General features: G+C 39.6%; 41 protein-coding genes. 16 read left to right on the forward strand and 25 right to left on the reverse strand.

Annotation, left to right across the window (positions count from 1 at the left end; all coding sequences use genetic code 11):
- Positions 1-422: 422 nt before the first annotated feature.
- A complete protein-coding gene (locus tag I6F44_RS17095; RefSeq protein WP_197174248.1) occupies positions 423-2,216 on the reverse strand; it encodes a choice-of-anchor I family protein in 1,794 nt (597 codons plus the stop codon).
- A gap of 83 nt (positions 2,217-2,299) precedes the next feature.
- On the reverse strand, positions 2,300-3,529 hold the full coding sequence (locus I6F44_RS17100) for an acyltransferase family protein (RefSeq protein ID WP_121953904.1): 1,230 nt from the start codon (positions 3,527-3,529) through the stop codon (positions 2,300-2,302).
- A 144-nt stretch (positions 3,530-3,673) separates the two neighbouring features.
- On the opposite strand from I6F44_RS17100, the gene I6F44_RS17105 reads away from it, so the two are divergent.
- Complete coding sequence (locus I6F44_RS17105; RefSeq protein WP_121953905.1) at positions 3,674-4,516, forward strand: LytR/AlgR family response regulator transcription factor; 843 nt, start codon at positions 3,674-3,676, stop codon at positions 4,514-4,516.
- Between the two features lie 27 nt (positions 4,517-4,543).
- On the opposite strand, the gene glmU is transcribed toward I6F44_RS17105, so the two are convergent.
- The 20 genes from glmU to rpmH form a co-directional block, all read right to left on the reverse strand.
- Positions 4,544-5,902, reverse strand: a complete 1,359-nt coding sequence (glmU, locus tag I6F44_RS17110; RefSeq protein ID WP_101163105.1) for a bifunctional UDP-N-acetylglucosamine diphosphorylase/glucosamine-1-phosphate N-acetyltransferase GlmU — start codon at positions 5,900-5,902, stop codon at positions 4,544-4,546.
- Between the two features lie 285 nt (positions 5,903-6,187).
- Complete coding sequence (locus I6F44_RS17115; RefSeq protein ID WP_007377666.1) at positions 6,188-6,610, reverse strand: F0F1 ATP synthase subunit epsilon; 423 nt, start codon at positions 6,608-6,610, stop codon at positions 6,188-6,190.
- Between the two features lie 13 nt (positions 6,611-6,623).
- Positions 6,624-8,009, reverse strand: coding sequence for a F0F1 ATP synthase subunit beta (gene atpD / locus I6F44_RS17120; protein WP_007585971.1), 1,386 nt, complete (start codon positions 8,007-8,009; stop codon positions 6,624-6,626).
- 33 nt (positions 8,010-8,042) lie between these two features.
- Entirely contained in the window at positions 8,043-8,903 is an 861-nt protein-coding gene (gene atpG / locus I6F44_RS17125; RefSeq protein WP_007585974.1) for a F0F1 ATP synthase subunit gamma, read from the reverse strand.
- 60 nt (positions 8,904-8,963) lie between these two features.
- Entirely contained in the window at positions 8,964-10,505 is a 1,542-nt protein-coding gene (atpA, locus tag I6F44_RS17130) for a F0F1 ATP synthase subunit alpha (protein WP_007585976.1), read from the reverse strand.
- A 14-nt stretch (positions 10,506-10,519) separates the two neighbouring features.
- Positions 10,520-11,053 carry a F0F1 ATP synthase subunit delta gene (atpH, locus tag I6F44_RS17135; protein WP_007585978.1) on the reverse strand — a complete coding sequence of 178 codons (534 nt, stop codon included), beginning with the start codon at positions 11,051-11,053 and terminating at the stop codon, positions 10,520-10,522.
- A gap of 16 nt (positions 11,054-11,069) precedes the next feature.
- The gene (atpF, locus tag I6F44_RS17140) at positions 11,070-11,540 is read right to left on the reverse strand and encodes a F0F1 ATP synthase subunit B (RefSeq protein WP_004335264.1); all 471 of its coding nucleotides are present in this window, start codon (positions 11,538-11,540) and stop codon (positions 11,070-11,072) included.
- A gap of 41 nt (positions 11,541-11,581) precedes the next feature.
- On the reverse strand, positions 11,582-11,824 hold the full coding sequence (gene atpE / locus I6F44_RS17145) for a F0F1 ATP synthase subunit C (protein WP_007585980.1): 243 nt from the start codon (positions 11,822-11,824) through the stop codon (positions 11,582-11,584).
- Between the two features lie 61 nt (positions 11,825-11,885).
- Complete coding sequence (atpB, locus tag I6F44_RS17150) at positions 11,886-12,743, reverse strand: F0F1 ATP synthase subunit A (RefSeq protein ID WP_121953907.1); 858 nt, start codon at positions 12,741-12,743, stop codon at positions 11,886-11,888.
- A gap of 15 nt (positions 12,744-12,758) precedes the next feature.
- Entirely contained in the window at positions 12,759-13,139 is a 381-nt protein-coding gene (locus I6F44_RS17155) for an ATP synthase subunit I (RefSeq protein ID WP_007585983.1), read from the reverse strand.
- Between the two features lie 142 nt (positions 13,140-13,281).
- On the reverse strand, positions 13,282-14,205 hold the full coding sequence (locus tag I6F44_RS17160; protein WP_121953908.1) for a ParB/RepB/Spo0J family partition protein: 924 nt from the start codon (positions 14,203-14,205) through the stop codon (positions 13,282-13,284).
- Positions 14,206-14,225: 20 nt separating this feature from the next.
- Positions 14,226-15,011: a ParA family protein gene (locus I6F44_RS17165; RefSeq protein WP_004335235.1), complete on the reverse strand. Its 786-nt coding sequence runs from the start codon at positions 15,009-15,011 to the stop codon at positions 14,226-14,228.
- A gap of 14 nt (positions 15,012-15,025) precedes the next feature.
- Positions 15,026-15,646 (reverse strand): 16S rRNA (guanine(527)-N(7))-methyltransferase RsmG, encoded by a 621-nt coding sequence (rsmG, locus tag I6F44_RS17170; protein ID WP_121953909.1) that lies wholly within the window; start codon positions 15,644-15,646, stop codon positions 15,026-15,028.
- Between the two features lie 15 nt (positions 15,647-15,661).
- A complete protein-coding gene (mnmG, locus tag I6F44_RS17175; RefSeq protein ID WP_007585991.1) occupies positions 15,662-17,551 on the reverse strand; it encodes a tRNA uridine-5-carboxymethylaminomethyl(34) synthesis enzyme MnmG in 1,890 nt (629 codons plus the stop codon).
- 428 nt (positions 17,552-17,979) lie between these two features.
- Entirely contained in the window at positions 17,980-18,429 is a 450-nt protein-coding gene (mioC, locus tag I6F44_RS17180; protein ID WP_024591277.1) for an FMN-binding protein MioC, read from the reverse strand.
- A 1,106-nt stretch (positions 18,430-19,535) separates the two neighbouring features.
- Complete coding sequence (gene mnmE, locus I6F44_RS17185; protein WP_007584209.1) at positions 19,536-20,900, reverse strand: tRNA uridine-5-carboxymethylaminomethyl(34) synthesis GTPase MnmE; 1,365 nt, start codon at positions 20,898-20,900, stop codon at positions 19,536-19,538.
- 135 nt (positions 20,901-21,035) lie between these two features.
- Complete coding sequence (gene yidC, locus I6F44_RS17190) at positions 21,036-22,673, reverse strand: membrane protein insertase YidC (RefSeq protein ID WP_024607967.1); 1,638 nt, start codon at positions 22,671-22,673, stop codon at positions 21,036-21,038.
- An 8-nt stretch (positions 22,674-22,681) separates the two neighbouring features.
- Positions 22,682-22,957 carry a membrane protein insertion efficiency factor YidD gene (gene yidD / locus I6F44_RS17195; RefSeq protein WP_008138026.1) on the reverse strand — a complete coding sequence of 92 codons (276 nt, stop codon included), beginning with the start codon at positions 22,955-22,957 and terminating at the stop codon, positions 22,682-22,684.
- A gap of 129 nt (positions 22,958-23,086) precedes the next feature.
- Positions 23,087-23,509 (reverse strand): ribonuclease P protein component, encoded by a 423-nt coding sequence (gene rnpA / locus I6F44_RS17200; protein ID WP_007584204.1) that lies wholly within the window; start codon positions 23,507-23,509, stop codon positions 23,087-23,089.
- 7 nt (positions 23,510-23,516) lie between these two features.
- On the reverse strand, positions 23,517-23,651 hold the full coding sequence (gene rpmH / locus I6F44_RS17205; protein WP_004335215.1) for a 50S ribosomal protein L34: 135 nt from the start codon (positions 23,649-23,651) through the stop codon (positions 23,517-23,519).
- Between the two features lie 518 nt (positions 23,652-24,169).
- On the opposite strand from rpmH, the gene dnaA reads away from it, so the two are divergent.
- The 7 genes from dnaA to I6F44_RS17240 all read left to right on the forward strand — a co-directional run bounded on the left by dnaA (position 24,170) and on the right by I6F44_RS17240 (position 33,866).
- Positions 24,170-25,558: a chromosomal replication initiator protein DnaA gene (gene dnaA / locus I6F44_RS17210; protein ID WP_010555148.1), complete on the forward strand. Its 1,389-nt coding sequence runs from the start codon at positions 24,170-24,172 to the stop codon at positions 25,556-25,558.
- A gap of 13 nt (positions 25,559-25,571) precedes the next feature.
- The gene (gene dnaN / locus I6F44_RS17215) at positions 25,572-26,675 is read left to right on the forward strand and encodes a DNA polymerase III subunit beta (protein WP_010555149.1); all 1,104 of its coding nucleotides are present in this window, start codon (positions 25,572-25,574) and stop codon (positions 26,673-26,675) included.
- 15 nt (positions 26,676-26,690) lie between these two features.
- Positions 26,691-27,785: a DNA replication/repair protein RecF gene (gene recF, locus I6F44_RS17220; protein ID WP_008138030.1), complete on the forward strand. Its 1,095-nt coding sequence runs from the start codon at positions 26,691-26,693 to the stop codon at positions 27,783-27,785.
- A 12-nt stretch (positions 27,786-27,797) separates the two neighbouring features.
- On the forward strand, positions 27,798-30,224 hold the full coding sequence (gyrB, locus tag I6F44_RS17225) for a DNA topoisomerase (ATP-hydrolyzing) subunit B (protein WP_008172005.1): 2,427 nt from the start codon (positions 27,798-27,800) through the stop codon (positions 30,222-30,224).
- A 142-nt stretch (positions 30,225-30,366) separates the two neighbouring features.
- Positions 30,367-31,269: a glycine--tRNA ligase subunit alpha gene (gene glyQ, locus I6F44_RS17230; protein ID WP_007584197.1), complete on the forward strand. Its 903-nt coding sequence runs from the start codon at positions 30,367-30,369 to the stop codon at positions 31,267-31,269.
- 2 nt (positions 31,270-31,271) lie between these two features.
- Positions 31,272-33,341, forward strand: coding sequence for a glycine--tRNA ligase subunit beta (glyS, locus tag I6F44_RS17235; RefSeq protein ID WP_165722846.1), 2,070 nt, complete (start codon positions 31,272-31,274; stop codon positions 33,339-33,341).
- 75 nt (positions 33,342-33,416) lie between these two features.
- A complete protein-coding gene (locus tag I6F44_RS17240; protein ID WP_010555151.1) occupies positions 33,417-33,866 on the forward strand; it encodes a hypothetical protein in 450 nt (149 codons plus the stop codon).
- 199 nt (positions 33,867-34,065) lie between these two features.
- Here the strand turns inward: I6F44_RS17240 and tusA are convergent, their stop codons facing one another.
- The 3 genes from tusA to fadB all read right to left on the reverse strand — a co-directional run bounded on the left by tusA (position 34,066) and on the right by fadB (position 37,955).
- On the reverse strand, positions 34,066-34,305 hold the full coding sequence (gene tusA / locus I6F44_RS17245; RefSeq protein WP_007377644.1) for a sulfurtransferase TusA: 240 nt from the start codon (positions 34,303-34,305) through the stop codon (positions 34,066-34,068).
- A gap of 316 nt (positions 34,306-34,621) precedes the next feature.
- Positions 34,622-35,791 carry an acetyl-CoA C-acyltransferase FadA gene (gene fadA, locus I6F44_RS17250; RefSeq protein WP_007584192.1) on the reverse strand — a complete coding sequence of 390 codons (1,170 nt, stop codon included), beginning with the start codon at positions 35,789-35,791 and terminating at the stop codon, positions 34,622-34,624.
- A gap of 4 nt (positions 35,792-35,795) precedes the next feature.
- Positions 35,796-37,955, reverse strand: coding sequence for a fatty acid oxidation complex subunit alpha FadB (gene fadB, locus I6F44_RS17255; protein ID WP_197174249.1), 2,160 nt, complete (start codon positions 37,953-37,955; stop codon positions 35,796-35,798).
- Positions 37,956-38,147: 192 nt separating this feature from the next.
- Between fadB and I6F44_RS17260 the strand changes: the two genes are divergently transcribed.
- The 8 genes from I6F44_RS17260 (at position 38,148) to I6F44_RS17295 (ending at position 45,789) form a co-directional block, all read left to right on the forward strand.
- Positions 38,148-40,034 carry a transglycosylase SLT domain-containing protein gene (locus tag I6F44_RS17260; RefSeq protein WP_197174250.1) on the forward strand — a complete coding sequence of 629 codons (1,887 nt, stop codon included), beginning with the start codon at positions 38,148-38,150 and terminating at the stop codon, positions 40,032-40,034.
- A 155-nt stretch (positions 40,035-40,189) separates the two neighbouring features.
- The gene (gene pepQ, locus I6F44_RS17265; RefSeq protein WP_197174251.1) at positions 40,190-41,512 is read left to right on the forward strand and encodes a Xaa-Pro dipeptidase; all 1,323 of its coding nucleotides are present in this window, start codon (positions 40,190-40,192) and stop codon (positions 41,510-41,512) included.
- Between the two features lie 88 nt (positions 41,513-41,600).
- Positions 41,601-42,215 (forward strand): YigZ family protein, encoded by a 615-nt coding sequence (locus I6F44_RS17270; protein WP_007377640.1) that lies wholly within the window; start codon positions 41,601-41,603, stop codon positions 42,213-42,215.
- Between the two features lie 96 nt (positions 42,216-42,311).
- Positions 42,312-43,763: a TrkH family potassium uptake protein gene (locus tag I6F44_RS17275; RefSeq protein ID WP_007584186.1), complete on the forward strand. Its 1,452-nt coding sequence runs from the start codon at positions 42,312-42,314 to the stop codon at positions 43,761-43,763.
- A 44-nt stretch (positions 43,764-43,807) separates the two neighbouring features.
- Positions 43,808-44,467 (forward strand): flagellar brake domain-containing protein, encoded by a 660-nt coding sequence (locus I6F44_RS17280; RefSeq protein ID WP_197174252.1) that lies wholly within the window; start codon positions 43,808-43,810, stop codon positions 44,465-44,467.
- 464 nt (positions 44,468-44,931) lie between these two features.
- Positions 44,932-45,144 carry an EF-hand domain-containing protein gene (locus tag I6F44_RS17285; protein WP_004335175.1) on the forward strand — a complete coding sequence of 71 codons (213 nt, stop codon included), beginning with the start codon at positions 44,932-44,934 and terminating at the stop codon, positions 45,142-45,144.
- A gap of 139 nt (positions 45,145-45,283) precedes the next feature.
- Positions 45,284-45,496: a calmodulin gene (locus tag I6F44_RS17290; protein ID WP_004335174.1), complete on the forward strand. Its 213-nt coding sequence runs from the start codon at positions 45,284-45,286 to the stop codon at positions 45,494-45,496.
- Between the two features lie 77 nt (positions 45,497-45,573).
- Entirely contained in the window at positions 45,574-45,789 is a 216-nt protein-coding gene (locus I6F44_RS17295) for an EF-hand domain-containing protein (protein ID WP_007584177.1), read from the forward strand.
- Positions 45,790-45,948: the final 159 nt, after the last annotated feature.

The following is a 45,948-nucleotide window of genomic DNA, read 5'->3' on the forward strand; positions in this document are numbered from 1 at the left end:
CCCACACAGATGATTGCTTTATATTGTTAAAGAACGTTTTGAGTCGCTTTAGCGTCTCAAGGGATGCGAATAATACACCCTTTATTTTTCGAGTCAACACTTAGTTTTAAACTTTCTTTTTGGAAGATTTAAAACCGAAGTTTTACTTAACTCTCTGAGTAGTTCGTGCCTCGCTATGCGTTGGCGTTTCCTGTCTCAGTGGGGTCGCATTATAGGGAGATTCGAGCGGGGGTCAATGTTTTATTTCAGCTTTTTGACAATTAAATGAATTTAGTATGAAAGCTATACAAATAAAGGGCTGCAGGATACTTTTAGTTTAAAAAACACTCATAATTTATGTATCAATTGATGATGTATTAGTAAGGTTTAAACTAAGCTGTATGTTAAACAAACAACACACAGCTTTATTTAAAATTAAAGATTTATTTAGATGCTATTTCCCATACGGCAATAGAGCCTGATATTTCATTTCCAACAATTAAGAGTGGATTTCCTGTTGCACTTTGCTCTGCTGAAACGAATACCATTCCTTCAGGTGCCAAATCGCCTGTAATATTCGCTCCTTTAATTAAGCCTCTATTATAGAAGTAGTCTTCAAATTGCACATTGTATGGATTAGTAATGTCGTAAACCATAATACCGCCCATACGTTCTAATCCAACAAAAGCAAATGTACGATCGTCAATTTTACCAATAGTCAGCGCTTCAGGCTCTGCGCCTTTATCATCTGAACGTGAGTCACCTTTGTTTTCATCTTCATTATTGTTAAATGATTCACCATGCACAGATGCTGTTATACGTGCTATATCGTCACCTGAATCAAAAACCACCAGCCCATTGCTATCCCAAATAGTAAAAGAACGTGCGCCATAGCCGTAAAGCGATTCGTATTGCCCGTCGTTATTGGTATCGCCTTTTATTGTTGTTACTTTTAAGCGACCAATATCATCATCGTCATTATTTAAGTAATCAAAATTAGTAGCAAGCGTTAAGTCTTCAACGCGGCTCTCATCTATATAAGCTAAGCAGCCATCGTCTTTATCGAAATCAAGCCCGCCCTTTGCTATACAGTCTGCTTCATCCGTTGTATCAAAAAAGTATTCTCTTGCGTCACCTTCGTTGGCAGTAACTATAAAGTTAGCGCCTTTCCAACTAAAGCTTGAGATAGTATCGGGCTGGTAAATACCATAGAGCCCTGGGTATGATTTAAAATTAACGCCGCCGTCTTTATCTGAGGCATCAAGTTGTAAGCTTGACCAATCTTTAAAGCCTAAGCCCTTTAGCTCAAGACTGTTGTCTTGTAGGTTAACTATTGCAAGTGCATTGTTTTCTTGAATAGATACATAAGCATATTTGTTATCTTTAGAAATGCTAACGTACTCGGGCTCTAAATCCATAGCTACTGTGGTATTTATTAGATTACCGTTAATAGTACGACCATTTGGGTTTGCAAAAACGACCCCTTGCGCTTCTAGTTCGGTTTGTTTGTTGTTATAGGCTTTAAAATCAATATTTATTGCTGTATCGGCTATTACATTATTTGTTATATCGATAATACTAATAGAACCTTCAGGATCTACGCTGTAGTCGCCACTTGGTTCACCTTCGTTAGCAACCACTGCCTTTGCGCCATCATGGGTGAACGTCACCATGTCTGGTAAAAATCCGACTGTAACATTTTTAATAAATACAGGTGAGTCGCCGCTTATATCGTAAAAAGCAATTTGACCTGTATCACCCGTGCTTTCAGCAGCCATTGCCACTGCAAGTAGATTGTTATTTTCATCAATAGCAATGCTGTTTGCATCGCCTTGGGTATGCTCGTTTAAAGGCAACGTAATAACGGATGTTAAATTTGTGGCGCTGATAACCCCTTCGTTATCTTTAACGAGTGCGGCAGTATCAAAGGTGTCGGCGGGTAAAATATTAACAACAGCGTCATCACCTGAACTGTTAATAGCGTAAATCCATTTTTTAGATGCTTGATATGCAACTATTTCAGCTGCACCTTCTGGGCTTTGTGCATTTAATACACCTCTACCCACAAGGTTAATATTTAATGCTGAATTGGCATTTATACCATTTAACCCATTAGTCCCACCTGTGCCTTGTTCTCCCTGTAATCCTTGAGAGCCGTTTTGACCATCGTCACCATCAAGTGAGCAACCAGTAAGAACAGATATAAGTGACAGCGCAATAATTGATTTTTTAAACATGTAATTTTCCTTAGTATTGTATTTGCTAAATATCAACACACAGGCATGACAAGATTATGGCAGTTTTAATACACCCCCTCAGTCTAAGTAATTAGCTTATACGCTAGCGGAGTTATTAAAATTAAAGCGGCCGTATAACCAAGAATTTTTACAGTAGGGGAATAATCTCGTTTAATTGCAACCCCTAGCAAAGGTCTAAGTACATCAATACGTGTAATACCCCATGTAATAACACCGCAAAAAGACCAAGTCCCTGTAATAATAATTAATGGTTCAGCAACAGGCCCTAAACTTAAAGGCTGTAGTAAAAAACACAAAATAATCAAAATGCTTTGATGCAATAAATAAAAGGGAAACACCCATACATTGAGCTGTTTTAAATAGTAAGTATTAAAATTTAAAAATCGGTGAGCGAACGCAAGTACAAAAAATACACCTACAACACGTTGAATATTGTAGCTACCGATTAAAATAAAATGAGGAAGAGTAAACACCTTCTGATAACTTAATATTATAAGTACAAACAAAACCGCAAAACTCAAAGCCAGTAATACCAAGTTTTTATTTAAGCAGTTCCAAAAGTAAGTGTTTTTAGCAAGTATGTATCCTGAGAGTAGCAGTATTAAGCCGTTAGTCTCTCTGATTGAATCGCCAGTTAAGTAATGGCTTGTAAATAGTTTGGCAATAATGAGCAAGGTAATTAAAAACCCAAATGACATACCCCCTTTAACAAATGTTTTTAAAGGCGCAATAAAGGGCAAGCGTGCAAAAAGAGTTAAAACAATAATGATCAGCATAAATTGCCACAACGAGCGCAAATACCATAAGTGATTTACATCCACATTCGGCCACACTCCAGACTGATAATTAATAAAAAGCGTATTGTTCGTCTCTATAAAAGCTAAATAAAATTGCCAATAGCTAATATCAATAACACCTTGCTGCGACATTTCTGCAAACAGCTGAAAAGGCACTATTAGCCATAATCCCACCAGCAAGGGTAATAGTAAAAAAATGGAACGATTTAAAGTGAACAATAACCAAGGCTTAAAGCCGCTTACTTTATCAATCATAAAACGCAGTGCTACGCCCGATATAAACCAAATGAGCAACATGCGCCAAGGTGAAAACACCAACATTAAATATTCAACATACTGTGATGTATAATTACTTTTAAAATGAAATCCCCAGTTTTCGCTATACAACATGCCAATGTGATAAAAAATTAGCGACGCAAATGCGATTATCCTAAGCCAATCAAGATAATATTTACGCGAATTAACTAATGAAGGTTGTTGTACTTGAGTGCTCATGCTTTTACTACTTTATGTATGTTATGCGTTATTCATACCTAAAGCTCTCGCTAAAACTATCTATAAGTGCTTATATTACAAGCAATAGTGATAAAAGGTGGTATACAGGGATAAGCGTGCCACATCAGCAATAAGCATATATTTATGAACCTACAGCACTTTCAACGTTTTCAAAGCATTTACGCATCAGTATTACTGTGTGCTTACGTATTAATTAATAATACAGTAAACGCTACAACCCAAATAATGGAAGCCCAAAGAGAGGGTGTTTTAACATTTTTAATGTGGGAACCTTTTGTTTGGGAGTATTCAAGTGCCTTGAGTACTTTGCTTATATTCCCTATTTTAATTTGGTTTTTAAGATACTTACCTTTTAATTGGCAAAACATTACAGCCTCATTAGGTATGTACTTTGGTGCCTCTATTATATTCAGCGTGTTACACGTTGGTATTATGGTAGGGGTTCGTAAATTCATATATTTGTTGAATGATGGGTCTTACAACTTTGGACTTAGTTGGTTTGAGCTTATTTATGAATACCAGAAAGATGCTATAAGCTTTGTATTTTTCATCGTACTTATCAAAGTATATCAATATGTGGTGCAGCAATTATTAGGTGAAGCTTCTTCAATTGAAGAAAGTGAGCAGCAAACAACATCGACCATAAATCGCTTATTGGTTAAAAAGCTCGGAAAAGAATTCATTATAAAAATAGAGGATGTTGATTGGCTTGAATCGTCGGGTAATTATGTAAACCTACATATAGGCTCACGTATATATCCTTTAAGGGCAACGCTTACAGCATTGAGCAAACAACTTGAAGTGCAGGGGTTTTGTAGAATTCACCGCAGCCATGGCGTAAAACTCGATAAAGTGGAGTCCATTACAGCACTCCCCAGTGGCGACAGTGAAATAAAACTAACAACAGGTAAAGTACTTAACTTGTCTAGACGCTATAAAGAGCAATTTAAACTTCAGCTAAAATAAAAAAGGCTACCTAAGTAGCCTCTATTGTTATTTTTTAACTGGGCGTTTCCAACCCGTTAAATTACGCTGTTTAGAGCGTGCTATTGCTAATTGGTCATCTTCAACGGTACTGGTGATCACAGAGCCTGCACCAATTGTTGCAGTTGCGCCTATATTTACTGGGGCAACGAGTGATGAATTAGAACCAATAAAGGCATTATCGCCAATAATAGTTTTTGCTTTGTTAACACCATCGTAGTTACAGGTAATAGTGCCAGCGCCAATATTCACTTTTTCGCCAATTTCAGCATCACCTAAATAACTTAAGTGGTTGGCTTTAGAGCCTTTACCTAGACGGGTTTTTTTCATCTCAACAAAGTTACCAATGTGTGAGTCTTCTTCCATTACAGCGCCTGGGCGAAGGCGAGCATAAGGACCAAGCGTACACTTATCTGCAACTGTGGCATCTTCAATCAGTGTATTAGCTTTAATAATAACGTTATCACCAATACTACAATTTTTAAGGACACAGTTAGGACCTATTTGTACATTATTACCAAGCGTGACCGTGCCTTCAAAAATAACGTTTACGTCGATAAGTACATCTTCACCGGTGGTAACTGTTCCTCGCACATCAATACGCGCAGGGTCAGCAAGTGTTGCGCCATTTAACATTAACTCTTCTGCTTGCCATGCTTGGTAAGCGCGCTCTAAGCCTGCAAGTTGTACGCGGTTATTTGCGCCCTCAACTTCCATTGCATGGTCTGGCTGAGCTGAAGTGATTTCTACGCCTTCACTGTGAGCCATTGCAACGATATCTGTTAAGTAGTACTCGCCTTGTGCATTATTGTTAGATAAGTTACCTAACCATGTTTTTAATAGCTTACCGTTAACAGCCATAATGCCTGTATTTACTTCGTTAATAAGTAACTGCTCTGGACTTGAATCTTTTTGCTCAACAATACCAACTAACTTACCACCGGCACGAAGCATTCGACCATAGCCATTTGGGTTTACCAAATTTACCGTTAATACAGCTAAACCATTTTTAGGTGTTGCGGCTAATAAACGCTCTAGTGTTGATTGTTTTGTTAGTGGTACATCACCGTATAAAATTAATACCGTGTCTTCATCATTAACATGAGAGTTGGCTTGCGCTACTGCGTGGCCAGTACCAAGTTGTTCAGCTTGAAGTACCCAATTTACATTGTTATCGGCAAGTTGTTGTTGTAATAGTTCGCCGCCGTGTCCGTAAACTAGGTTTGTAGTCGTTGCACCTAATGCCATCGCATTATCAATAACGTGCTGCACCATTGGTTTACCTGCAACTTTGTGCAAAACTTTAGGTAGAGCAGAGCGCATACGAGTACCTTTACCCGCAGCAAGAATAATAGTTGTTAGAGCCATTAAAACAATTTCCTTTTTTCGTTGTTTTAGCTAAATAAGTCTTATGTTTGATCAGAAGATTACGTAAATCACTTCTTGTGCAAATACTCAGTAGGTTAGTTTATTAGTACTGAATCTTGACTGAAAAAACACACTTAATTGGATGACGTTATTGTAGCGAGGATTCCGGCAGGATATAAGTGTAAAAGTGTAGATAATAATCGGACTAAGGTATTTAGTGTAAATACAAAAGTAACAGGCACAAAAAAGCCCACTTAAAGTGGGCTTTTTACAAACCGGATAGGCTTACTTGTGACGTAATTGCTGAATTACGCGTAACTGAGCAACTGCTTCTGCCAGTCGCGTAGCCGCTTGCTGATAATCAAACTCAACAGCTGACGAATTCGCCATATGTTCTTCAGCTTCACGTTTAGCTTTTTGTACAGAATCTTCATCTAAATCTTCACCACGAACCGCAGTATCTGCAAGAATCGTGATGTGATTTGGTTGAACTTCTAATGTACCGCCAGCAACATATATCACATCTTCGTGACCAAATTGCTTAACTAAACGTACCATACCAGGTTTAAGGGCAGTTAGTAGTGGAGCATGGCCTAGGTTTACACCCAGCTCGCCTTCACTACCAGATACTTGAATCGATTCAACAAGACCAGAGAACAAACTCTGCTCAGCGCTTACTACGTCAAGATGTACAGTCATAGCTGTCATACTACCCTCCTAGTTACATGCCTTTGGCTTTTTCTTGAGCTTCTTCGATAGAGCCAACCATGTAGAACGCTTGCTCTGGCATATCATCAAATTCACCGTTTAAGATGCCTTTAAAGCCAGAAATTGTATCTTTCAGTGATACGTATTTACCAGACGCGCCTGTAAACACCTCTGCCACGAAGAATGGCTGAGATAGGAAACGTTGGATTTTACGTGCACGAGATACAAGTTGCTTATCTTCGTCAGAAAGCTCGTCCATACCTAGGATTGCAATGATGTCTTTAAGTTCTTTATAACGCTGAAGAACTGTTTGAACGCCACGTGCTGTATCGTAGTGCTCTTGACCAATTACTTGTGGGTCAAGTTGACGTGAAGATGAATCAAGTGGGTCTACCGCTGGGTAGATACCAAGTGATGCGATATCACGTGAAAGTACTACTGTTGCGTCTAAGTGAGCAAAGGTAGTTGCTGGAGATGGATCCGTTAAATCATCCGCAGGTACGTATACCGCTTGGATTGATGTAATTGAACCCGTCTTAGTAGAAGCGATACGCTCTTGAAGCACACCCATTTCTTCAGCAAGTGTAGGCTGGTAACCTACCGCTGATGGCATACGACCAAGTAGTGCAGATACTTCTGTACCAGCAAGAGTATAACGGTAGATGTTATCTACGAAGAAAAGTACATCGCGACCTTCATCACGGAACTTTTCAGCCATAGTAAGACCTGTTAACGCTACGCGTAAACGGTTACCTGGAGGCTCGTTCATCTGACCGTATACAAGCGATACTTTATCAAGTACGTTTGAATCGTTCATCTCATGGTAGAAATCGTTACCCTCACGTGTACGCTCACCAACACCTGCGAATACTGAGTAGCCGCTGTGCTCGATTGCGATGTTACGGATAAGTTCCATCATGTTTACAGTTTTACCAACACCGGCACCACCGAATAAACCAACTTTACCACCTTTAGCAAACGGACATACAAGGTCGATAACCTTGATACCAGTTTCTAAAAGTTCAACTGAACTTGATTGCTCTTCGTATGAAGGTGCTGCACGGTGAATAGACATACGGTCTTCTTCGCCGATTGGACCCGCTTCATCGATTGGCTCACCAAGTACGTTCATGATACGACCAAGTGTTGCTTTACCAACTGGAACTTGAATCGATTCACCTGTATTCATAACTAAAGCACTACGACGTAAACCATCAGTAGTACCCATAGCGATAGTACGCACTACACCGCCACCTAGCTGTTGTTGAACTTCTAGAGTCAAACCAGCTAAATCGCCATCTGTTACTCTTAGTGCGTGGTATACCGCTGGCACGCTATCTTGTGGAAATTCAATATCCACAACGGCGCCGATAATTTGGACGACCTTACCTAAACTCATGTCTATTCCTCTCGTTAATCTTTACCCGAAGCATTAAACTGCTGCTGAGCCAGAACAAATCTCACTAATTTCTTGTGTGATTGCTGCTTGGCGAGCCTTGTTATAAACAAGCTGTAGCTCGTCCATAAGGTCACCTGCGTTATCAGTTGCAGCTTTCATTGCAACCATACGAGCAGCCTGTTCAGAGGCAGCATTTTCTACCACACCTTGGTATGCTTGAGACTCAATAAAGCGTACTAACAAAGACTCTAAAATAGCCTCTGGATTTGGCTCGTATAAGTAATCCCATGTGTGAGCAGATACTTCTTCTTCAGCTTTTGGCAAAGGGAGTAACTGATCTATAATTGGCTCTTGCCTCATGGTATTAACGAATTTGTTATATACCAAGAATAAACGGTCTATTTTGCCTTCAGAAAATGCATCAAGCATAACTTTTACAGGACCAATAACGTCTTGTACTGAAGGTTTATCTCCTAGGCCCGCTTTTTTAGCGAGTAGTTGACCACCAAAACGTTGAAAGAAGCCAGCTGCTTTACTACCTAAAGTAGCAAATTCAGCATCAACACCTTTTTCTTTCCACGCTTTAACATCAAGTGCAACTTTCTTAAACTCGTTTGAGTTTAGACCGCCACACAGACCACGGTCTGTAGAGATAACAATATAACCAACTCGTTTCACTTCACGATCTTTTAAGAACGGGTGAGTAAAATCAAGATTTGCTTGAGCAACACGACCAATTACTTCACGTAATTTGTCAGCGTATGGACGGCTTGAAGCAACGCGTTCTTGCGCCCTTTTCATTTTAGACGCAGCAACCATTTCCATTGCGCTAGTGATCTTTTGAGTATTTTTAATACTCCCGATCTTGCTTTTAATCTCTTTTCCGCTGGCCATGACTCTCTCTCCGAATCAAGGTGTGCTTTAGTTTCCTAAAGCGCACCATTAATAACTAAATTACCAAGTTTGCGTAGACTTGAACTTCGTTAGAAGTTCTTTAAGCTGCGCTTCGATCTCGGCATTCAAGTTACCAGTTTCATTGATTTGAGCCACAAGCTCTGCGTATGTGCTATTTGCATACGAAAGTAAAGCTGCTTCAAAGTCACCGATTTTCGCGATTTCGATGTCTTGAAGGAAGCCTTTTTCAGCAGCAAATAACGACAAAGACATATCAGCAACAGACATTGGCGCGTACTGTTTCTGCTTCATTAGCTCTGTTACACGCTCACCATGCTCAAGTTGAGCACGAGTTGCATCATCAAGGTCAGACGCGAACTGCGAAAACGCAGCTAATTCACGGTACTGAGCTAGGGCTAGACGAATACCGCCACCTAGTTTCTTAACGATTTTAGTTTGTGCAGCACCACCAACACGCGATACCGAGATACCAGCATTTACTGCCGGACGGATACCTGAGTTGAATAAGTCAGTTTCTAAGAAGATCTGACCATCGGTGATAGAGATAACGTTAGTCGGTACGAACGCAGAAACGTCGCCGCCTTGAGTTTCAATGATTGGCAATGCCGTCAATGAACCAGTTTTACCTTTCACTTCACCATTAGTGAACTTTTCAACGTAATCTGCGTTTACACGCGATGCACGCTCTAAAAGACGAGAGTGAAGATAGAATACGTCACCTGGGTATGCTTCACGGCCTGGTGGACGCTTAAGTAGTAATGAAATTTGACGGTAAGCAACTGCTTGCTTAGACAAATCATCATATACGATTAATGCGTTTTCACCACGGTCACGGAAGTATTCACCCATAGTACAGCCCGCGAACGGTGCTAAGTACTGAAGTGCCGCAGATTCAGAAGCAGATGCAACAACTACGATAGTATTTGCTAGTGCACCATGCTCTTCTAATTTACGAACTACGTTTGCAATAGTAGATGCTTTTTGACCAATCGCAACGTACACACACTTAACGCCTGTGTCTTTTTGATTGATGATTGCATCGATTGCTAGTGCAGTTTTACCTGTTTGGCGATCCCCAATGATAAGTTCACGTTGACCACGACCAACTGGAATCATCGCATCAATAGATTTATAACCAGTTTGAACTGGCTCATCTACAGATTTACGCTCGATTACACCCGGTGCAATTTTTTCTACAGGTTCAAACCCGTCGTTATCTAGAGCGCCTTTACCATCGATTGGAGCACCTAGTGTGTTTACAACACGACCAAGTAAACCAGGACCAACAGGAACTTCTAAAATACGACCAGTTGTATATACTTTTACGCCTTCAGTAAGGTCAGCGTACGGACCCATTACTACTGCACCAATTGAGTCGCGCTCAAGGTTTAGTGCGATAGCATAACGGCTGCCAGGAAGCTCAATCATTTCACCTTGCATACAGTCAGCAAGACCGTGGATGCGGATGATACCGTCAGTAACAGATACAATAGTACCTTCGTTACGAGCTTCACTTACAACTTCGAACTTCTCAATACGTTGTTTGATCAGATCTGAAATTTCAGTGGAATTAAGTTGCATGCTCTTTTTCCCAATTACGATTGTAGTGTTGTAGCTAAGCGGTTTAATTTACCGCGAATAGTACCGTCGATTACAGTGTCGCCAGACCTAATAATAAGTCCACCAACCACTGACGCGTCTTCACTACAATTCAGCTTAACTTTGCGTGCGAAACGTTTTTCAAGTGCCGCTACCAATGACTCTTGTTGCGCAGCAACAAGAGGAGTTGCAGAAATCACATCTACTTCGATTTCTTTATCGTATTCTGCTTTAAATTCAGCAAATAACTGTGCAACTTCAGGTAGAGCTGTCAAACGTCCATTTTCAGCCATCACCTTAACTAGGTTCTGACCTTGTTCGTTGAGCTGCTCAGCACAAAGTTGAATAAATAATTCAGCTTGTGCAGTAGCTGTAGGCATACTCGCTAAAACAGACGATGCTTGCTCATTGCTGGCTACATGGCCTGCAAAGAACAACATATCATTCCAGCTTTCTAGAGTGCCTTTCTCAACGGCAAGTTCAAAAGCCGCTTTAGCGTATGGGCGAGCGATAGTAGTCAAATTAGACATGCTCATACCCTCCTAATTACAGCTCAGCGACAAGTTTTTCAACGATGTCACTATGTGCGGCTTGATTAATTTCACGCTCTAAAATACGTTCTGCGCCAATCACTGCCAGAGTTGCTACTTGCTTACGTAGTTCTTCTGTTATGCGATTACGTTCAGACTCAACTTCAGAGTGCCCTTGAGCAATGATACTTTCACGCTCTTGTTGACCACGAAGTGTTTCTTCGTCAACAATTAGCACTGCACGCTTTTTAGCTTGATCAATGATATCAGCCGCTTGAGCTTTTGCATCTTTAAGCTGTTCAGCAGCTTTCTTTTGCGCAAGTTCTAAGTCTTTTTCGGCTCTATCAGAGGCAGCTAAACCATCTTCGATTTTTTTCTGGCGAGCTTCAATTGCACCGTTTAGTGGTGGCCATACGTATTTCATACAAAATAATACGAACACCGTAAACGCAATCAATTCACCGATAAGAGTGGCGTTTAAATTCACAACCGCTCCTCCTTAAATAGTAAGCTGTTCAAAGAATAAAATTAAAGTACGAACAACAATACCATAGCGATACCAACACCAATCATTGCTACAGCATCGATTAGACCAGCAAGAATAAACATCTTAACTTGTAGCGAAGGTGCAAGCTCAGGTTGACGCGCACATGCTTCAAGGAATTTACCGCCCATGTTACCAAAGCCGATTGCTGTGCCGATTGCACCAAAACCGATTAGTAAAGCTACTGCGATGTATTTTAAGCCTGTTAATAATTCTAAAGCTTCCATTTATTTCTCCAAAGTTTCAATTGTAAAGTTAAAAGTAAAAGTAAAATTGTAAATCTAAAAATTAGTGATTATCTGAACTTGCCATGCTTAGGTATACAATCGTAAGCATCATGAATAAGAATGCTTGTAATGTAATAACTAGAATATGGAATACTGCCCAAACAAAGTGCAACGGTAGTTGCATAAAACCGATAGCGCCGATCAAGATGAAAATCAACTCACCCGCATATAAGTTACCAAACAAACGTAGTGCTAATGAAAACGGTTTAGAAACGAGTGCAATCAGTTCAAGTAATAAGTTAAATGGTATCAAAATAATTTGAACGAACACGTTATTTGAGTTGAACGGATGAAGCGTTAACTCTTTAATAAACCCGCCAATACCTTTTATTTTGATTGAAAAGCCAACCATTAGTATAAATACACCCAGCGCTAGCGCTGAAGTCATATTAATGTCAGTCGTTGGTACAATTTTCATGTACACATCGTGTGAATCCATACCAAATGCAGTCTCACCAACGAAACCTGCAAGTGCTGGAATGAAATCAACTGGTATTAAATCCATTAAGTTCATTAAGAACACCCAAACGAAAATCGTTAAGGCTAATGGTGCAATAAGCTTGCTTTTACCATGGAAAGTATCGCGTACGTTGTCGCCAACAAATTCTACGATTATTTCAATAAAACACTGAAATTTTCCAGGTACACCTAGTGTTGATTTTTTAGCGGCACTACGAAAGATCCATAAAAATATAAGACCTAAACCGATAGACCATGCAAGGGTATCTATATGCCATGTCCAGAATCCACTGTCCGTACATGCTTTATTGAAGGCGAGACCTGTATCGGTCGAACACATCTTAGCATTGGTCAAATGGTGCTGGATATGGCCAGATAGAGTAACTTCTTCTGCTGCCATGTTATATCCCAAAAGTTAATGTTTAAAAAAAACGGGTGCGAACAATCCAGTAAAGAGCGCCAGTATATAAGTACTAAAAAAGGGTAATAAAATTACCGGAAAATGCTTCAGTACCAGCGCAAACAATACAATTGTTAGCATAAACTTTAATCCGTTGCCGCGTTTCAACGAGGCATACGCTTGATTTGCTCGACTTGCACCCATATATCTGAATGCATAAAGTGCAAATACAAAGTGCGGAAGTACTGCTACAGCTCCACCAGCGAGTGATGAAAGCGAGGCATTGACTCCCGAACTAAAAAAAATAATTACAGCAGCAACTAATGCTACAACACCCTGAAGGCAAATTAACTTTAATACGGCAAGTCGATATGGACTCGCTAACTTATCAGTCACGTTTAGTTAACCTTTATTGCGTTCTAATTGTTAGGGTGTGAAAACTGGCGAAATTATACTTAATCCTGCCAGTTTTGCAACTTGAGTAGATGCTTTGTAACACGAAATAGCTACAAATGTCCCTTTTTAGACATGTAGAAAACTAATGGTGGGTATTGTCGTGATTGATACGATTTAAAATGCCGTCAAGTTCATCTAGGTTAGTATACGAAATAACCAGTTTACCTTTGCCTTTTTTATTGTAGTTAATCTCTACTTTAGCACCTAGATTTTCAGCGAGTTGTTGTTCTAACTGCTTAACATCTGGATCTTTTTCGGTTATTTCTTTAGCAGGTAAAGGTTCTATAATTGAACGTACGAGCTTTTCAGTTTCTCGAACTGTTAATGCTTTAGCTACAGCTAAACGAGCAGCATCTGACTGCGCTTCACCTTCAAGTGCTAACAGGCAACGAGCATGGCCCATTTCAATATCGCCATGCTCTAACAGAATCTTTACATCGTTATTTAAGTTATTTAAACGCAGTAAGTTAGTTACAGTCGTACGTGATTTACCCACTGCATCGGCTACTTGCTGATGTGTTAACTCAAATTCTATTAGTAAACGATTAAGTGCAACCGCTTCTTCCATGGCATTTAAGTCTTCACGCTGAATGTTTTCTATCAGTGCAATCGCAACGGCAGCTTCATCAGGTACATCTTTAATAATACACGGTACTGTTTCAAGCTTAGCTATTTGCGCTGCGCGCCAACGACGCTCACCAGCAATAATCTCAAAGCTATTGTGTGCAATAGGGCGCACAACAATAGGTTGAATAATACCTTGTGAGCGAATAGAACTAGCAAGCTCTTCTAGCGCCTCTTCAGACATGTCTTTACGAGGTTGGTATTTACCAGAGTGTAAGAACTCTATTGGGAGTTTTTGTAATTCACTATTATTAGCCGCGGCATTTTGCATAGCCTCAGAAACGTTTGATGTGTCTTGTTCCTTGCTTGGGCTTGGTGCAGGCTTTGACGAACTTAAAAGTGCATCGAGTCCTCGGCCTAAACCTCGTTTTTTAGCAGACATGTTATTTTTTTACCTCAAAGTTAGGCGACAACGGACGCTGTTTTTTCTTTTCTGCGTAACATTTCACCAGCGAGTGCTAAATACGCTTTAGCGCCACTTGATGCCCGGTCATAGTACATAGCAGGAGTACCAAAACTGGGTGCTTCAGCTAAACGAACATTACGCGGGATCACCGTACGGTATACTTTATCGCCAAAATGTTGTTTTAATTGTTCTGATACATCATTTGCCAAACGGTTACGCGGGTCGTACATAGTACGAAGTATGCCTTCAATTTGTAAGCTAGGATTCACTAACTTAGCAAGTTGCGTAATCGTATCCATTAATGCGGTTAACCCTTCAAGTGCATAATACTCACACTGCATTGGCACTAAAATAGAATCAGCTGCGGCCATTGCATTAACAGTTAACATATTTAGAGAGGGTGGACAGTCGATAAAAATAAATTCGTACTGGTCCTGAATTTTTTCAAGTGCGTTACGTAAACGCACTTCACGGGCAAATAATTCCATCAATTTAACTTCTGCAGCGGTTACATCACCGTTTGCAGCAATCATGTGGTATTCACCAGACGTTTCTTTGATGATAACGTCTTCTATAGGTTTATCTTCAATAAGTAAGTCGTAAATAGTTGGCACGTCGCCATACTTATCTACGCCACTACCCATAGTCGCATTACCTTGCGGATCGAGATCAATTAACAGCACTTTACGTTTCGTTGCAGCCATAGACGCAGCGAGGTTAACAGCGGTTGTAGTTTTACCCACTCCACCTTTTTGATTTGCTAATGCGATGACTTTTGCCACGGTGTCTCTGATCCCTAGTCTTTAGAAAGAATAATTAAATGTCGTTGTGCATCTAAATTAGGTACTTCTAATGCAATTTTTTGCTCAAACTTAACGCCTGCAGGTAGTGACTCTAGCTCTTCGCTAGGGAACACGCCTTTAAGTGCTATAAATTTACCCGAATGATCGATTAAGTGCGAACACCAGTCAACCATATCTTGTAATGAAGCAAAAGCACGACTTAGTACGCCGTCTAATTTAACACTTGGTTGATATTCTTCAACTCTTGACTGAACCGGGGTTACATTATCAAGACCAAGCTCATGTTTAACATGCATTAAAAATCGTACACGTTTACCTAAGCTATCTAATAACACAAAATGTGTATTAGGTAATGCAATTGCTAATACGATACCCGGTAATCCGGGACCCGTTCCAACATCAATATAATGATGACCGGGTAAGTAAGGCGCAACAACTAAGCTATCCATAATATGCTTAATCATCATTTCTTCAGGTAAGCGTACTGAGGTTAAGTTATAAGCCTTATTCCACTTATTCAATAACTCGACGTAACGAACTAGCTGTTGCTGTTGTTTTTCTGTTAGCGCAATATCAGTTTGCGCTAACAATGTAGTTAATTGTTGCTGTAACACTATGTACCCTTACCGTTACGCGGATTTGCGTAATAAGCCTTGCTTCTTCAGATACACTAATAATAGCGAAATCGCCGCTGGGGTGATACCAGAAATACGCGATGCTTGACCAATAGTGTCAGGACGCGACTCAATAAGCTTGGCAACTACCTCATTTGACAAACCAGATACGGTTTTATAATCAAACTCTTTTGGTAAAATTGTTTGCTCATGACGAAGCTGTTTGTTGATCTCATCTTGTTGACGCGCAATGTAACCTGCGTACTTAGTATGGATTTCAACTTGTTCTAATGCCGCTTTGTTTGTAAATTCAGAGCCTAATCCTTCTATAGCCATAAGATCGTTATAACGGATCTCAGGACGACGCAGTAGTTCCTCTAAACTTGCTTCACGTGTAAGCGGAGTTTTAAGTAATGCGTTTACTTGATCTACAACGGCATGATCCTTATGGATCCATGTATCTTTAATGCGTTGCTTCTCTTTTTCGATTACTTCCATTTTTTCGTTAAATGCCTGCCAGCGTTCGTCATTAACCAAACCTAGCTCACGGCCTTTTTCAGTTAAACGAATATCAGCATTATCTTCACGAAGTAATAAACGGTATTCGGCACGACTGGTAAACATGCGGTATGGTTCTTTTGTACCCAGTGTTGCTAAGTCGTCGATTAATACGCCAACGTAAGCTTCATCACGACGTGGTGTCCAAGAATCTTTGCCTTGCACTTTTAGTGCAGCATTCATACCTGCAATTAAGCCTTGTGCACCCGCTTCTTCATAGCCGGTAGTACCGTTAATTTGACCCGCAAAAAATAAACCTTCAATAAATTTAGTTTCTAAAGATTGTTTTAAATCACGTGGATCAAAGTAATCATATTCAATTGCGTAACCAGGTCGACAAATATGTGCATTTTCAAAACCTGTAATCGATTGCACAATTTCAAGTTGTACATCAAACGGTAAACTAGTCGAAATACCATTTGGGTATAATTCGTATGATGTTAAACCTTCAGGCTCAACAAATATTTGATGTTTATCTTTATCTGCAAAACGAACAATTTTATCTTCAATTGAAGGGCAGTATCGTGGACCAATACCTTCAATAACACCTGAGTACATAGGTGAGCGATGTAAGTTTTTACGAATAACATCATGTGTTTTTTCGTTTGTGTAAGTTATGTAACACGGTATCTGTTGTGGGTGATCTGATTGTTTACCCATAAACGAAAACACAGGAGTTGGTGTATCACCTGGCTGTGCTTCCATTTTTGTAAAATCAACAGTACGTGCATCAATACGTGGAGGTGTACCTGTTTTTAAACGATCAACTCTAAATGGATGTTCACGTAAGCGATCAGCTAAAGCGATTGAAGGAGGATCGCCTGCGCGACCGCCTTTATAATTTTCTAAACCAATATGAATTAAGCCGCCTAAAAAAGTACCCACGGTTAAAACAACACTTGGTGCACTAAAACGTAAACCCATTTGAGTTACTACGCCAGTAACACGATCGTTTTCAACAATAAGATCATCACATGATTGTTGAAAAATCTTAAGGTTATCTTGGTTTTGTAATGTTGTTTGAATAGCCGCTTTGTACAAAGCGCGATCTGCTTGTGCTCGAGTAGCACGAACAGCAGGTCCTTTTGAAGAATTTAGTGTACGAAATTGGATCCCGCCTTTATCAATGGCCTGTGCCATTGCACCACCAAGCGCGTCGATCTCTTTTACCAAATGACCTTTGCCAATCCCACCAATTGCTGGGTTGCAAGACATTTGACCAAGGGTATCCATATTGTGAGTCAGTAGCAGGGTATTCATCCCCATACGGGCAGCTGCTAATGCGGCTTCAGTGCCAGCATGTCCACCACCTACTACGATAACGTCAAAATTTTCGTGAAAAATCATTAATGGGATCCTACTTAAATCAAACCGGTAAACTTCAAAAGGGAGCGTATTCTACCTAGAAATTGGCAGAAGATAAATGATTAAACAAAGGGCAAGATCTAAGTATGTGATCTCTAATAATATAAAGGATCTTTTAAAGAGATCTTTTATTACTATTACTACTACTGATCGACTTTTCTGTTGATAAGGTTTAGATCTTCATTTAAAACATGAAATTAGATCAGATCTAAAGGTGTTAATATGATCGGATCATCCAGCAAATAAGCTCTGATCAAAAAGGCACTTTATGCACAGGGTTGAATCAGTTGGATCTTATCCAATGGATAAGCATGCTTTAAAACGCAGTTTATTCAATCTTTATCCACAAAACCTATTAAATTATTAGTAAATTGTGGGTAACTTTATATATAACTTTTTACTTGATCTATCTATTTTATGCCTGTTTGAGCTATCCAAGAGTCTAACCATGTTAATGCAGTGTCTTCTGGTAGTGCTTCATCGAGAATATTAAGCTCTAAACGTTCTGCTACTTTTATAGCGCCTTTTTGAGTTAATAAGGCATCTATATTACGTCCTGCTAGGTTATAAGTGTCATAACTAGTGTCGCCTAAAGCGATTACTGAATATTTTAATTCAGATAAATCATCTGCTTGAGTTACATCTTCAACAAAACTAATAAGATTTTCAGGGTAATCACCTGCACCATAAGTTGATGTGCAGATTAACCAAATGGTATTTTGCTGATCAATATCGCTAAATTCAGGTTGATCATGTAGTTGCGTAGTAATACCAAGGTTATTAAGCGCGTCGCTTAATTGCTCTGCAACATACTCGGCTGATCCCATTTGGCTGCCGACAATAAGATTTACTGAACTCATGAATATTAGTGATCACATTGGTTTTAATTGCCGCCTATGATAACTGAGTGAGGATAACAGTAAAGTTAAGAGTGCTTTTTTGTATAACTATTTTTGCGGTAATTTTACACTCATTCAAAATTGTGTCTTTAAGTTGTTGATAATATAGTGTTTAACAAATTATCTTTAAATGTAATCTTCTGATCAAGTTGTTGATAACAGTGGGGAAAGCTCTGCTTAAACTGTTTTTTTAGGTTGTTTTATATTCGCTAAGTTATTGATATTACTTGTCAGTAAAAAATTAAATTATAAATATCCCAATTAAAAATACATGTTGATCATAATGTGGATATAAAGCCTGTTGATAACCTTAAATTTAGATCGAAAATAATTTTTAAAAATGATCTAATAAAGCAGATCTAATGAAATTAATTAAAAATAAGTTCATAAATAGATAAATTACAATTGATCATGAGGTTTTTGCAGCTGATTTACCTAGTTTTGGTATTTATTTGAGCTGAAAATTAGGTATTGTGGATAAGTGATCTCGGTATTTTTAATTTTATGCGAATTTAGAGCTGCTATTTTTATTAATTTTGCTGGTGGAGTTAGCAGATCAAAAGTTTTGAATACTTAGCAGTTGAGTTATTTTATTTAAAAATCACAGTGATTATCAAATTATATGTTGTCAAAAGTAAGCTTTTTAGAGTACTAATCAGTGTTTTTTAGCTCTTTAATTGAGCGAATAGCATCATTTTTTGCGTGTATGGGGTGTGTTTTAGTGCATTTTTGTGAGCTAAAGCAAGTATAAGGAAGCCATTTATAACTACTTTTTGTATGACATATAACGCTATTAAAGCGTGCGGTTGTTTGAAAAGGCATCGGTTTTAGCCTTAATAATAGGTGTAATTTGTGCTATTAATTCCCCCAATAAGCACTCTCAGTATTGCCTACTCTATATAATCAGACCTCTCTTAGCACGTAACAAAGGTAGTTTTGGATATGATTTTATTGGCAGTAATTTGCAGGCATCAGGTGTATAAATACATATTTTACAGCAGAATATTTTACATAAAAAAAGAGCACCTAAGTGCTCTTATAATAAAAATATATATGTAATAGGGTGTTTATTTACCAATACAAAACGAGCTAAATATTTTGCCAAGTAAGTCGTCTGAGGTAAATTCACCGGTTATTTCATTCAAATACTGCTGTGTTAAACGCAGTTCTTCAGCGAGTATTTCACCAGCAATGTGCATTTCTAACTGTGTTTTACCCGTTTCTAAATGATACGCAGCACTTTCTAGTGCATCCAAATGACGACGGCGCGCCATAAAGCCACCTTCTGTTGCACCTTGAAAGCCTATACAAGCTTTTAAATGCTCGCGAACAAGTTCAATACCGTCAGCATTTTTAGCACTTAAGCTGATGACCGGGTATTGTTGCTCTTGCTCCATTCCGACTATGTCGCCCGATAAATCAGCTTTATTTCTGATGACCGTAACCCCCATACCTTCTGGTAATTTTGCCATAAATTCAGGCCAAATTTTGTGCGGGTCAGTATCTATAGTGTCAGTGCCATCAAGCATAAATAAAACGCGGTCGGCTTGGTTTATTTCATCCCATGCACGCTCAATACCTATTTGTTCTACTCTGTCTGGGCTTTCGCGTAGGCCTGCTGTATCTATAATATGCAGTGGCATACCATCTATATGTATATGCTCTCGTAGTACGTCGCGAGTGGTACCGGCTATTTCTGTTACGATTGCGGCTTCACGACCGGCTAGAGCGTTAAGCAGGCTTGATTTACCCGCATTAGGGCGACCTGCAATAACAACACGCATACCTTCGCGCATGATGCTACCTTGCTTGGCTTGGTTGGTTACAGTGTTAAGCTGAGTAATAATCGCGTCTAAGTCGCCTGACACTTTACCATCTGATAAAAAATCAATTTCTTCATCAGGAAAATCTATTGCCGCTTCTACATACATGCGTAAGTGAATTACTTTTTCTACGAGTGTTTCTATGTGCTTAGAAAATTCACCTTGGAGAGACTGTAGGGCGCTTTTAGCGGCTTGCTCGCTAGTGGCATTAATTAAGTCGGCGATAGCTTCTGCTTGTGTTAAATCAAGCTTGTCATTCATAAATGCGCGCTCAGAAAACTCACCAGGCTTTGCTAAACGAACGCCCTCTATTTTACTAATTTCTTTAAGTAACATATCCAGTACTACAGGACCGCCGTGGCCTTGTAATTCAAGTACGTCTTCACCAGTAAATGAGTTAGGACCTGCAAAGTAAATGGCAATACCTTGATCAAGTTGCTCGCCAGCAAGGCTTTTAAATGGCACATAATCGGCGTAGCGAACTTTAGGTATTTTACCTACTACTTTTTCGGCGACACTTTTAGCAAGGCTACCTGAAACGCGAATAATACCAACACCACCACGTCCAGGTGCTGTTGCTTGTGCTGCAATTGTATCTTGATTGATCATGCTATTAATTTGCCAACGATGAGTAACTTTATGCCCGTATTGTAACCTATCGATTTATTTGTAGCGAATAGCTGTGGTGAAAAACAGGCAATAAAAAAGGCGACCGAAGTCGCCTTTATATAAGTAGGAGCTTAGTTAGCCTCTTACTTTAATTCCTTTCTTTTCCATGCCACGGTAGATGATTAACATCTGGACAATAGAAATAAGGTTAGACACTAACCAGTAAAGAACTAAACCAGATGGGAACCATAAGAAGAATACAGAGAAGATAACCGGCATAAAGGTCATCATTTTTTGCTGCATTGGATCAGTAACCGTCATAGGTTGTAGCTTTTGCGTTACAAACATACTCGCACCAAATAATATTGGCAATACGTAGTACGGGTCTTTCGCAGAAAGGTCAGTTAACCAAAAAATGAATTCAGCATGGCGAAGTTCAGTAGACTCTAAGAATACGTAGAATAAGGCTAAGAAAATTGGCATTTGTAGCAAAATAGGGAAACAGCCACCCATTGGGTTAACTTTTTCTTTTTTGTACATTTCCATAGTTGCTTGGCCGAACTTTTGACGGTCATCACCAAACTTTTCTTTAAGGGCTGCCATTTTAGGCTGTAGGGCACGCATTTTTGCCATTGAAGTGTATTGCGCTTTAGTAAGTGGGTACATTAACGATTTAACGATAATAGTGATGGCAATAATTGCTACACCCCAGTTACCTAAAATGCTGTGTAGCCATTTTAGCAATACAAATAAAGGTTGCGAGATAAAAAATAACCAACCGTAATCTACGGTTAGGTCTAGGTCTGGGTGAATCGCTTCAAGAATATCTGACTCTTTCGGGCCCATATAATAAGTAGCAGTTAATGTTTGCTCACTACCAGCTTGAATATTTACAGCGGGATCTTTAGCACCAATAATAGCGGCATTACTTTTTGTAATTAAGCTATAAAGTGTATTTGATTGATCCTGCATTGGAACCCAAGCACTTACAAAGTAATGTTGAATAAAGGCAACGTAACCACCTTGTGTGCTTTTATTTAGGTTTTTATCAGCCATATCTGAAAAACTATACTTTTCGTATTTTTCTTCATCAGTACCGTATGCAGCACCTAAATAGTTTTGATCAACCATGCTACCTTTTTCTTGTACGGTACGCTTAATTTGCGTGTATAGCTGTACTTGAAGAGGTGCGCTGGTAGTGTTGTTAATTTTGTATTCTAAGCCTACGTCATACTGACCTTTTTTGAATACATACGTTTTAGTAAAACTAACACCATTACTATCAGTAAACTGAAGTGGAACGCGAAGCTCATCACCCGTTAAGGTATATGATTTTTGTTCGGTACTATAAGTAGGGCGACCATTAGCTGATCCGTCAGGGCCATTTAAACCAATTAAGCCACTTTGTGAAAAGTATTGTTTGCCACCATCAAGCTGACCAAGAAGCATATAAGGCGTGTCACTGCCTTTTGTCTCTTCGTATTGAAGAAGGTCTGTTTCAACAATGTCACCGCCTTTGGTGTCAATTTTAACTTTAAAAACGTCAGTTGTAATTTCAATAACTGAACGCTTAGCTAAAGTTGCTGAAGCAGGTAACTCTGAATCTGACGATGAAGGAATATAATCATCCGACTCTGGTGAATTTGCTTGTAGTGTTTGTGTTGTGGCACTTGGATCGACTTTAGGCTTGTTGTAATCATTATCCCATTCTTGGAACAATAAAAACGACACTAGCATTAGGCCAATTAATAAAAACGTGCGTTGCGATTCCATAACAGCTCTTATTTCTCGTGTTGGTGGTTAATATGGGTTAATTTTTCAGGAACGGGGTCGTCTCCGCCTGAATGTAAAGGATGGCATTTTAATATGCGTTTTAAAGCTAACCAACTACCTTTTACCGATCCATGCAATTTAATTGCTTGAATAGCATAACTAGAACAGGTTGGATTAAAACGACAATGCGGACCTAACAGCGGGCTAATCCACTTTTGATAACCGCGGATAAATAACACTAAACAAAAAGTTGGTAAAGCAACAAGTGGTTTAAGTAACCTCATGATGTTTATGCCCCTACTTAAGTTTAGTGAGATAGATATCATGTATTTAAAGACTCAATTAGAAAATTTAAATGCATGATTAAAAGGTGAGCTAAAGATACATTAATTAACCCTGCAATTCTATTGCAATTAGGTTTGTTTGTTAGATTTAGCTGATTTGTTTGGGCGTTTCTTAAAAGGTGGCGGTTTAGGTGCACCTGGTTTACAGCGTTCGTTAATTTTTCGCCATAATTTAGTAAGTTGTTTGGTTATTTCTTCATTAGACTGCTCATCAATACCATTTTTAACCATAAGCACAATATCAATATTATCGATGCTGTGTTGATTTAAACGAAAACTTTCGCGAGCGAGACGTTTAATACGGTTTCGTTGGCATGCCTTTTTTACACGTTTTTTAGCAACAGTAAGACCTAACCGAGGTTTTTCTTGGTCATTTGGTTTAGCTAATAGAGTAAAGAAAGGAGTTGCAGCCCGAGCGGGTTCATTAAATATGCGAGAGTAATGCGAGGGAGTTAACAGACGTAACTCCCTGCCAAAGCTAAAGTCTTCCACTTATAAATTAAGCAGAAAGAACTTTGCGGCCTTTAGCGCGGCGACGTGCTAATACTTTACGGCCATTTACAGTTGCCATGCGAGCACGGAAGCCGTGTGCACGTTTGCGTTTTAAAACGCTAGGTTGAAAAGTTCTTTTCATAACAATCTCATCCGATCGGTTAAAGTTAAAACATCCTATACAGGTCGCGATCCTGGCATAGGTGCCATTGCGAGCGCGAGATATTATAGAGTAAGTAATGTAAAGTCAATCATAATTACGTTAAGGGTATATAACCCACCTACTACTATATAAGAGATCATATAAGGCGATCTGTTAGGATCATCATAAATAAGAAGTTTTCCACAGCCCCTGTATAAAAAGTGAATAAAAGCGGGGGAAAAGTAAATTGGATCGTAAATTTGGTTCGCGATCTTGGTGTTATTTTGTTATGATCTCCTCTCAGGATCTAAAATAAAAACTGTTTTAAATCAGCTTGTTAATGATTTTATACATCGATATCAACAATTTTATAAAAATCAATCTTTTACTTGTGGATAAAGTGTCTTCATAATACGCGGTCTTGGGTCGCTTATTGGACCATTTGAACGCAATAAATGTATGATTTATAATCATTAATGATGTGCGGGAATAAAAATTATATCTCTGGGAGTTTAACTGTGTATCTGTCGGTTTGGCAAAGTTGTTTATATGTATTGCAAGATGAGCTGCCTTCGCAGCAATTCAGTATGTGGGTAAGACCGCTACAAGCAGAAAGTACCGAAGATACCTTGACGATTTATGCACCTAATCGCTTTGTGCTTGATTGGGTGAGAGAAAAGTACCTAAATAGAATTAACGAATTACTAGTAGAGATTTGTGGTGTTGAAGCACCAAAACTACGTTTTGATGTAGGTAGTAAACCTTTATTAAATGCACAAGCTGCACCGGTTATAGAAACTCAATCGGCACCAAGTGCACACGCTTCAGCAAAACAACAGCCTCGCGAGCAAAAGCCAGTTGTTGAACCTGCACCTAAGTCAGGTTACAAATCTAACATTAAAGAAAACTATACTTTTGATAGCTTTGTTGAAGGTAAATCAAACCAATTAGCAAAAGCTGCGGCCACACAGGTTGCCGACAATCCTGGCTCTGCTTTTAATCCTGTATTTATATACGGTGGCACTGGTTTAGGTAAAACTCACTTATTACATGCAGTAGGTAATGGCATTATGGCAAATAAGCCAGATGCTAAAATTGTTTACATGCATTCAGAACGCTTTGTTCAAGACATGGTAAAGGCACTTCAAAATAATGCGATAGAAGAATTTAAGCGTTATTACCGTAGTGTTGATGCATTAATGATTGATGATATTCAATTTTTTGCTAACAAAGAGCGTTCACAAGAAGAATTTTTTCATACCTTTAATGCATTGCTTGAAGGCAACCAACAAATTATTTTAACCTCTGACCGTTACCCTAAAGAGATTGAAGGGGTCGAAGACAGGCTAAAATCACGTTTTGGTTGGGGATTAACAATTGCGATTGAGCCACCAGAGCTTGAAACACGCGTTGCTATTTTAATGAAAAAAGCCCAGCAAAGTAAGATTAACTTACCACACGAAGTTGCTTTTTTTATTGCCAAAAAATTACGTTCAAATGTTCGTGAGCTAGAGGGTGCACTTAACCGTGTAATCGCTAATGCGAACTTTACCGGTCGTCCTATTTCAATCGATTTTGTAAAAGAAGCGCTACGCGATTTACTTGCCTTGCAAGATAAACTGGTTACCATAGACAATATTCAGCGCACTGTTGCTGAGTACTATCGAATTCGTATATCAGACCTGTTATCTAAGCGCCGCAGCCGCTCTATAGCGAGGCCGCGCCAAGTAGCTATGGCCTTATCTAAAGAATTAACTAATCACAGCTTACCTGAGATTGGTGACGCATTTGGTGGACGCGATCATACGACCGTATTACATGCATGTCGTAAGATAAAATCACTACGTGACGAAAGCCACGAAATTAAAGAAGATTACCAAAACTTAATAAGAACATTGTCATCTTAGGGCTGACTTTATTATGCAAATAACAATATCAAGACAACAATTTTTAAAGCCATTGGTGCAAGTGTCGGGCGCAATAGAGCGCAAACACACGTTGCCAATTTTATCTAACGTTTTGTTAGTGGTAGAAAACGGACAACTTTCAATGACGGGTACTGACCTTGAAATTGAACTAGTTTCTGGCGTATTTGTAGGTGATGATATTGCCGATACAAAACTAACGTTACCCGCTAAAAAGTTACTCGATATTTGTAAAAGTCTACCAGATGGTTCAGACATTACTTTAAGCTTGCAAGAGCATCAATTACTTTTAACCAGTGGTAAAAGCCGTTTTTCATTGACGACTTTATCTGCTGATGATTTTCCTAATTTAGAAGAGTGGGACGGAGAGGTTGAATTTCAACTAACTCGTTTAGAGCTTCGTAAGTTACTCGAAAGCACGCATTTTTCGATGGCAAATCAAGACGTACGTTATTACTTAAATGGTATGTCGTTTGAAGTAGATAATACCGATATAAAAACAGTAGCAACAGATGGTCACCGTTTAGCTATAGCGCAAAAGCAATTAACGCAATCGCTTAATACACAACGTCAATTAATTATACCTCGCAAAGGTGTGCAAGAAATTATGCGCCTTATGGTAGCTGACGATGAATTGGTAACAATTCAGTTTGGTGCTAACCATATCCGTATTATTGATATTGAGTTTACATTTACAAGTAAACTGGTTGATGGGCGTTTTCCAGATTACCGTCGTGTATTACCACGTGGTGGCGACAAAGTAATTACAGCTAACCGAGAATGGTTACGTAATGCGTTCCAACGAGTGTCTATTTTATCTAATGAAAAGTTTCGTGGCGTACGCTTAAACTTATCAAATGGTTTATTAAAAATTACGGCCAACAACCCAGAGCAAGAACAAGCTGAAGAAGTTGTTGAAGTAAGTTACGAAGGTGCTGACCTAGAAATAGGGTTTAACGTGTCTTACGTATTAGACGTACTAAACACATTAAAAACAGAAGACGTACTATTTACATTAGCCGACTCAAACAGCAGTGCATTAATTGAAGGTGCAGGCGATGAAGAAGCAATGTACGTTGTTATGCCTATGCGTTTATAAGACTATAAATACATAATGAGCTTAAGTCATTTGAGCCTCAAATATTTTCGTAATATTGAGGCGCTGACGCTAGAACCAGTTAACGGCGTTAATATAATATATGGTGAAAATGGCAGTGGAAAAACCAGCCTTTTAGAGGCTATCTATTACCTTTCTCACGGCAAATCTTTTCGTACTCCAAAACACAAAAGTATTATCGCGCATCAGCAAGAGCAGTTTGTAATTCACGGGCGCAAAACAATACACGACTTATCTATTCCAATTGGTATTAGTAAAACTCAAACGGGTGAAACTAATTTAAAAATTCAAGGTAAGGCGAGCCGTAAAATATCCGAACTAGCTCAACTCATGCCAGTGCAAATTATTACACCAGAGAGCTATTCTTTATTTTTTGGTGGGCCTAAAGAGCGCAGAAAGTTTTTAGATTTAGGTTTGTTCCACGTGGAACATGAGTTCTTTTTTTTATGGCAATCGTTTAATAAAGTACTTAAACAACGTAATGCATTGTTAAAAACTAAGCCCAAGAATTATTTTGACCAAATTAAGTTTTGGGACAAAGAATTTGTTAGACTGGCTGAAGAAATAAATAAATTAAGATTGGCGTATATAAGTAGGTTTAAGCAGCAGTTTTTTGATAAAATGTGTGCAGAATTAACGCTTGTACGTGATTTAGAAATGACCTTTAATGCAGGCTGGAAAGAGACCGAATCTCTTGCAGATGCGTTAGAGCAAAACTTTGAGCGAGATGCTCGCCAAGGATTTACAAGTAAAGGCCCTCATAAGGCCGATTTTAGTTTTAGTGTCGCTGGCAACAGTGTGGAGAATACATTCTCACGCGGTCAATTGAAGTTACTATTATATGCGTTAAAAGTTACGCAAAATAGCTTAATTGAGTCAGAGACAGATAAGCAATCTATATTGCTAATAGATGATCTACCTTCAGAGTTAGGCGAAGATACAAAAGAGAAAGTGGGACAATTACTTGCTCACTGCAGTTCTCAAATTTTTATCTCTTCAATTTTGTCTGAAAGTATTTCTGCTGTGGTGGAACCCATGCAACGAGAACTACAAATGTTCCACGTGAAACATGGCAACCTAATAACAAGATAAGTGGGATTAACCATGTCTGAGAATTATGACTCGTCGAGTATTAAAGTACTTAAAGGATTAGACGCAGTAAGAAAGCGTCCTGGAATGTATATTGGGGACACCGATGATGGCACAGGCTTACACCACATGGTGTTTGAGGTCGTTGATAACTCGATCGATGAAGCCTTAGCAGGTCATTGTGATGATATTTATGTAACGATTCACTTAGACGGTTCTGTCTCAGTACGAGATAACGGTCGTGGTATTCCAACTTCTATCCATGAAGAAGAAGGCGTATCAGCAGCCGAAGTTATTATGACGGTACTTCATGCCGGTGGTAAGTTTGATGATAACTCTTATAAAGTATCAGGTGGCTTACACGGTGTTGGTGTTTCTGTTGTAAATGCACTTTCAGAAAAGCTAAAACTTACAGTTCGCCGTGAAGGTAAACTTCATGAGCAGTTTTACACTATGGGTGTTCCAGATGCACCTTTAGCTGTTATTGGCGAATCGGACACGACAGGTACAGAACTGCGTTTTTGGCCAAGTGGTGAAACATTCACAAACTTAGATTTTCATTACGAAATTTTAGCTAAGCGTTTACGCGAGCTTTCATTCCTAAATTCAGGTGTGAGCATCATTTTAAATGATGAACGTGAAGAAAATAAATCTGACCACTTTAAATACGAAGGCGGTATTCAAGCTTTCGTTGAATACTTAAACCGTAATAAAACACCTATACATAAAGGTGTATTCCATTTTACTCACGAACGTGAAGAAGATGGTATTAGCGTTGAAGTATCAATGCAGTGGAATGATGCATACCAAGAAAATATTTACTGTTTCACAAATAATATTCCACAACGTGATGGTGGTACTCACTTAGCCGGTTTTAGATCAGCGCTAACACGTACACTTAATAACTACATGGAAAAAGAAGGCTTTAACAAAAAAGCTAAAACAACCAGCAATGCTACCGGTGATGATGCCCGTGAAGGCTTAACGGCTGTTGTTAGTGTTAAAGTTCCTGATCCTAAGTTCTCATCGCAAACTAAAGACAAGCTTGTTTCAAGTGAAGTTAAGTCTGCAGTTGAACAAGCAATGGCTGAAAAATTCACTGAGTTTTTATTAGAAAACCCAACTGATGCCAAAATTGTTGTAGGTAAGATTATTGATGCCTCACGTGCTCGTGAAGCGGCGCGTAAAGCCCGTGAAATGACACGTCGTAAAGGTGCAATGGACTTAGCAGGCTTACCTGGTAAGCTAGCTGATTGCCAAGAAAAAGATCCTGCCCAATCTGAACTATATATAGTGGAAGGGGACTCTGCTGGCGGATCAGCCAAGCAGGGACGTAACCGTAAAAACCAAGCTATTCTTCCGCTTAAAGGTAAAATCTTAAACGTAGAAAAAGCACGTTTTGATAAAATGTTATCTTCACAAGAAGTAGCAACACTAATTACTGCATTAGGGTGTGGTATTGGTCGTGACGAATATAACCCTGAGAAATTACGTTACCACCGTATCATCATCATGACCGATGCGGACGTGGATGGTTCTCACATTCGTACGTTACTATTAACATTCTTCTATCGCCAAATGCCTGAAATTGTAGAACGCGGCTATATTTACATTGCTCAACCACCACTTTATAAAGTGAAAAAAGGTAAGCAAGAGCGTTATATTAAAGATGACCCTGCATTAGTTGAATACCTAACATCGCTTGCTCTTAATGGTGCAGCGTTGTATGCAAGTACAGATGCACCAGCTCTTGAAGGTGAGGCACTAGAAGAAATCGTTCACGATTATCAAAACACAGTTAAAGTAATTGAGCGTTTAAAGCGTAAATACCCTAACACGGTAATGGAACGCTTAATTTATCAAACAGAATTGAAAACTGATGACCTTTCAGATGAAGCTAAAGTAATTGCTTGGACTAAAGTGTTGGTTGACGACCTGATTGCACGTGATGAAGATGCGACTATTTTCCATGCTGGTACAGAGCATGATGCTGAGCGTAATATGTATTACCCGGTTGTGAATATTCGTCAGCACGGTGTAGATAAAGCACACGTACTTCATTATGACTTTATTGCGTCACGTGACTACCAACGCATTGCTGTGACTGGTACTAACATCGCAAACATCCTTAGCGAAGGTGCATATATTCAACGTGGTGAGAAAACAAAACCTGTTGATAACTTTGTGGATGCTTTGGAATGGTTGATCACAGAATCGAAGCGCGGGATCTATATTCAACGCTATAAAGGACTGGGCGAAATGAACCCAAGCCAGCTTTGGGAGACCACAATGGATCCTAGTGCTCGCCGTATGTTACAAGTAACGATCGAAGATGCTGTTGGCGCGGATCAATTATTTGCGACCTTAATGGGTGACCAAGTAGAGCCTCGTCGTGAGTTTATTGAAAAGAACGCACTACGTGTAGTTAACTTAGACGTGTAAAAAATATTGCTTACATAGAAAAAGGAGCCTAATGGCTCCTTTTTTATTTTCTTCAATTACACAAACTGCTTAAAACCTGAGTGTACACACGGTATACTAAGGGTAATTTTCACGCTACTTCTTAGATAGTAAAAAGCCAAATATGCAAAAATATGACGTAAAAACCTTTCAAGGTTTGATCCTGGCTTTACAGGATTATTGGGCGCAGCAAGGCTGTGTCATTATTCAACCACTTGATATGGAAGTGGGCGCAGGGACATTTCACCCGCAAACTTTTTTAAAGTCTATTGGTCCAGAGCCAATGGCGAGTGCATACGTGCAACCGTGTCGTCGTCCTACCGATGGTCGCTACGGTGAAAATCCAAATCGCTTACAACACTACTACCAATTTCAGGTAGTTTTAAAGCCATCGCCAGATAACATCCAAGAGCTTTATTTAGGCTCTTTAGCGGCTATGGGTATCGATACACTAACTCACGAAGTTCGCTTTGTAGAAGACAACTGGGAATCACCTACGTTAGGTGCGTGGGGCCTAGGTTGGGAAATTTGGTTAAACGGCATGGAAGTAACGCAGTTTACCTACTTCCAACAAGTTGGTGGTATTGAGTGTTCACCAGTAACGGGTGAGATCACTTACGGCCTAGAGCGTTTAGCAATGTACATTCAAGGCGTAGATAGTATTTACGACTTAGTATGGGCAGACGGTCCACTAGGGCGCGTAACCTACGGCGACGTGTTCCATCAAAATGAAGTAGAGCAGTCTACTTACAATTTTGAACACGCAAACGTAGAAGACTTATTTGCTCAGTTTGATAAATGTGAAGCAGAGAGCCAAAAGTTAATTGAAGCAAACTTACCACTACCGGCTTACGAGCAAGTAATGAAAGCATCGCACGCATTTAACTTACTAGACGCACGCCACGCAATTTCGGTAACCGAACGTCAACGTTATATTTTACGCGTTCGTGCGTTATCAAAAGCGTGTGCACAAAGTTACTATGACAAACGCGAAGCACTTGGTTTCCCGCTGTGTAAGGATAAGTAAGTATGTCAGCACAAAATTTATTAGTAGAAATTGGCACAGAAGAGTTGCCACCAAAAGCGCTGCGTAAATTAGCAGAAGCTTTTGCTGCAAACTTAACTGCAGAGCTAGAAACACTAGAGTTAGCACATCAAGGCGTAAGCTGGTATGCATCGCCTCGTCGTTTAGGTTTACAAGTAAAAGCGCTTGAAGCTAAGCAACAAGACAAAGAAGTTGAAAAACGCGGCCCAGCAACTAAAGCTGCATTTGACGGTGACGGTAACCCAACAAAAGCAGCAATGGGTTGGGCACGTGGTTGTGGTATTGAAGTAAAAGATGCACAAACACTCGAAACAGACAAAGGCGCATGGTTATTGCACATTGCTAAAGTAGCAGGGCAAGAAACTAAAACGCTAATGACAGGTGCAATTACTAAAGCGTTGGCTAAATTACCAATTCCTAAACCAATGCGTTGGGGCGCGAATAAAACACAATTTATTCGTCCTGTGCATACGGTAACTATTTTGTTTGGTGATGAGTTACTTGAAGGTGAGATCCTTGGTAAGAAAATAACTAACCAGCTTCAGGGTCATCGTTTTCACCACCCAGAAAAAATTAGTATAAACCATGCAGATGACGTTTTTGACGTACTTAAATCTGCCTACGTTATTGCTGATTACGAACAACGTAAAGCGCAAATTCGTACACAAATAGAAGAAGCTGCAAAAGCAGTTAACGCTATTGTTGCTATGGATGAAGATTTACTAGAAGAAGTAACATCACTTGTAGAGTGGCCAGTTACTTTAACGGCAACATTTGAAGAAGCATTTTTAGATGTACCAGCCGAAGCGTTAATCTATACCATGAAAGACGATCAAAAATACTTCCCGTTATTAGATCAAAACGGCAAACTTTTAAATAAATTTTTGTTTGTATCTAACATAGAAAGTAAAGATCCAAGTGTGGTTATTTCTGGTAACGAAAAAGTAGTGCGCCCGCGTTTAGCCGATGCACAGTTCTTCTTTGAAACAGATAAAAAGAAAACTCTAGAAAGCCGATTAGAATCGCTTGATAGCGTATTGTTCCAAAAGCAACTTGGTACGCTTAAAGATAAGTCTCAGCGTATTAGTGAACTTGCGGGTTACATTGCTGAGCAATTAGGTGCTGATAAAGTACTAGCACAGCGTGCAGGCTTATTAAGTAAAACTGACCTAATGACTGAAATGGTAATGGAATTTACCGACGTGCAAGGTGTAATGGGAATGCATTACGCTCGCCACGATGGTGAAGCCGAAGATGTAGCCGTAGCGCAAAACGAGCAGTACATGCCACGCTTTGCAGGCGACAACTTACCTACAAATTTAATTAGCTGTGCAGTAGCTATTGCTGATAAGTTTGATACGCTGGTGGGTATTTTTGGTATAGGCCAGGCACCTAAAGGTGACAAAGACCCATTTGCTCTTCGTCGTGCTGCTATTGGTGCACTTCGCATTATGGTAGAAAAAGAACTACCACTTGATATTTTAGACCTAGTAGCTAAATCGCAAACATTGTTTGGCGACAAGTTAACTAACTTAAATGTATCAACTGACGTATTTGAATTTATGCTAGGGCGCTTCCGTGCTTGGTATCAAGACGAAGGTATTGAAGTAGACGTAATTCAAGCAGTGCTTGCACGTCGTCCGACTAAACCTGTTGATTTTGATCGCCGTGTTAAAGCCGTAAGCCACTTCCGTACATTAGACGCAGCAGAAGCGCTTGCAGCAGCTAATAAGCGTGTAGGTAATATTCTGGCTAAAAACGACATTACCAGCCAAGGTAGTGTTGATGAGAGCTTATTAAGCGACGACGCTGAAAAAGTATTAGCATCACAAGTAGCAAAATTTGCCACTGACCTTGCACCACTTTACGCAGATGGAAACTACCAAGAAGCATTAAGCCAATTGGCAGGTATTCGCGAAAGTGTTGATAACTTTTTTGACAACGTAATGGTTATGGCCGACGATGAAGCTGTTAAGCAAAATCGTCTTGCGCTGCTAAGCCAGTTAAGCGGATTGTTTTTAGGTATTGCAGATATTTCTGTTTTACAAAAATAACACCGATTAGCAATTTTAAAAGCCAGCGTTTTGCTGGCTTTTTAGTTTTCACTGTATGCAAAGGAAACCCCATTGATGATTTCTATGAAACGAATTTTAACTTTAGCAATTGCTGGTTTACTTACTGCCTGTACAAGCCAAATTTCGATTAACGATGTATTGCCACAGCAAGAGCTTGACCGCACAATTTACTTACGTGGCGACTTTACACTGTGGGATGCAGAACCCCAGTATCAGTTTGCGCCAGTTGGACCCGCGCTTTATCAAGCGCAAGTTAAATTTAGTACGCCTGGTAAAGTGTACGAATTTAAAATAGCCGATGCCGATTTTAGTGAAGGCTACAACTGTGGTTACAGCGATGCACAACCAGCAGGACAAAGCCTAACACTCGGCCAGCCAGCTATCGCAGACTGTAATACTATTTATAACTACTTTAGTTTCACACCAGCAATCAAAGGCACATACATAGTAAGTATTGATTACAGTGACTACGACAAGCCACAAGTGACGATAACGAAGAAGTGATAGCTGTATTTTTAAAGCAGCCCGAGTGAATTAATGGATTTGTGACAAGGACGTTGTAGTGTTTATTCAACATTAACACCAAGGGGGGTTCGTAGGTTGGGTAGAGTGAAACGAAACCCAACATGTGTGGCGCATAAAACTATTTTGGTGGTTATTAAATACGTTGGGTTTCGTAAAACTCAACCCAACCTACGTTATTTTAAAGCCCTTTCTTAACCACATATCTATACGGTGCTTCTTCTGCATCTTTAGCCACCAGCGTGTGATCCATAAACGTACAAAAACTCGGAATGTCGCGAGTTGTTGACGGGTCATCAGCAGTTATTAATAACGTTTCACCATCACTCATTTTACGAATAGCAGCACGTACCATCATTACTGGCTCTGGACAGCGAAGGCCTATGGCATCTAATTGGTGATCGGGATTATCAAAGCTCATAATAAATTGACCTGTTTAATTAAAGTGATTGCTGCGTACGCGAGTGCTTAGGTATAGCAATTAATAAGTTTGGGAGTTTAACGCAATTTTAAGTGTAATTTAACTATTTTACTTATCTTAATATGCCCATTTCATTTGAAACATTATTGCTGCAAAACACGTTATTTAATAATACGCCCGATCACATAATTCCGTAATACTACATACTGGTGTTATAGCTGATAATTTTTACTAAATTAAAGCTAATAAAAAAGGCGAACTGAATAAAATCAGTCCGCCTTTTTAATCACCAAGATGGTTTACATGCTCAAACTAATTAGTCTTGAACACGTTCAAATACAGTGGCAATGCCTTGGCCTAAACCAATACACATAGTTGCTAAACCGTATCGTACATTTTTGTCTTCCATTAAGTGAATAAGCGATGTGCTAATACGCGAACCCGAACAACCCAGTGGGTGACCAAGTGCGATTGCGCCGCCATTTAAATTCACTTTTTCGTCAACAACATCCATTAACCCTAAATCTTTCATTACAGGTAATGATTGTGCTGCAAAGGCTTCGTTAAGCTCTACTACGCCTAAGTCATCAATTGTAATACCGGCTTGAGCAAGTGCTTTTTTACTTGCTGGTACTGGGCCGTAACCCATAATTGATGGATCGCAACCAGCGACTGCCATTGCTTTAATACGTGCACGAATTGGTAAACCAAGTTCTTTGGCTTTTTCTTCGCTCATTACTAACATTGCAGATGCGCCGTCAGAAAGCGCAGAAGAAGTACCGGCTGTTACCGTACCCGATGCAGGATTAAACACAGGGCGAAGCTTTGATAGGCCTTCTACTGTTGTTTCTGGGCGAATTACTTCGTCGTCTTCAACTAATATAAGCGAACCATCTGCTGCATGACCTTCCATTGCTAAAATTTCTCGGCGGAAACGGCCTTCAACAGTTGCCGCTTGTGCACGTTGATGTGAGCGGTAAGCAAATTCATCTTGTTGCTCACGGCTAATGCCATGAAGCGTTGCAAGGTATTCTGCTGTTAAACCCATTGAGCCCGATGCTTGTGCAATTGTTGTTGCAAGGCCTGGGTGAAAGTCGTTGCCGTGAGTCATAGGTACGTGACCCATGTGCTCAACACCACCAATTAGGTAAGTGTCGCCAGCGCCTGTCATTATTGCGCGTGCAGCGTCATGCAATGCTTGCATTGACGATCCACATAAACGGTTAACCGTTACAGCAGGTACGCTGTGTGGGATACCGGCAAGTAATGCTGCGTTACGTGCTACGTTAAAGCCTTGCTCTAATGTTTGCTGTACACAACCCCAATAAATATCGTCAATTGATGCTGGATCAACTGCTGGGTTGCGATCAAGTAAGCCTTTCATTAAATGTGCGCTTAAGTCTTCAGCACGTTTATGTTTGAATACACCACTTTTAGAGCGACCCATTGGTGTGCGGATACAATCTACAATTACTGGATTATTCATGATATTAACCTTCCACCTTATAGAAAACACGACCTTCTTCGGCCCACTTGCGAGTTTGCTCAGATACTTGGTAAATCGCACCTAGGTGAGCGTATTTGTTTGCTGCTGCAACAAAGTTAGCTAAACCAGTTTGATCTAAGTAACGGAACGCGCCGCCTCTAAATGGAGGGAAACCAACACCGTAAACTAATGCCATATCTGCTTCTTGCGGCGAGGCAACTATGCCTTCTTGCAAACACAGTAGCACTTCGTTGATCATTGGAATCATACAACGGTCGATGATTTCTTGTTTATCAAATTCTTTTGGTGCGTCTGTAATTGGGCTTAGTAGCTCAACTGCTGTCTCGTCATGAGACTTTTTAAGACGACCGCGACGATCTGTTTCGTATTTGTAAAAACCGGCTTTGTTCTTTTGACCAAAACGTTTTTCGTTGGCAAAAATAGTCACTGGATCTTTATCAGCACGCGCCATACGCTCAGGGAAACCGTCAGCCATTACGCCAGTACAATGGAAAGCTGTATCAATACCTACAACATCAAGTAGGTAAGCAGGACCCATAGGCCAACCAAATACGTTTTCTATTACTTTATCTACTTTTGCAAAGTTAGCGCCTTCAACCACTAATTTGCTAAAACCTGCAAAGTAAGGGAATAAAACACGGTTTACAAAAAAGCCTGGGCAATCGTTAACAACAATTGGCGATTTACCTAGTTTAAGCGCGTAATCGACTACTGCATTGATTGTTTTATCTGAGGTTTTTGCGCCACGGATAATTTCTACTAATGGCATTTTTGGCACAGGGTTGAAAAAGTGCATACCACAAAAGTTTTCTGGCTTATCTAGCGCTTGTGCTAGTAAATCAATACAAATAGTTGATGTGTTTGAAGTAAGTACCGTGCCTTCTGGCATGGTCTTTTCAAGATCAGCGAGTACTGCTTGCTTAACTTTAGGGTTTTCTACAACGGCTTCAACAATAATGTTGGCACTTTGTAGGTCTGACGCGTTAAGTGTTGGCTTAATTTTGCTAAGTGTTGCCAACATTTTTTCCATTGGCATGTGGCCACGCTTAACTTTTGCACCTAATAACTTAGACGCTTCACCCATACCTAAATCAAGCGCATCTTGTTGGATGTCTTTCATTATAATAGGTGTGCCTTTATAAGCAGACTGGTATGCAATACCGCCACCCATAATACCAGCACCTAATACAGCGGCTTGTTTAATTTCTACATCGCTTTGTTTAGCAAATTTACGTGCTTTACCTTTAATGTATTGGTCAGCTAGGAATATACCTGTCTGTGCAGCTGCTTCTGGTGTACGTGCTAATTTAGCAAAGTTAGCATTTTCGATTGCCATTGCTTCATCGCGAGTACAGTTTGCCGCTGCTTTAATAGTACGTACAGCCATAACCGGTGCAGGATAGTGGCCTTTGGTTTTACCCATTACCATACCTTCTGCCATAGCAAAGCTCATGCCTTGCTCAACACGGTTTAATTTAAGTGGCTGTAGTTTTACGTTACGTTTTGCTTGCCAATCTAGCTTGCCAGAAATCGCTAGCTCAAGTGTTGATACACTTGACTCTAAAAGTTTGTCAGCACTAACTACCGCGTCAAACGCACCTACTTTAAGGGCATCTGCTGCGCGGTTTTCTGCGCCTGAGGTAATCCACATCATCGCGTTATCGGCGCCAATGATACGTGGTAAGCGCACTGTGCCACCAAAACCAGGCATTATGCCAAGTTTAACTTCTGGTAGGCCCATTTTAGCTGTTTCGCTTGCCACACGATAATCGGTAGCAAGTGCCCACTCACAACCACCGCCAAGTGCCATACCGTTTATAGCGCTTAGAGTTGGGAATGGTAAATCTTCGATTGCATCAAAAACGTCGGTTGCGTTTTTGATCCACACTACTAATTCTTCTTCAGGTTTAGTAAATGTAGGTAAAAATTCGAAGATATCGGCACCAATAATAAAGTGGTCTTTATCACTGGTAAAAATCATGCCTTTGATATCAGTATTGGCAGCTAATTCTTTTAATGCTGCTGCGCAATCTGAAAGAGTTTTTTGAGATAATGTGTTTACAGAACCTGCAACACAAAACTTAAACTCGGCGATGTTTTCCTTTAGGAAGCTAACTTCAAAGGAATCGCTTTTATATAACATTATTATTCTCCCTAGTTGACGAACTAAGACTGGTACGATGAGTTTGCATTTCAATCAGTGTGCTTGCTTTAAATTAAAAATGCAACGAAAAATTTAACTCGGTTACAATCGACTGGTTAAAATATAGCTGGTTTGGTGCTAAGGTGGTTGAAAAGTTTTTATTCACTACTTTAATTTTTATTAAAGGACATTATGAAAAAATATTTACTAAGTGTTGCGGCAGCTGCATTCATTTTCCCTCTTCACTCTGCCGAGGCAAGTATCGATAACGATGCCTTTTTAGATGCCGAAAAAAAAGTAAGGTACGGAAGTTACCAAGACTTTAAACAAGCGGTTAGTAACCTAAATCATCCGTTAAAACCGTATGTTGAAAAAACATATTGGCAACGTCACCCGAGTATTAAGCATCAGGCAGAGATAGAAGACTATTTAAATATATATCAGCATACACCGCTTGAGTGGCCTGTGCGCAAAGCGTGGTTGGAGTATTTAAAAGAGAACAATGAAAAAGCGGCGTATATACGCAACTACCGTGAAACTTCTAATACTGGGCTTACCTGTACTTATTTAGATTTTCAGCTCGACTTGGGCGCGCCTGAAAAGGCGATTCTAAATCAGGTGACCGACTTATGGGCCGTTGGTAAATCGCAACCTAATGGCTGTGATAGTTTGTTTTCTACGTGGCGTAAAAAAGGCTACATGAAAGAAGAAACTGTTTGGAAGCGTGTAACACTTGCTGCACAAGGCGGGACGCAAGGCTTATTACCTTACTTAAAAACTTTATTGCCAAGTAAGGATCGTTACTTAGCTGATTTATACTTAAAAGTGCGAAAAGATCCAAGCACGGCAGCTGGATTATATCGATATAAAAATAAGTCGGCTAAAGAAGGCCAAATAGCAATTTATGGTGTTAAACGCTTGGTTTGGCGCGATAAAGAGCTTGCTTTAAAAGCATGGGAAAAACTAGAAAAAATATTTAAGTATAGTGATGAAGATAAAGCTGACGTGTATTACACCTTTGCGTTGTCACTTGCTTCAAGCGGGCATAAGCAAGCGAGCTTTTGGCTAAATAAAGTGCCGAAAGAGCGATTAGACAGCAAGCTTACTCAATGGCAACTGGGCAATATGCTCAAAACCCAAGATTGGGAAGGGATTGCTGCGTTTTTTACAGGTAAAGAGGATTTAAGCCTTGGCCAGCAATATTGGTTAGCTTATAGCTATGCTAAACGTGGCGAGCAACAAAAAGCAGACGATATTTGGAAAAAAGTAGCGGCTAATCGTGATTATTACGGCTTTTTAGCAGCAGCACGTTTAGGGTTGCCCGTTGATTTAAATAATCAACCTTTAGCAGTCGATAAGGTGCTTGTAGATAAAGTAAGTAATGCACCTGGCTTTAAGCGTGCAAAAGCACTTTATGATATTGAGCGCTTTACGTCGGCGCGCCGTGAGTGGAATTATTTAACGGGTACGTCTAGCGATGAAGAAAAGCTAGCAGCATCACAACTATCTACCGATTTAGGTTGGCACGACAGTACTATTTTTACTTTAGCAAAAATTAAAGCATGGGATAACGTAGAGCAACGTTTTCCGTTTGCGTTTCAAGATGTTTTTGAGCGCTACAGTAAACGTAGCAAGATAGATGTTGCCTGGAGTATTGCTATTGCAAGGCGCGAAAGCTCTTTTGCGCCAGATGCACGCTCGCATGCTAATGCGCGTGGTTTAATGCAGTTATTACCTAGTACTGCTGAGTATGTAAATAAAGGCAGTGTGACAAGTAGTCGTTTATATCAACCTAAAACAAATATTAGGTTAGGTACTAGTTACTTACAGTACTTAAAAAAGAAAAACCATGGCAATGAGGTGCTGGCAACAGCTTCTTATAATGCGGGTTATCACCGTATAAAGCGTTGGTTACCTGATGACGCTATTCCGGCTGAGTTATGGGTAGAGCTTATTCCGTATCGCGAAACCCGCGATTACGTAAAAAATGTATTTGCGTACAGGCAGGTTTACCATACAAGAATGGGCCGAGAAGGTAATGTATTAGCGCCGCTACTCGAAATGAAAATGGGCGGTTGAATATATGATACCAATCGACCAATAACTTAACACGATAGGTATAGGTATAGGTATTAATAAGGGGGATGTTTACGTGTTAAATATCCCCCTTTTTTGAGCGCTTAGTGTTTAAGTGGTAGACTCAGAGCAAGTTAAATTTAACAGATGGATTAACAATGGATAAATTAGCCGTTTTATACGCCGAACATATTGCAACACTGCAACAGCGTACTTGTACAATTTGTAATAGCGAAGGGTTAGAAGGATTAGTAATTCATTCAGGCCAAGCTAAGCGCCAGTTTTTAGATGATATGTATTATCCATTTAAAGTTAATCCACAGTTTAAAGCGTGGTTACCGGTTATTGATAATCCTCATTGCTGGATTGTGGTAAATGGCAGCGACAAACCAAAACTAATATTTTATCGACCAGTTGATTTTTGGCATAAAGTGCCAGATGAGCCTCGTGACTTTTGGGCTGAGTACTTTGATATAGAGCTACTACTTCAGCCTGATCAAGTAGAAAAGTTATTACCATACGATAAAGCTAAATATGCTTACATGGGCGAATATATTGAAGTAGCGCAAGCACTTGGTTTTAGTATTATGAACCCTGAGCCTGTACTTAACTATTTTCATTACCACCGCGCTTATAAAACGCAGTACGAACTTGAATGTTTACGCAACGCTAACCGCATTGCAGTAGATGGGCATAAAGCTGCTCGCGACACATTCTTTAATGGTGGTAGCGAGTTCGATATTCAGCAAGCGTACTTAATGGCAACACGTCAAAGCGAAAATGAAATGCCATATGGCAATATTGTTGCGCTTAACGAAAACTGCGCTATTTTGCACTACACGCACTTTGATCCAAAAGCGCCACACACTCATAACTCATTTTTAATTGATGCCGGTGCAAACTTTAATGGTTATGCCGCTGATATTACTCGTACGTATGATTTTAAAAAGCAGGGTGAGTTTGCTGAGCTTGTACAAGCGATGACAGTTCAACAAATCGAGTTAGGTAAAGGTTTAAAGCCGGGTATGCTTTATGGTGATTTACATGTTGAATGCCATAACCGTATTGCACAAATACTCAGTGACTTTAAAATTGTTAACCTACCCGCTGAGGAAATTGTTGAGCGTAAAATTACCTCTACTTTCTTCCCGCATGGACTAGGGCATCACCTAGGTTTACAAGTGCATGATATGGGTGGTTTTATGAGTGACGAAAAGGGCACACATCAGCCATCGCCTGAAGGGCATCCGTTCTTGCGTTGTACTCGCCTGATTGAAAAAAACCAAGTGTTTACCATTGAACCAGGTTTATATTTTATTGATTCACTGCTTGGTGATTTAGCGCAAACCGATAATAAGCAGTTTATTAATTGGGAAAAGATTGAGTCATTTAAACCATTTGGCGGTATTCGTATTGAAGACAACATTATTGTTCACGAAGATAGCTTAGAGAATATGACACGAGATTTAGCGCTCGATTAATTCTAGTTAACACTAATTAGTTTATACACGTTAAAATACGTACATTATTTAAAGGGGCCTTTTGGCCCCCTTTTTACAAGTTTAAAATATGTCTGAATATAAATATCCCGCTGCTGACGTTTTTCATCAAGAAGAAATTAAAAAAAGTACGTTTATAGTTCACATTGCACATACCCCCGATTTAAATTCAGCTAAAGCATTTATTAAAAGCATTGAAGAAAAGTATAGCGATGCGCGTCATAACTGCTGGGCACATGTGGCAGGCAACCCCGGTGGCAGCCATGTTTATGGTTTTTCGGACGATGGTGAACCAAATGGCACTGCAGGAAAACCTATGTTAAATGTGCTGGTGGGTTCAGGCCTTGGCGAAATCACAGCTGTTGTTACACGTTACTTTGGCGGCATAAAATTAGGCACGGGCGGGTTAGTACGTGCTTATGGTGGCTCATTAAATAATGCATTAGTAAAATTGCAAACGGTACTTAAAGTTCCCAGTGTTGAAATTACAGGGAGTAGCGAGTACAGCATGCAAGGTGCGATTGAGCAGTTATTAAAAACAAAGTATCAAGTGCTTAATATTGATAAGCAATTTACTGCTAATATTGAATGGGTGATTACAATAGATAGTCGCGAAGCTCAGCAAGCAATCAAAGATATTTTTGATTTAAGTCACGGCGCAGTTGAGTTAACTATTAAAGAGTAATAACCTACACAAATTGCATGTAATGCATACTGACCCTATTTAATTTGGTTGATACTACTCAGCCTGAATTTACTAATAATAAAAGCGACAAGCTAAATGCAATTTCGTACCATCATAAAAATTCTTGGCCAACTTGTTGCGCTGTTTAGTATTACCATGGTGCCTCCGGCACTGGTGTCTTTAATATATAAAGACGGTGGTGGTGTTCCTTTTGTTTTAGCATTTATCTTTAGTGTTGTTATTGGCATGATGGCTTATTACCCAAACCGCCATGAAAACGGTGACTTAAAAGCACGTGAAGGCTTTTTAATTGTTGTTTTGTTTTGGCTGGTACTTGGGGCGTTTGCGTCCTTGCCGCTTATATTTTTACAAGAACCTAATTTATCGCTCGCCGATGCGGTGTTTGAAGCATTCTCTGGCTTAACAACCACCGGCGCTACAGTACTTACCGGTATTGAGTACTTACCTAAGTCGGTGTTGTTTTATCGCCAGCAACTCCAGTGGTTTGGCGGTATGGGTATAATCGTACTCGCTGTTGCTATACTCCCCATGCTAGGTGTTGGTGGTATGCAGTTATATCGCGCTGAAATACCTGGGCCTGTAAAAGATTCCAAAATGACCCCGCGAATTGCCGATACAGCAAAGCACCTTTGGTATATTTATGTGTCACTGACTATTGCTTGTATGCTGGCTTATTGGGCAGCCGGGATGGAGTGGTTTGATGCGATATGTCATGCATTCTCAACGGTCGCGATAGGTGGTTTTTCTACTTACGATGCTTCTATGGGGCACTTTGACAGCCCTGTAATTAACTTTATTTGTGTGTTCTTTTTAATTATTGCCGCTGTTAACTTCTCCCTGCATTACGCCGCAGTGGCCAGTCGTAACATACAAGTTTATATTCGAGACCCTGAGTTTAAGGTGTTTTTGTGTATTCAATTAGCGCTGGTGGTTATTTGTTTTACCGTACTTTCCTCTAATGAAATATTTGCTAATGGCGATGAAACCCTCGATCAGGCGTTATTTCAGGCTGTTTCTATGAGTACAACAGCAGGCTTTGCTACTGATAACTTTTCAACATGGCCTTTGTTTTTACCTATTTTACTTATATTTTCGAGCTTTATTGGTGGCTGTGCAGGCTCTACTGGTGGTGGTATGAAAGTAGTGCGCGTGTTCTTACTTTACTTGCAGGGTGTGCGTGAGCTTAATCGTTTGGTGCACCCACGGGCTATATATTCAATCAAGCTGGGTCGAAAGGCGTTGCCAGACAAAGTAGTAGAAGCCGTGTGGGGATTTTTCTCTGCATATGCGTTGGTGTTTATTATTATTATGTTAGCGCTTATGGGCACGGGTATGGATAACATAACTGCGTTCTCAGCCACTGCGGCTTGTTTAAATAACTTAGGTCCAGGTCTGGGGGATGTAGCGTCGCATTATGGCGCTATAACCGATGGTGCTAAATGGTTACTGACCATTGCAATGGTGTTTGGTCGGCTAGAAATATTTACGTTACTAGTACTATTTACGCCTACATTTTGGCGTGGATAAACGAGCGGCTTAAGTTTTAAATTACGAACTATTGGGAAAGGGATATGCCAACAAATTTAGAAAAGCTAAAGCATATAAGTGTAGGCAGCTTAGTCGACCTAGAAATATTAACACCTACAAGCAGTAAGCGTGTTAAAACTGAATTAGTTGGTTTACTCGATAAACAGTTTATTATTTTAAATTATCCCAATGCAAAGCGTTTACCTGTGGCGAGTGACTATTTACGTGATGGCGTAATGGTTGTTGTAAGAGCGCTTATTGAAGGCAGTGGCGGGCAAGTTATTGCGTTTCGCCAGCAAATTATGTCGGTAGCCTCTCATCCCGCTAAACTCGTGTTTATAAACTTTCCAAAGCAAGTGCAGTTATTTGCGCTACGCTCACAAACACGCATACCTACCTTATTACCTGCAAAGCTAAAGCTAAGTGACGATAGGGTACTTGAAGGCCTTATTAAAGACATTTCACTCACTGGTGTAATGTTTGATATTAGAGACGATCAGCAAGTTGAAAGTATTAAAGATATGCAATGCACTGTCATACTTAATAGCAGCGATAAAGACTTTGAAGGTGAAGTTTGCAGTGTTAAAGAGCATGCCGAAGGTGTGCACTGTGGGATTAAGCTACTAGCAAGCGAAGATGAAATGAAAACCTTTATGAAAGAGCATTTTATAGACCCTTCTGCACTCGAACCTACCGTCGAATAAATAGCTTTCGCTTATTTGCAACAAAAAGGCGTTTTATGTCAGTGCTTATAAAATATTTTTTATTATTTTCATAATTAAAAATATTATTAATATAAAACAATACATTAAGTGTTGTTTTTGGCAGATTATTTTGTGTTATTAAATCTACCTCGTTAAAATTTATCTCAATTACTCTTTAAAACCACTCATTTTAAAACCATGCATTTAAAAATGTATCTTTTTATATAAACATAACTATATGTTTTTAATCGTTTTAATGTAGACCCTTTAAAACGTGTTGCTAAAGGGCAACAATAATTATTCTAAAAACGCCTTCTTGTTGTACGTTTTATGTTTAACTTATTGAAAATTATTAACTTTTAAATGTTGGCATCTAAGTTGTAATAGTCTAAGTGTACTGAACGAAATCGTGATTCAAAGTGAAATACTTAATCGCACACACATAAATTTGAAGGATACATATTATGAAAAGCATTAATAAAACTTTAGCACTTATCGCTATTGCATCTTCTTCAGCCGCTTTTGCTGCAACAGATTTTGACACACTGGATGTAGACGGCAGTGGCACAATTAGCCAAGCAGAAGCATCAGTAGATGCAAAGCTAATGAGCATGTTTTCTGAGCTTGATACTGACCAAAATGGTGAGTTATCAAAAGAAGAATTTTCAGAAGCTTAATTAAAAAGTATTTATCCTGAGTTGCCAAAGACACCTAAGTAGGCAAGGGAGCTTACGAAAGAGGATAACAAGGAAGTGAAAAATTACGTTTTAAGTTAAACGAAGCAATTTTTTTGATAGAACATTGAAGGATTAAGTTATGAAACATTTAAATAAAGCATTAGCACTTATAGTACTAGCATCTTCTTCCGCTGCATTTGCAGCATCAGATTTTGATAGCCTTGATATCGATGGTAGCGGCACAATTAGCCCAAGCGAAGCGGCAGTCGATACAGATTTAATGGCTGAATTTATTGAGCTAGATACCGACGGTAGCGGCGAGCTTTCTAAAGAAGAATTCGCTAATTACTAATTAATCTTTTCAGATTAAACATTTTTCACAGTCAGGGATCTTTGAAAAGGACTTCCCATATTACTAGGAATATTATTATGAAAACATTAAATACAACACTTGCAGTTATCGTTTTAGCATCTTCATCAGCAGCATATGCCGCAGTAGATTTTGCCTCTTTTGATGCAGACGGTAACGGTGCTATTACAATGGAAGAAGCAAAGGTTAACCCTCAGCTTGTAAAGATTTTTGATGATTTGGATACTGATGGTAATGGTGAAATCTCTAAAGAAGAGTTTTCAAAAGTACAGTAATCAATATTTAAGCATACTCCATTAAAGCCGCCTTAGTCAGCTAACACCATTCAGTTAAGCATGCTTTGACTTAATGGTGTACCGAGTTTTTGAAATTCGAACGGTCCTACTTTTGGGCCGTTTTCTTTTTTCTGGAAGAATATAACGTTTCACTCGTTC

The organism is Pseudoalteromonas sp. NZS11_1 (genome assembly GCF_015864275.1).
Classification (GTDB): domain Bacteria; phylum Pseudomonadota; class Gammaproteobacteria; order Enterobacterales; family Alteromonadaceae; genus Pseudoalteromonas; species Pseudoalteromonas arctica.

Excerpts from the sequence above, each read along its gene's own strand:
- I6F44_RS17095 (WP_197174248.1), bottom strand. The coding sequence starts at position 2,216 with ATGTTTAAAAAATCAATTATTGCGCTGTCACTTATATCTGTTCTTACT.
- I6F44_RS17100 (WP_121953904.1), bottom strand. The coding sequence starts at position 3,529 with ATGAGCACTCAAGTACAACAACCTTCATTAGTTAATTCGCGTAAATAT.
- I6F44_RS17105 (WP_121953905.1), top strand. The coding sequence starts at position 3,674 with ATGAACCTACAGCACTTTCAACGTTTTCAAAGCATTTACGCATCAGTA.
- glmU (WP_101163105.1), bottom strand. The coding sequence starts at position 5,902 with ATGGCTCTAACAACTATTATTCTTGCTGCGGGTAAAGGTACTCGTATG.
- I6F44_RS17115 (WP_007377666.1), bottom strand. The coding sequence starts at position 6,610 with ATGACAGCTATGACTGTACATCTTGACGTAGTAAGCGCTGAGCAGAGT.
- atpD (WP_007585971.1), bottom strand. The coding sequence starts at position 8,009 with ATGAGTTTAGGTAAGGTCGTCCAAATTATCGGCGCCGTTGTGGATATT.
- atpG (WP_007585974.1), bottom strand. The coding sequence starts at position 8,903 with ATGGCCAGCGGAAAAGAGATTAAAAGCAAGATCGGGAGTATTAAAAAT.
- atpA (WP_007585976.1), bottom strand. The coding sequence starts at position 10,505 with ATGCAACTTAATTCCACTGAAATTTCAGATCTGATCAAACAACGTATT.
- atpH (WP_007585978.1), bottom strand. The coding sequence starts at position 11,053 with ATGTCTAATTTGACTACTATCGCTCGCCCATACGCTAAAGCGGCTTTT.
- atpE (WP_007585980.1), bottom strand. The coding sequence starts at position 11,824 with ATGGAAGCTTTAGAATTATTAACAGGCTTAAAATACATCGCAGTAGCT.
- atpB (WP_121953907.1), bottom strand. The coding sequence starts at position 12,743 with ATGGCAGCAGAAGAAGTTACTCTATCTGGCCATATCCAGCACCATTTG.
- I6F44_RS17160 (WP_121953908.1), bottom strand. The coding sequence starts at position 14,205 with ATGTCTGCTAAAAAACGAGGTTTAGGCCGAGGACTCGATGCACTTTTA.
- mnmG (WP_007585991.1), bottom strand. The coding sequence starts at position 17,551 with ATGATTTTTCACGAAAATTTTGACGTTATCGTAGTAGGTGGTGGACAT.
- mioC (WP_024591277.1), bottom strand. The coding sequence starts at position 18,429 with ATGAGTTCAGTAAATCTTATTGTCGGCAGCCAAATGGGATCAGCCGAG.
- mnmE (WP_007584209.1), bottom strand. The coding sequence starts at position 20,900 with ATGATCAATCAAGATACAATTGCAGCACAAGCAACAGCACCTGGACGT.
- yidC (WP_024607967.1), bottom strand. The coding sequence starts at position 22,673 with ATGGAATCGCAACGCACGTTTTTATTAATTGGCCTAATGCTAGTGTCG.
- yidD (WP_008138026.1), bottom strand. The coding sequence starts at position 22,957 with ATGAGGTTACTTAAACCACTTGTTGCTTTACCAACTTTTTGTTTAGTG.
- rpmH (WP_004335215.1), bottom strand. The coding sequence starts at position 23,651 with ATGAAAAGAACTTTTCAACCTAGCGTTTTAAAACGCAAACGTGCACAC.
- dnaN (WP_010555149.1), top strand. The coding sequence starts at position 25,572 with ATGCAAATAACAATATCAAGACAACAATTTTTAAAGCCATTGGTGCAA.
- recF (WP_008138030.1), top strand. The coding sequence starts at position 26,691 with ATGAGCTTAAGTCATTTGAGCCTCAAATATTTTCGTAATATTGAGGCG.
- gyrB (WP_008172005.1), top strand. The coding sequence starts at position 27,798 with ATGTCTGAGAATTATGACTCGTCGAGTATTAAAGTACTTAAAGGATTA.
- glyQ (WP_007584197.1), top strand. The coding sequence starts at position 30,367 with ATGCAAAAATATGACGTAAAAACCTTTCAAGGTTTGATCCTGGCTTTA.
- glyS (WP_165722846.1), top strand. The coding sequence starts at position 31,272 with ATGTCAGCACAAAATTTATTAGTAGAAATTGGCACAGAAGAGTTGCCA.
- I6F44_RS17240 (WP_010555151.1), top strand. The coding sequence starts at position 33,417 with ATGATTTCTATGAAACGAATTTTAACTTTAGCAATTGCTGGTTTACTT.
- tusA (WP_007377644.1), bottom strand. The coding sequence starts at position 34,305 with ATGAGCTTTGATAATCCCGATCACCAATTAGATGCCATAGGCCTTCGC.
- fadA (WP_007584192.1), bottom strand. The coding sequence starts at position 35,791 with ATGAATAATCCAGTAATTGTAGATTGTATCCGCACACCAATGGGTCGC.
- fadB (WP_197174249.1), bottom strand. The coding sequence starts at position 37,955 with ATGTTATATAAAAGCGATTCCTTTGAAGTTAGCTTCCTAAAGGAAAAC.
- I6F44_RS17260 (WP_197174250.1), top strand. The coding sequence starts at position 38,148 with ATGAAAAAATATTTACTAAGTGTTGCGGCAGCTGCATTCATTTTCCCT.
- pepQ (WP_197174251.1), top strand. The coding sequence starts at position 40,190 with ATGGATAAATTAGCCGTTTTATACGCCGAACATATTGCAACACTGCAA.
- I6F44_RS17270 (WP_007377640.1), top strand. The coding sequence starts at position 41,601 with ATGTCTGAATATAAATATCCCGCTGCTGACGTTTTTCATCAAGAAGAA.
- I6F44_RS17275 (WP_007584186.1), top strand. The coding sequence starts at position 42,312 with ATGCAATTTCGTACCATCATAAAAATTCTTGGCCAACTTGTTGCGCTG.
- I6F44_RS17280 (WP_197174252.1), top strand. The coding sequence starts at position 43,808 with ATGCCAACAAATTTAGAAAAGCTAAAGCATATAAGTGTAGGCAGCTTA.
- I6F44_RS17285 (WP_004335175.1), top strand. The coding sequence starts at position 44,932 with ATGAAAAGCATTAATAAAACTTTAGCACTTATCGCTATTGCATCTTCT.
- I6F44_RS17290 (WP_004335174.1), top strand. The coding sequence starts at position 45,284 with ATGAAACATTTAAATAAAGCATTAGCACTTATAGTACTAGCATCTTCT.
- I6F44_RS17295 (WP_007584177.1), top strand. The coding sequence starts at position 45,574 with ATGAAAACATTAAATACAACACTTGCAGTTATCGTTTTAGCATCTTCA.